42 protein-coding genes (2 of these 42 running past the window's edge) are annotated in these 57,671 nt (G+C 66.6%); 30 read left to right on the top strand and 12 right to left on the bottom strand.

Going from position 1 to position 57,671, the window contains the following annotated elements:
- Nucleotides 1-1,021, bottom strand: the 5' portion of a protein-coding gene (metK, locus tag EOINJALH_RS04410) for a methionine adenosyltransferase (RefSeq protein WP_088279102.1). It extends 161 nt beyond the left edge of the window; the window shows 1,021 of its 1,182 coding nt (coding positions 1-1,021); the start codon lies at nucleotides 1,019-1,021; the stop codon falls past the left edge of the window.
- A gap of 176 nt (nucleotides 1,022-1,197) precedes the next feature.
- On the opposite strand from metK, the gene EOINJALH_RS04405 reads away from it, so the two are divergent.
- From EOINJALH_RS04405 to EOINJALH_RS04305, 22 genes are all read left to right on the top strand, one after another.
- Complete coding sequence (locus tag EOINJALH_RS04405; RefSeq protein WP_088279101.1) at nucleotides 1,198-2,085, top strand: lysophospholipid acyltransferase family protein; 888 nt, start codon at nucleotides 1,198-1,200, stop codon at nucleotides 2,083-2,085.
- Nucleotides 2,085-2,969 carry a lysophospholipid acyltransferase family protein gene (locus EOINJALH_RS04400; RefSeq protein WP_088279121.1) on the top strand — a complete coding sequence of 295 codons (885 nt, stop codon included), beginning with the start codon at nucleotides 2,085-2,087 and terminating at the stop codon, nucleotides 2,967-2,969. Before EOINJALH_RS04405 ends, EOINJALH_RS04400 begins: the two co-directional genes overlap by 1 nt.
- Nucleotides 2,970-3,014: 45 nt before the next feature.
- Nucleotides 3,015-3,869, top strand: a complete 855-nt coding sequence (gene dapF / locus EOINJALH_RS04395) for a diaminopimelate epimerase (RefSeq protein WP_088279100.1) — start codon at nucleotides 3,015-3,017, stop codon at nucleotides 3,867-3,869.
- Nucleotides 3,866-4,543, top strand: a complete 678-nt coding sequence (locus EOINJALH_RS04390) for a DUF484 family protein (RefSeq protein WP_234413652.1) — start codon at nucleotides 3,866-3,868, stop codon at nucleotides 4,541-4,543. The genes dapF and EOINJALH_RS04390 overlap by 4 nt, the downstream gene beginning before the upstream one ends.
- A 7-nt stretch (nucleotides 4,544-4,550) precedes the next feature.
- Nucleotides 4,551-5,483, top strand: coding sequence for a tyrosine recombinase XerC (locus EOINJALH_RS04385; protein WP_088279098.1), 933 nt, complete (start codon nucleotides 4,551-4,553; stop codon nucleotides 5,481-5,483).
- A 63-nt stretch (nucleotides 5,484-5,546) separates the two neighbouring features.
- On the top strand, nucleotides 5,547-6,731 hold the full coding sequence (locus EOINJALH_RS04380; RefSeq protein ID WP_088279097.1) for a class I SAM-dependent rRNA methyltransferase: 1,185 nt from the start codon (nucleotides 5,547-5,549) through the stop codon (nucleotides 6,729-6,731).
- A gap of 228 nt (nucleotides 6,732-6,959) precedes the next feature.
- On the top strand, nucleotides 6,960-7,781 hold the full coding sequence (locus EOINJALH_RS04375; RefSeq protein WP_234413651.1) for a sugar transferase: 822 nt from the start codon (nucleotides 6,960-6,962) through the stop codon (nucleotides 7,779-7,781).
- Nucleotides 7,768-8,940 carry a glycosyltransferase gene (locus EOINJALH_RS04370; RefSeq protein WP_088279095.1) on the top strand — a complete coding sequence of 391 codons (1,173 nt, stop codon included), beginning with the start codon at nucleotides 7,768-7,770 and terminating at the stop codon, nucleotides 8,938-8,940. The genes EOINJALH_RS04375 and EOINJALH_RS04370 overlap by 14 nt, the downstream gene beginning before the upstream one ends.
- Before the next feature lie 55 nt (nucleotides 8,941-8,995).
- Nucleotides 8,996-10,414: a chain length determinant protein EpsF gene (epsF, locus tag EOINJALH_RS04365; protein ID WP_088279094.1), complete on the top strand. Its 1,419-nt coding sequence runs from the start codon at nucleotides 8,996-8,998 to the stop codon at nucleotides 10,412-10,414.
- 12 nt (nucleotides 10,415-10,426) lie between these two features.
- Nucleotides 10,427-11,440: a polysaccharide biosynthesis tyrosine autokinase gene (locus tag EOINJALH_RS04360; protein ID WP_088279093.1), complete on the top strand. Its 1,014-nt coding sequence runs from the start codon at nucleotides 10,427-10,429 to the stop codon at nucleotides 11,438-11,440.
- A gap of 8 nt (nucleotides 11,441-11,448) precedes the next feature.
- Entirely contained in the window at nucleotides 11,449-12,543 is a 1,095-nt protein-coding gene (locus EOINJALH_RS04355; RefSeq protein WP_144289862.1) for an acyltransferase family protein, read from the top strand.
- 33 nt (nucleotides 12,544-12,576) lie between these two features.
- On the top strand, nucleotides 12,577-14,073 hold the full coding sequence (locus tag EOINJALH_RS04350; protein WP_088279091.1) for a hypothetical protein: 1,497 nt from the start codon (nucleotides 12,577-12,579) through the stop codon (nucleotides 14,071-14,073).
- Nucleotides 14,063-15,217 carry a glycosyltransferase family 1 protein gene (locus tag EOINJALH_RS04345; RefSeq protein ID WP_088279090.1) on the top strand — a complete coding sequence of 385 codons (1,155 nt, stop codon included), beginning with the start codon at nucleotides 14,063-14,065 and terminating at the stop codon, nucleotides 15,215-15,217. The genes EOINJALH_RS04350 and EOINJALH_RS04345 overlap by 11 nt, the downstream gene beginning before the upstream one ends.
- Nucleotides 15,214-16,140: a glycosyltransferase family 2 protein gene (locus EOINJALH_RS04340; RefSeq protein WP_088279089.1), complete on the top strand. Its 927-nt coding sequence runs from the start codon at nucleotides 15,214-15,216 to the stop codon at nucleotides 16,138-16,140. The genes EOINJALH_RS04345 and EOINJALH_RS04340 overlap by 4 nt, the downstream gene beginning before the upstream one ends.
- Nucleotides 16,137-17,348 carry a glycosyltransferase gene (locus tag EOINJALH_RS04335; RefSeq protein WP_088279088.1) on the top strand — a complete coding sequence of 404 codons (1,212 nt, stop codon included), beginning with the start codon at nucleotides 16,137-16,139 and terminating at the stop codon, nucleotides 17,346-17,348. Before EOINJALH_RS04340 ends, EOINJALH_RS04335 begins: the two co-directional genes overlap by 4 nt.
- Nucleotides 17,345-18,187, top strand: a complete 843-nt coding sequence (locus EOINJALH_RS04330; protein ID WP_088279087.1) for a glycoside hydrolase family 16 protein — start codon at nucleotides 17,345-17,347, stop codon at nucleotides 18,185-18,187. Before EOINJALH_RS04335 ends, EOINJALH_RS04330 begins: the two co-directional genes overlap by 4 nt.
- Nucleotides 18,188-18,238: 51 nt before the next feature.
- The gene (locus tag EOINJALH_RS04325) at nucleotides 18,239-19,342 is read left to right on the top strand and encodes a glycosyltransferase family 2 protein (RefSeq protein WP_088279086.1); all 1,104 of its coding nucleotides are present in this window, start codon (nucleotides 18,239-18,241) and stop codon (nucleotides 19,340-19,342) included.
- Nucleotides 19,339-20,073, top strand: a complete 735-nt coding sequence (locus tag EOINJALH_RS04320; protein WP_088279085.1) for a hypothetical protein — start codon at nucleotides 19,339-19,341, stop codon at nucleotides 20,071-20,073. The genes EOINJALH_RS04325 and EOINJALH_RS04320 overlap by 4 nt, the downstream gene beginning before the upstream one ends.
- Complete coding sequence (locus EOINJALH_RS04315) at nucleotides 20,070-20,480, top strand: hypothetical protein (RefSeq protein WP_158219652.1); 411 nt, start codon at nucleotides 20,070-20,072, stop codon at nucleotides 20,478-20,480. Before EOINJALH_RS04320 ends, EOINJALH_RS04315 begins: the two co-directional genes overlap by 4 nt.
- The gene (locus EOINJALH_RS04310; protein WP_158219651.1) at nucleotides 20,477-21,832 is read left to right on the top strand and encodes a lipopolysaccharide biosynthesis protein; all 1,356 of its coding nucleotides are present in this window, start codon (nucleotides 20,477-20,479) and stop codon (nucleotides 21,830-21,832) included. Before EOINJALH_RS04315 ends, EOINJALH_RS04310 begins: the two co-directional genes overlap by 4 nt.
- Entirely contained in the window at nucleotides 21,829-23,334 is a 1,506-nt protein-coding gene (locus EOINJALH_RS31590) for a haloacid dehalogenase-like hydrolase (protein ID WP_158219650.1), read from the top strand. The genes EOINJALH_RS04310 and EOINJALH_RS31590 overlap by 4 nt, the downstream gene beginning before the upstream one ends.
- A gap of 112 nt (nucleotides 23,335-23,446) precedes the next feature.
- Nucleotides 23,447-24,553 carry an acyltransferase gene (locus EOINJALH_RS04305; protein WP_158219649.1) on the top strand — a complete coding sequence of 369 codons (1,107 nt, stop codon included), beginning with the start codon at nucleotides 23,447-23,449 and terminating at the stop codon, nucleotides 24,551-24,553.
- A 46-nt stretch (nucleotides 24,554-24,599) separates the two neighbouring features.
- On the opposite strand, the gene EOINJALH_RS04300 is transcribed toward EOINJALH_RS04305, so the two are convergent.
- A complete protein-coding gene (locus EOINJALH_RS04300; RefSeq protein WP_088279081.1) occupies nucleotides 24,600-25,115 on the bottom strand; it encodes an Lrp/AsnC family transcriptional regulator in 516 nt (171 codons plus the stop codon).
- Between the two features lie 139 nt (nucleotides 25,116-25,254).
- On the opposite strand from EOINJALH_RS04300, the gene glmS reads away from it, so the two are divergent.
- Nucleotides 25,255-27,099, top strand: a complete 1,845-nt coding sequence (glmS, locus tag EOINJALH_RS04295; RefSeq protein WP_088279080.1) for a glutamine--fructose-6-phosphate transaminase (isomerizing) — start codon at nucleotides 25,255-25,257, stop codon at nucleotides 27,097-27,099.
- A gap of 1,492 nt (nucleotides 27,100-28,591) precedes the next feature.
- Here the strand turns inward: glmS and EOINJALH_RS31035 are convergent.
- From EOINJALH_RS31035 to EOINJALH_RS04270, 6 genes are all read right to left on the bottom strand, one after another.
- The gene (locus EOINJALH_RS31035; protein ID WP_158219648.1) at nucleotides 28,592-34,756 is read right to left on the bottom strand and encodes a hypothetical protein; all 6,165 of its coding nucleotides are present in this window, start codon (nucleotides 34,754-34,756) and stop codon (nucleotides 28,592-28,594) included.
- A gap of 143 nt (nucleotides 34,757-34,899) precedes the next feature.
- The gene (locus tag EOINJALH_RS04285; RefSeq protein ID WP_088279078.1) at nucleotides 34,900-38,310 is read right to left on the bottom strand and encodes a DEAD/DEAH box helicase family protein; all 3,411 of its coding nucleotides are present in this window, start codon (nucleotides 38,308-38,310) and stop codon (nucleotides 34,900-34,902) included.
- Nucleotides 38,307-40,418, bottom strand: a complete 2,112-nt coding sequence (locus tag EOINJALH_RS04280; protein WP_088279077.1) for a DUF262 domain-containing protein — start codon at nucleotides 40,416-40,418, stop codon at nucleotides 38,307-38,309. Before EOINJALH_RS04280 ends, EOINJALH_RS04285 begins: the two co-directional genes overlap by 4 nt.
- A gap of 96 nt (nucleotides 40,419-40,514) precedes the next feature.
- Nucleotides 40,515-41,699 carry a restriction endonuclease subunit S gene (locus EOINJALH_RS31030; protein WP_144289859.1) on the bottom strand — a complete coding sequence of 395 codons (1,185 nt, stop codon included), beginning with the start codon at nucleotides 41,697-41,699 and terminating at the stop codon, nucleotides 40,515-40,517.
- The gene (locus tag EOINJALH_RS04275; RefSeq protein ID WP_088279076.1) at nucleotides 41,696-43,234 is read right to left on the bottom strand and encodes a class I SAM-dependent DNA methyltransferase; all 1,539 of its coding nucleotides are present in this window, start codon (nucleotides 43,232-43,234) and stop codon (nucleotides 41,696-41,698) included. The genes EOINJALH_RS31030 and EOINJALH_RS04275 overlap by 4 nt, the downstream gene beginning before the upstream one ends.
- A gap of 60 nt (nucleotides 43,235-43,294) precedes the next feature.
- Nucleotides 43,295-44,254: a YafY family protein gene (locus EOINJALH_RS04270; RefSeq protein WP_158219647.1), complete on the bottom strand. Its 960-nt coding sequence runs from the start codon at nucleotides 44,252-44,254 to the stop codon at nucleotides 43,295-43,297.
- A 181-nt stretch (nucleotides 44,255-44,435) separates the two neighbouring features.
- Here EOINJALH_RS04270 and EOINJALH_RS04265 point away from each other — a divergent pair, with 181 nt between their 5' ends.
- The 7 genes from EOINJALH_RS04265 (at nucleotide 44,436) to EOINJALH_RS04235 (ending at nucleotide 52,511) form a co-directional block, all read left to right on the top strand.
- Complete coding sequence (locus EOINJALH_RS04265; RefSeq protein WP_088279074.1) at nucleotides 44,436-45,992, top strand: transcriptional regulator; 1,557 nt, start codon at nucleotides 44,436-44,438, stop codon at nucleotides 45,990-45,992.
- Nucleotides 45,992-47,701 carry a ThiF family adenylyltransferase gene (locus EOINJALH_RS04260; RefSeq protein WP_088279073.1) on the top strand — a complete coding sequence of 570 codons (1,710 nt, stop codon included), beginning with the start codon at nucleotides 45,992-45,994 and terminating at the stop codon, nucleotides 47,699-47,701. The genes EOINJALH_RS04265 and EOINJALH_RS04260 overlap by 1 nt, the downstream gene beginning before the upstream one ends.
- Nucleotides 47,698-48,249 carry a Mov34/MPN/PAD-1 family protein gene (locus tag EOINJALH_RS04255; RefSeq protein ID WP_088279072.1) on the top strand — a complete coding sequence of 184 codons (552 nt, stop codon included), beginning with the start codon at nucleotides 47,698-47,700 and terminating at the stop codon, nucleotides 48,247-48,249. Before EOINJALH_RS04260 ends, EOINJALH_RS04255 begins: the two co-directional genes overlap by 4 nt.
- A gap of 33 nt (nucleotides 48,250-48,282) precedes the next feature.
- Nucleotides 48,283-48,879 carry a Pycsar system effector family protein gene (locus tag EOINJALH_RS04250; RefSeq protein ID WP_144289858.1) on the top strand — a complete coding sequence of 199 codons (597 nt, stop codon included), beginning with the start codon at nucleotides 48,283-48,285 and terminating at the stop codon, nucleotides 48,877-48,879.
- A 91-nt stretch (nucleotides 48,880-48,970) separates the two neighbouring features.
- Nucleotides 48,971-50,734 (top strand): TnsD family Tn7-like transposition protein, encoded by a 1,764-nt coding sequence (locus tag EOINJALH_RS04245; protein ID WP_088279070.1) that lies wholly within the window; start codon nucleotides 48,971-48,973, stop codon nucleotides 50,732-50,734.
- 42 nt (nucleotides 50,735-50,776) lie between these two features.
- A complete protein-coding gene (locus EOINJALH_RS04240) occupies nucleotides 50,777-51,145 on the top strand; it encodes a helix-turn-helix transcriptional regulator (protein ID WP_088279069.1) in 369 nt (122 codons plus the stop codon).
- On the top strand, nucleotides 51,132-52,511 hold the full coding sequence (locus EOINJALH_RS04235) for a TniQ family protein (protein ID WP_088279068.1): 1,380 nt from the start codon (nucleotides 51,132-51,134) through the stop codon (nucleotides 52,509-52,511). The genes EOINJALH_RS04240 and EOINJALH_RS04235 overlap by 14 nt, the downstream gene beginning before the upstream one ends.
- Before the next feature lies 1 nt (nucleotide 52,512).
- Here the strand turns inward: EOINJALH_RS04235 and EOINJALH_RS04230 are convergent, their stop codons facing one another.
- The 4 genes from EOINJALH_RS04230 to EOINJALH_RS33435 form a co-directional block, all read right to left on the bottom strand.
- Complete coding sequence (locus EOINJALH_RS04230; protein ID WP_088279067.1) at nucleotides 52,513-53,808, bottom strand: AAA family ATPase; 1,296 nt, start codon at nucleotides 53,806-53,808, stop codon at nucleotides 52,513-52,515.
- Complete coding sequence (locus tag EOINJALH_RS31025) at nucleotides 53,801-56,170, bottom strand: transposase (protein ID WP_144289857.1); 2,370 nt, start codon at nucleotides 56,168-56,170, stop codon at nucleotides 53,801-53,803. Before EOINJALH_RS31025 ends, EOINJALH_RS04230 begins: the two co-directional genes overlap by 8 nt.
- Complete coding sequence (locus EOINJALH_RS04220) at nucleotides 56,158-57,057, bottom strand: TnsA endonuclease N-terminal domain-containing protein (RefSeq protein ID WP_088279065.1); 900 nt, start codon at nucleotides 57,055-57,057, stop codon at nucleotides 56,158-56,160. The genes EOINJALH_RS31025 and EOINJALH_RS04220 overlap by 13 nt, the downstream gene beginning before the upstream one ends.
- 277 nt (nucleotides 57,058-57,334) lie before the next feature.
- Nucleotides 57,335-57,671, bottom strand: the 3' portion of a protein-coding gene (locus EOINJALH_RS33435) for a helix-turn-helix domain-containing protein (RefSeq protein ID WP_088279064.1). Its footprint extends 125 nt past the window's final position; only the last 337 of its 462 coding nucleotides appear in the window; its start codon lies off the right edge, out of view; it ends in the stop codon at nucleotides 57,335-57,337.

Raw genomic sequence — 57,671 nt, 5'->3', positions numbered from 1 at the left:
CCTCGCCGACGATGGCGGCGATGCGCTCGTCGGAGATCTTGCCGGTGCCTTCGGTGTACACCGTCACGTTCATCGGCTTGGCCACGCCGATGGCATAGGCCACCTGGATCTGGCATTGCTTGGCCAGGCCGGCGGCGACGATGTTCTTGGCCACGTAACGCGCGGCATAGGCGGCCGAGCGGTCGACCTTGCTCGGGTCCTTGCCCGAGAACGCGCCGCCGCCGTGCGGGCAGGCGCCACCATAGGTGTCGACGATGATCTTGCGGCCGGTCAGGCCGCAATCGCCCTGCGGACCGCCGATGACGAAGCGGCCGGTCGGGTTGATCAGGTACTTGGTGTCGGCGGTGAGCCATTCCTTCGGCAGCACCGGCTTGATGATCTCTTCGCGCACCGCCTCGTAAAAGGCGTCGGTCATCTTGTGGCCCAGGCTGTACTCGGGCGCATGCTGGCTGCTCAGCACCACGGTGTCGATGCTGTGCGGCTTGCCGTCCACGTAGCGCATCGTCACCTGGCTCTTGGCGTCCGGCCGCAGGAAGGGCAGGCGGCCGTCCTTGCGCAATTGCGCCTGGCGCTCGACCAGCCGGTGCGCGTAGTAGATCGGCGCGGGCATCAGCTCGGGCGTCTCGTCGCAGGCGTAGCCGAACATCAGGCCCTGGTCGCCGGCACCGGTGTTCAGGTGGTCGTCGCTGGCGTGGTCCACGCCCTGGGCGATGTCGTTGCTCTGCTTGTCGTAGGCCACCAGCACCGCGCAGCCCTTGTAGTCGATGCCGTACTCGGTGTTGTCGTAGCCGATGCGCTTGATGGTGTCGCGCGCCACCTGGATGTAGTCCACGTGCGCGTTGGTGGTGATCTCGCCCGCCAGCACCACGAGGCCGGTGTTGCACAGCGTCTCGGCGGCCACGCGCGAGCGCGGGTCCTGCGCGAAGATCGCGTCGAGGATGGCATCGGAAACCTGATCGGCCACCTTGTCGGGATGGCCTTCGGAGACGGATTCCGAGGTGAAGAGAAAGTCGTTCGCCACTTATACACTCCAGGGTTGCAGTGAAACCTGCGTCGCCGGTTCCAGAAGCTGGGGGTGTGCGGCGAACGCTTTAGCGGTATTTGGCGGTCCGTTGCCGGCCCGGTGCAGCCTGAATCGCTGCACGATCGCCCCGCAAGTTGTCCTTTAACTCGGCGATCCGCCAGATTATAAGAAGCATGCAGTTCCTGATCCGCGTCGCCGCCCGCTTGTCCCTGCGAACTTTGCAACGCTTGGGCTGGCTGCTGGGGTGGCTGGCCTACGGCCTGTCGCCCAGCTACCGCGGGCGCCTGCAGCAGCACGCCGCGCTGGCCGGCCTCAGCCCGGCGCAGCGGCGCGAGGCCGTGGCCTCGGCCGGGCACATGGCCGCCGAACTGCCCTGGTTCTGGCTGCGTCCGGCCGATCGGCCGCTGGGCGACGTGGTGCGCTGGCAAGGCGCAGAACTCATCGACGCGGCCATCCTGTCCGGCCGCGGGCTGGTGCTGCTCACGCCGCACCTGGGCTGCTTCGAGGTCTGTGCCCAGGCCATTGCCGAGCGCTTCGGCGACCGCACCTGCCTGACCGCGATGTACCGCCCCGCGCGCCAGGCCTGGCTGCGCGAGCTGGAAGAGACCACCCGCGCCCGGCCGGGCCTGGCCACTGCGCCGGCGGCACTGGCCGGCGTTCGCCAGATGATCCGCGCGCTGCGCAAGGGCGAATCGGTGGGCCTGCTGCCCGACCAGGTGCCGCCCGACGGCATGGGGGTGTGGGCGCCGTTCTACGGCCGGCCGGCCTACACCATGACGCTGGCCGCCCGCCTGGTGCAGCAGACCGGTGCCGCGCTGCTGCTGATCTGGGCCGAGCGCCTGCCGCGCGGCCAGGGCTTCGTGCTGCGCGTGTCGCTGCCCACGGAGACACTGCCCGAGCGTGCCGGCGACGAGGCCCATTGGCAGGTGGCCTGCGCCGCCGCCATCAACCGCGAGATGGAGCGCCTGATCGGCCAGCGCCCGGGCCAGTACCTGTGGGGCTACCACCGCTTCAAGCAGCCGCGCGCCCAGGTGGCGGCCGGCGCCGGGGAGGGCGCATGATGTCCCGCGTGCTGGCGCGTGCGCTGCTGGCGCTGCTGTGGGGGCTGCAGCGGCTGCCGCTGGGCGTGCAGGCCGCGCTGGGCCGGGGGTTCGGCCGGCTGATGCACCGGCTGGCCGGCTCGCGCCGCCGCGTCGCGCTGCGCAACCTCGAGCTGTGCATGCCCGAGCTGGACGAGCCCGCCCGCCGGGCGCTGGTGCGCGAGCACTTCGGCTGGCTGGGCCGCAGCCTGCTCGAGCGCGGCCTGCTGTGGCATGCGTCGCCCGAGCGGCTGAAGCGGCTGATCCAGGTCGAGGGCGACGTTGGCCTGGCCGAGCGCAGCGAGCGGCCGGTGATGTGGCTGGTGCCGCACTTCGTGGCGCTGGACGTGGCCGGCGCCAGCACCCAGCTGTTCCAGAAGAAGATGGTGGCGTCCATCTACCAGGCGCAGAGCAACCCGGTGTTCGACGAGGCCATGCGCCGCGGCCGGCTGCGCTTCGGCCAGGGCCAGGTCTTCGCGCGCAGCGAAAAGGCCCTGCCGCTGGTGCGGGCGGTGCGCAAGGGCTGGGCCTTCTTCAACCTGCCCGACATGGATTTCGGCGCCCGCGACGCGGCCTTCGTGCCCTTCTTCGGCGTGCCCGCGGCCACGCTGCTGGCGCCGGCGCGCATGGCGCGCTCGCTGGGCATGGTGGTGCAGCCGGTGGTGGCCGAGATGTTGCCGGGCGGCCAGGGCTACCGCGTGCGCTTTCTGCCGCCCTGGGACGACTTTCCCGGCGACGACGACGAGGCCGCCGCCCGCCGCATGAACCGCTGGATCGAGGACGAGATCCGCCGCAACCCGTCGCAGTACCTGTGGGTGCATCGGCGCTTCAAGACCCGGCCCGAAGGCCAGCCGCCCTTGTACTGACTTTCACCCCCTGTCCACCCGCAGCGACGCACCGATAATCTGCCCATGAGATTGCGATTCACCAAGATGCATGGCGCCGGCAACGACTTCGTCGTCATCGATGCCACGCACGTGCCCGTCGAGCTCACGGCCGCGCAGCTGCGCCGCCTGGGCGACCGGCGCTTCGGCGTCGGGGCCGACCAGATCCTGCAGGTCGAGCCCAGCCGCACCGACGGCGTCGACTTCCGCTACCGCATCTTCAACAACACTGGCGACGAGGTCGAGCACTGCGGCAACGGCGCCCGCTGCTTCGTGCGCTTCGTGCACGACCGCGGCCTCACCACCAAGCGGCAGGTGCGCGTCGAGACCGTCAACAACCTGCTCGAGCTGCGGCTGCAGGACGACGGCCGCGTCACCGTCGACATGAACCGCCCCATCTTCGAACTCGACCGCGTGCCCTTCGACGCCAGCGGGCTCGAGGCGCGCCGCGAGGGCGGCTTCGAGCGCTGGCCGCTCGACGTGGGCGAGGGCCGCAAGGTGGAAGTGGCCGTGCTGTCGATGGGCAACCCGCATGCCGTGCAGCGCGTGGAAGACGTGCGCGAGGCGCCGGTGACCGAACTGGGCCCGCGCATCGAGACCCACCAGCGCTTTCCGCGCCGGGTGAACGCCGGCTTCATGCAGGTGGTGTCGCGCCAGCAGGTGGCCCTGCGCGTGTTCGAGCGCGGCGCCGGCGAGACCCTGGCCTGCGGCACTGGCGCCTGTGCGGCGGTGGTGGCCGGCATCCGCCTGGGCTGGCTCGACCGCAAGGTGGACGTGCAGGCCCGCGGCGGCGTGCTCACCGTCGAATGGCCCGGCGACGACGACACCGTGCGCATGACCGGGCCCGCGGAAACCGTATTCGAAGGGGAGATCGAACTGTGAGCATCACTGGTGGCATCACCGAGCTGGACCTGGCCAACTACCTGGCCAACACCCCGGGCTTCTTCGAGCGCCATGCCGAGTTGCTGGCCAGCGTGCAGCTCACCAGCCCGCACGGCCAGCGCGCCGTCTCGCTGCAGGAGCGGCAGATGGAAATGCTGCGCGAGAAGATCAAGGGCCTCGAGCAGAAGATCATGGAGATGATCCGCCACGGCCAGGAGAACGTCTCCATCGCCGAGCGGCTGCACCGCATCACCCGCGAGATCCTGCTCACCTCGGCGCCGGCCGCGCTGCCCGAGGTGCTGTTGCGCACGCTGCGCCACGAGTTCCTGATCCCGCAGGCCGCGCTGCGCCTGTGGGGCGTCGACGATTCCTTCGACGGCCTGCCCTTCACGCAGGACGTGACCCCCGACACCCGCGCCTTCGCGGCCAGCCTGACGCTGCCCTATTGCGGCGTCAACTCGGGCTTCGAGGCCATGAAGTGGCTCGACGACCCCGACACCGTGCTGTCCACCGCGCTGATCCCGCTGCGCGCCGGCGGCCAGGATTCGATCGGCCTGCTGGTGCTGGCCTCGTCCGACGCGTCACGCTACACCGCCGACATGGGCACCGAGTTCCTGCTGCGCATCGGCGAGATCGCCAGCGCCGCGCTGTCGCGGCTGCTGCCCAACGACTGACCCGGGCATGGCCGCCGCGGCGCTGGACGACGAGCTCGAGCGTTACGTCCGGCACCTGACGGTGGAGCGCCGGGTGGCCGCGCGCACGCTGGTGCTCTACCGCAGCGCGCTGGCCACGCTGGCTGCGGCCGCCGCGCGCGACGATTTGCCGCTGCGCGAGGCGCAGCCCCACCACGTGCGCCGCTGGACGGCGCGGCTGCGCGAGCAGGGGCTGGGGCCGCGCAGCATCGCGCTCACGCTGTCGGCGTGGCGCGGGCTGTACCGCTGGTGGGGCCGCGAAGGCCTGGTGGCGCACAACCCGGTCGACGGCATCCGCGCCCCCAAGGCGCCCAAGCCACTGCCCAAGGCCCTGGCGGTCGACCAGGCGGTGGCGCTGGCCCAGCAGGCGCCGCCCACCGACTCGCCCGTGCTCGCGGCGCGCGACCAGTGCATCGTCGAGCTGCTTTATGGCTGTGGCCTGCGCGTGGCCGAGCTGGTGGGGCTGGACGCCGTCGCCTCCCACACCGCCGCCGGCTGGGTGGATGCGCCCGATGCCACGGTGCACGTGCTGGGCAAGGGCCGCAAGCGCCGCAGCGTGCCGGTGGGCGGGCCAGCGCTGGTGGCGCTGTCGCGCTGGCTGGCGCTGCGCGGCGAGATGGCCCGGGCCGACGAGCCGGCGCTGCTGGTCAGCCAGCGCGGCACGCGGCTGTCGGCCAGCCAGGTGCGCTCGCGGCTGGGCGCGCTGGCGCAGTCGGCCGGCCTGCCCACCCACGTGCACCCGCACATGCTGCGGCACAGCTTCGCGTCGCACCTGCTGCAGTCCAGCGGCGACCTGCGCGCGGTGCAAGAGCTGCTGGGCCACGCCAGCATCGCCACCACCCAGGTCTACACCCAGCTCGACCACCAGCACCTGGCGCGTGTCTACGACGCCGCCCACCCGCGCGCCAAGCGCCGCGGCTGACGCCGCACCGCCGGCCCGGCGCTTCAGCGCCGGCCGAGGCGCCGCGAGGCGAAAATCCCCCGCATGAAGACCATCACACTGCGCGACGGCAAGGAGCGCTCGCTGCAGCGCCGCCACCCCTGGGTGTTCCAGGGCAGCATCGCCCGGGGCGGCGGCGACGCCGGCGAGACCGTGCGCGTCGAGGCCCACGACGGCAGCTTCCTGGCCTGGGGGGCGTTCAGCCCGGCCTCGCAGATCCGCGTGCGGGCCTGGAGCTTCGACGAGGCCGAGCGCATCGACGAGGCCTTCTTCGACCGCCGCCTGCGCCGCGCCATCGCCCTGCGCGCGCGCCTGGCCATCGCCAGCGACGGCATGCGCCTGGTGCACGGCGAGGCTGATGGCCTGCCCGGCCTCATCGTCGACCGCTACGGCGACGTGCTCAGTGCGCAGTTCCTGGCCGCCGGCACCGAGCGCTGGCGCGCGGTGATTGCCGATCGGCTGTGCGCCATCACCGGTCTGGCGCGGCTGTACGAGCGCTCGGACGTCGGCGTGCGCGGCCTGGAGGGTCTGGAGCCGCGGGCGGGCTGGCTGCGCGGCGACGGCGCCACCGAGCTCAGCATCACCGAGCACGGCCGGGTGCTGGGGCTGGACGTGGCCAAGGGCCACAAGACCGGCTACTACCTCGACCAGCGCGACAACCGCCAGCGCTTTGCGCAGTGGGTGCGCCAGTTCGGCTGCCGGCGCGTGCTCAACTGCTACAGCTACACGGGGGGCTTCAGCGTGGCCGCGCTGGCCGGCGGCGCCACCGACGTGACCAGCGTCGATTCGTCCGGCCCGGCGCTCGAGCAGGCGCGGCGCAACGTCGAGCGCAACGGCTTCGACCCCGCGGCCTGCACCTGGGTCGATGCCGACGTCAACCAGCACCTGCGCGCGTCGCTCGAGTCGGGCGCCGGCTTCGACGCGATCGTGCTCGATCCGCCCAAGTTCGCGCCCAGCGCCGCACATGCCGACCGAGCGTCGCGCGCCTACAAGGACATCAACCGCCTTGCGCTGAAACTGCTGGCGCCGGGCGGGCTGCTGCTCACCTTCTCGTGCTCGGGCGGCATCGACGCCGGGCTGTTCCACAAGATCGTCGCGGGCGCCGGGCTGGATGCCGGGGTCGATGCCGCGATCCTGCAGCGCCTGGAAAGTGCTTGTGATCACCCCACGACGATCGAGTTCCCCGAGGGCGAGTACCTCAAGGGCCTGGCGCTGCTGAAGACCGCCTGAGAGCCCTCACGGGCCGACGACATACGGTGTCCGCCCCCTGCGGCGATCAAGGACAGTGGCAAAGCCACGTTTCCTTGGGAGCGCTGCCGCACCCTCTGCGGCCAAGCCCACCCGCCTTCGAGTGATAGGCCGGCCGGCCATGCACCGGCGCACCAGCCTGGGAGATGGCCAGGTGCATTGCCTGTCAGGCGCGCACCGTGCCGTGCGGGAGATGTGCGCTCACTTTGCGTGAATCGCACGGTTGACGGGCAGGAAACACACTTTGTCAAGCGTAGATGCCCAGGCTTGACGCGCGACCGCACCATCAGGGTGATTCTCGAAAGTGGCCTGGAACTTGCGACGTCTTCTGGCGACAACGTCACGGAGGACGATATGGAAGTCTCGAGTTTCCTGGCGGCATCCCTGGTGCCGCCGCGTGTCGACATGGCCCTCGGCCGACTGGCCGATCGGTGCCAGACGGCGCTGCATCAGCTGGCGGCGCTGCTGATCCTGCTGCTGATCTGCCCCGTGATGCTCTCAATCATCTGGATGATCTGGAGGACGGATGGCGCGCCGGTGTTCTTCGGCCACTTCCGCGTCGGCCGGGAGGGGCGCCTGTTCCGATGCCTGAAGTTCCGGACCATGCGCCGAGACGCCGAGCAGTTGCTGGCCCAGTTGCTGGCCGACGACCCGGCGGCCCGCGCCGAGTGGGAGCGGGACCAGAAGCTGGCCCGAGACCCTCGCATCACCCCGATCGGCCGGTTCCTGCGCAAGACCAGCCTGGACGAGTTGCCGCAACTGGTCAATGTGCTGCGCGGCGAGATGCGCCTGGTCGGGCCACGCCCGGTCACGCCCCCCGAGCTGACGCGTTACGACGCCGTGCGCTGGCACTACATCAGCGTCAACCCAGGCATCACCGGCCTGTGGCAGGTCAGCGGTCGCAACACCACCACCTATGCGCAGCGGGTGGCGCTCGACCGCCAGTATGTCGAGAACGCCAGCCTGCTGCTCGACCTGAAGATCCTCCTGCGCACCGTCCGAGTGGTGCTGACTGGCCATGGCGCCAGCTGATGCCCTCAGCGCCCCCGGCGCCCTGGCCTTGCACGGCGCGGGGCCGCGCAGCGCGCCAGCCGCCGGGCTGACCGTGCACGTCGTCGGGCGCCTCACCGTGCCGGTGCTGAGCTTCCTGCTGCCTACGGTGCAGGCGCTCGCGGCGGTCGGCACGCCGCAGGCCGTGGTCTACGTCGACGACGAGGTCGGCCGCGAGCACGTACCCGGTCTGCCGGACGTCGTGCGGCGGGTGCCGGTGCCCGACAGCAGCTCACGCTGGGGCCGCAGTCGGTCGCTGTACCACGCGCTCAGCAGCCTGGCGGCGGACGAACCGCCCGCGGTGCTGCATCTGCATGGCCTGCTGCCCGGCCTGGCCGCCATGCGCCTGCTGCGCGACAGCGGCGACCGCTCCGTGCGCGTGTACCTGTCGCCGCACTGGACCGGCCCGCTGCTGCGCGCCCGGCCCTTGCGCGCGCTCATCGGGTGGTTGATGCAGATGGGGCTGGGCCACTGTGCGCCGCAGGTCATCGTCAACCTGCGGGCCGAGACCCGCCTGGCCTCGCCGATCGCTGGCGTGGCGGTCGAACTGATCGAATGTCCGGTGCCCGGGGTGTTCTTCGACACGCCGGTGCGCGAGGCCCTGCGGCCGCTGCTGGTGTCGTGCAACCTGTCCGGCCCGCGAGCGGCGGTGGACCGTTTCGTGCGCATCGCGGTGCTGCTGGGCGACGAGCGCCTGGGCTTTGGCTTCAACTGGGTCGGCAGGGCGCAGCCCGAGGCCGCAGCCGCGATGCGCGCCGCCGGCATCGGCCAGTTCGAGAGTTCCACCGACGAGTCGCGCGCCGTGCGGCTGGGTGCGGCGTGGGTCTATGTGGCCACCTGCGACGAGGACGGCTTTCCGATCCGCCTGGCCGAGGCCATGGCCGTGGGCCTGGCCTGCGTGGCGCTCGACACCGAGGTGCACCGCAGCGTCATCGTCGACGGCGTTACCGGCTACCTGTGCGCCGACCTGGGCCAGTTCCTGCAGCGCATCGGCAGCCTGGTCGATTCACCCGCCTTGCGCCGGCAAATCGGCCAGGCCGCGCAGCAGGTGGCCCTGCAGCGCTTCGGCGAAGACGGCTTCAGGCACCGCCTGTGGCAGGCCATCGGCACCGGGGCGCCGACCCCTGGCGCGACGCCATGAACGCCGCAACGGCCCAGCAGGCGCGCGTGTCGCGCCACCATCTGGCGGGGCTGCCATGCTGCTGACCCGCCTGCTGCTGGTGCTGCGTGCCCGCTGGGCCCTGGGCCTGGGCGTGGCGGCGCTGGTCACCGGCCTGGCCGCCGCGGTGACGGCGCTGCTGCCCCGCGCCTATTCGTCGTCGGCCGCGGTGGTGCTGGACGTGAAGTCGCCGGACCCGGTGGCCGGCCTGCTGCTGCCCGGCATGGCCCTGTCGGGCTACATGGCCACGCAGGTCGATATTCTGCAAAGCGAGCGTGTCGCGACGAAGGCCGCCGCCTACCTCGATGCCGGGCAGCAGGCGCATTTCCAGGCCCGTTGGCAGCAGCAGGCGCACGAGGGCGTCGACCAGGCCGCGTGGCTGGCCGGCCAGCTGCTGGCCGCCATCGAGGCCAAGCCGGGCCGCGAGTCGAACGTGCTCACCGTCGTGGCCACCACCCCCGAGCCCGGGCTCTCGTCTGCGGTGGCCAATGCCTTCGTCCGCGCCTTCATCGACACCACGCTGGAGCTGAAGGTCGAGCCCGCGAAGCTCTACAACAACTTCTTCGACCAGCAGTCCCGCACCCTGCGGGCCGAGCTGGACAAGGCGCAGGCCCGCCTCACCGACTTCCAGCGCGACAGCGGCATCACCGCCGGCGACGAGCGCATCGATGTCGAGAACGCCAAGCTGGCCGAGCTGGCCACCCAGTTCATCGGCTTGCAAGGCGCGTCCAGCGACACGCAGAGCCGCGTCGGCCAGGCCACGGCCAGCCCCGACCGCATGCAGGAGGTGCTGGGCAACGGCGTGGTGTCCGGGTTGAAATCCGACCTCGCCCGCCAGGAGGCGCGGCTGGACGAACTGCTGGCCCGGCTGGGCGAGCAGCACCCGCAGGTGCTGGAGCTGCGCGCCAACGTCGAACAGTTGCGCCACCGCATCGACCAGGAGACGCGCCGGCTGGTGGGCGGCATCGGCGTCAGCCACGCCGTCAACAGCGCGCGGCTCGAACAGGCCCGCCTGGCCCTGCAGTCGCAGCGGGCCCGGGTGGTGCAGCTGCGCGAGCAGCGCGACCACCTCAGCGTGCTCGCCAAGGACGTGGACAACGCCCAGCGGGCCTACGACGCGGTGTATTCGCGGCAGAGCCAGACCAGCGTCGAGAGCCAGCTCACGCAGACCAACGTCTCGGTGCTCAAGACTGCCACGCCGCAGCCGCGGCCGGCCAGCCCTCGCCGCACGCTGAACCTGGCGCTGGGCGCGGCGCTGGGCCTTCTGCTGGGGGTGGTGGCCTGCCTGTGGCGCGAGGCACTGCACCCGGTGCTGCGCACCGAGGACGACGTGCTCGACGGCCTGCAACTGCCGCTGCTCGAGTGGCTGCCGGCGCTGCCCCACGGCCGGGGTCGGGCCCACGGCGGCCGCTCGCTCGACGGGCTGGCGCTGGCCCAACGCATCGTGCAGCACTGACGAAAGGACACCATGGCCTTCGTCGTTCCCCCCACCTGGCGCGCCTGGTTGCGTGCCGATCGCGGCCCAGGTCGCGGCCCTGCGACGACGCCGTCGGTCGAGCCGTTGCGCAGCCAGCCCGACCTTGCGGCACCTGCCTGCGAACCGTCCGTCGATGCCACGCCAGACCGCCCCGGTCCGCAGGCGCCGCGCGCCGGCCACCGCGCCGTGGGCCAGCACCTGCGCGAATCGGCCCTGCTCGACGACGCGCAGATCGAGGCCGTGCTGAGCCTGCAGCGCGCCAAGGGGCTGCGCTTCGGCGAGGCGGCGCTGTCGCTCGACCTGGTGACCCGCGAGCAACTGCTGCAGGCACTGGCGCGGCAGTTCGAGTTTCCGCTGCTGGCGCCCGGCCCCTGCGGCCTGGCGCCCGAACTGGTGGTGGCGCACGACCCCTTCGGCGTGGCGGCCGAGCACTACCGCAGCCTGCGCAGCCAGCTGATGGGCAGCGGCGTGGCCGACGACGCGCCGCGGCGCGCGCTGGCCGTGGTCAGCAGCGGCGTCGGGGACGGCAAGTCCACCACCGCCGCCAACCTGGCCATCTCGTTCAGCCAGCTCGGCCTGCGCACGCTGCTGGTCGATGCCAACCTGCGCCGGCCCAGCGTGCACCGGCTGTTCGGGCTCGACCGGCCGATGGGCCTGGGCGCGCTGCTCGGCGGCCAGCCCGACACGGCGCCGTGCGGGGTCGACGGCCTGCCCGGGCTGTCGCTGCTGCCCGCGGGCGGCCAGCCGCCCAATCCGCTGGAGTTGATCGAGCGCCCGGCGTTCGCGCTGCTGATGCAGGGCTGGCTCGAGCGCTTCGACCAGGTGATCGTCGACACGCCGGCGGCCGCGCACGGCGCCGATGCCCGGGTGCTGGCGGCCCGCTGTGGCTCGGCCCTGGTGGTGGCCCGGCCGGGGCGCACGGCGATGGCGCCGGTGCATCGGCTGGTGCAGGCGCTGCGGGCCGGCCCGGCCCGGCTGCACGGCGTGGTCTTCCACCAAGGGTGAGCACCCGCATGGCCATCGCCCCTCCACCCGATCTGCGCGCTGCCGTCGCGATCCCGGTCGACCGCGGCAGTGCCGATCGCACGCTGGCCGCGGCGCGCGCCCAGCCGGCGGTCCGCGACCGGGGCATCGACGCGCTCAAGGGCGTGGGCATCGCCCTGGTGGTGCTGGGCCATGCCTTCATCGGCCTGATGGCCGCGCGGCTGGCACCGGCCGACGGCTGGATGGCCTGGGCGCACTACACCGTCTACCTGTTCCACATGCCGCTGTTCTTCGTGCTGTCGGGCCTGTTCGTGGCCCGGCGGCTGGACGATGCGCCGCCCGCCTTCCTGGCTTGGCTGGGTCGCCGCCTGGTCTGGCCCTACCTGCTCTGGAGTACGCTGCAACTTGCCGTTATCCACGCCGCCGGCGCGGCGGTCAACACGCCGGCCGCGCTGTCCGCCTGGCGCCTGGTCGAACTGCTCTGGGCGCCCGCCTCGCAGTATTGGTTCCTGCACGCGCTGGCGCTGTTCCACCTGCTGGCCTACGCCAGCGGCCGCCTCGGTGGGCAGGCCGCGTGGCTGCCCGCCGCGGCGCTGCTGCTGCTGGGCTTCGTGCTCAGCGGCGGTGGCTGGCCGGCGGTGGGCTTCTACGTGCCCTTCCTGCTGTGGTACGCGGCCGGCGCCACCCTGGGCAGCGGCCGCTTCAGCGCCTGGCTGCAGGCGGCAGGCGGCCAGACCCTGGTGCTGGCGGCGCCGCTGCTCGCGCTGGCGCTGCTGTTGGCCCAGGTGCCGGGCCTGCGGGCGCACGAGGTGGCGCACCAGGCCCCGCAGACGCTGGGCGCCCAGCTGGCCGGCGTGGCCATGGTGTTGCTGGCGGTGGCCCGCGCCGGCACCTCCACGCAGCGGCTGTTGGCCTGGCTGGGGCGACGCTCGATGGCCATCTTCCTGATGCACGTGATGGCCGTGGCCGGCTGCCGCGTGGCGATGATGCGCCTGCCCGTCGCGGTGCCGGCCGAGGCCATCCTGGTGGTCAGCGTGGCGATGGGCCTGCTGCTGCCCTGCCTGGTGCAGTGGGCGGCCCAGCGCGTTGGCGTGGCCACATGGCTGGGGCTGGACCGTGGTTGACGCGCGCATGACCGCCCAGCGGAGGACGCGGCGATGACCCCGACGCCCTTTCTCGCCCTGCTGCTGCTGCCCTGGATCTGGCGCGACCCGTCGTGGGCTCTGGCGCTGGCCATCGTCAGCTGCGCCTTCGGCGCCACCGCGGCGGCCCATCTGGGCTCGGGCTCGCCGCTGCTGCTGTCGGTGGTGGCCATGCTGCCGGTGATGTGGCATGCCTGGGCGCCGCGGCTGCGCGGCTGGCTCGTGCCGGCGGGCCGCGTCGCGGCGCCGTCGGCCAGCCCGGCGGCGGGCGCCGACCGCACGCTGCTGGCCCTGCTGGTCTGGGCCGGCCTGTTGACGGTGTTCGCGCCGCGCCTGCTGGCCGGCACCACCGAGGTCATCGCCATCGTCTCGATGGGCCTGCGCAATGCGACGCGGCTGGTGCCGCTGGCGCCGCAGGCCGGCAACTTCAACCAGCTGGCCTACCTGGTGTTCGGCGGCCTGTGCTTCATGGCCGTGGCGCGGCTGCTGCGCCAGGGCGTGCAGCTCCGCCAGGTGGCCGATGCGCTGCTGCTGGTCAGCGCCGTCAACCTGCTGGCCGCGCTGCTGCAGGGCCTGCACCTGTACGCCGGCGCGCCCAACCTGCTGGCGCCGTTCGCCAATGCCGGCTACGCCATCCACCTGGGCGGCGAGGTCGGCGGGCTCAACCGCCTGTCCGGCGCCTTCCCTGAATCGTCGGCATTCGCCGTCTTCACGCTGGCCCTGCATGCGGTGTGCCGGGCGCTGGCACGGGGTGGACACCGGCCCGCGCTGTCGGCCACGCTGGCGGTGGGCCTGCTGATGGCGCTGCTGCTGTCCACCTCGAGCACGGCCTTCGGCGGCCTGGCCCTGCTTTATGCACTTTATGCCGCCAGCGCGGGGGTGCGGTTGCTGCAGGCACCGCGCGAGCTGCGGCTGGGCCGGGGCGCGCTGCTGGCGCTGCTGGCCGCGTGCGCGGTCGTGGCCGCGCTGCTGCTGTGGCCGCCCTTGCTGGACGGCGTCGTGCGCATGGTGCAGACCACCCTATGGACCAAGCTCGACAGCGCGTCGGGGCAGGAGCGCAGCTTCTGGAACCGCCAGGCCTGGCTGGCCTTCACCGACACCTGGGGCCTGGGCGTCGGCGTCGGCAGCACGCGGGCCTCGAGCTACCCGCTGGTGCTGCTGTCCAACCTGGGCGTGATCGGCACGCTGCTGTTCGTCGGCTTCGTCGCACAGACCGGCGGCCGGGCCCTCGTCGCCCCGCGGCCGCCGGCGGCCTGCGCCGCCGCAGCCCACGGCATGCTGGCCCTGCTTTGCGCGGCCACGGTGTCGGCCTCGGTGCTCGACCTGGGCGTGCTGTTCTACCTGCTGGCCGGCGTCACCACCCGGGTGGTGCTGGCGCCGGCGTTCGCACCGGCCTGGCGGCCGGGCGGCAGCGTGCGGCCGGCGTGGGGCGCCGGGCGTCCGCGCGACGGCACGCCGGGCGGCCGTTGGGATCCGATCGGTCCGGGCGCGGGGGTGCACCATGGCCGATGAGAAGCCGGCACGGCCCGACGTGGTCATCAACGGCCGCTTCCTCACGCAGCCGGTGACCGGCGTGCAGCGCTATGCCCGCGAGGTGCTGCGGGCGATGGACGCCGAGCTGGCGCGCGGCGACCGCAGCTTGCCGACGCTGGGCCTGCTGGCGCCCGCCGGCACCAACCTGCCGCCGCTGGCGCACATCCAGGCGCGCTGCGTCGGCCGCCTGCGCGGGCACCTGTGGGAGCAACTGGAACTGCCGTGGCACAGCCGCGGCCAGCTGCTGTGGGGCCTGGCCAGCACCGGTCCGATCGCCAAGGCGCGGCAGTCGATCACCGTGCACGATGCCGCGGTCGTGCGCATGCCGCAGACCTACAGCCCCGCGTTCCGCGCGTGGTACCGGCTGGTGCTGGCGCGGCTGGGGCCGCGGCTGCCGATCATCATGTCGGTGTCGCGCTTCAGTGCGGCCGAGGCCACCGCCTGCTTCGGCGTGCCGGCCCAGCGCACCCGTGTGACGCTCGAGGGCTGGCAGCAGAACGAACGCCTGGTGCCCGATCCGTCGGTGCTGGTGCGCCACGGCCTGTTGAATCGGCCCTACATCTTGGCCGTCAGCAGCCCCACACCGAACAAGAACTTCCAGGCCATCGTCGATGCGCTCACGCTGCTGGGCGAGGCCGCGCCGGTGTGCGTCGCGGTGGGCGCCGCCGACCCCGGCGTGTTCCGCGGCGCCACGCTGTCGCTGTCGCTGCGCCATGTCGGCCGGGTCAGCGACGCGCAATTGCTGGCGCTGTACCGGCATGCCCGCTGCTTCGTCTTCCCGTCGTTCTACGAAGGCTTCGGCCTGCCGCCGCTGGAGGCCATGGCCCAGGGCTGCCCGGTGCTGGCGTCCACCGCCGAGGCCGTGCGCGAGGTCTGCGGCGACGCCGCGCGCTACTTTGCCCCCGACCGGCCGGCCGAGCTGGCGGCCCTGCTGGGCAGCGTGCTGGCCGATGCCTCGCTCGGCGCCTCGATGTCGACCGCGGGGCTGCAGCGCGCCGCGGGCTTCAGCTGGCGGGCGGCGGCCCGCGTGCACCTCGACGCCATGCGCGAACTGCTGCCGCAGGCCGCGCCGCATCTCGCGCACCACTCCGGCATCACCCTGGCCCAGGACAAGTCACCATGAAGCTCTACATCGTCATCGCCACGCGGGGCCGGCCCGAGCTGGCGACTGCCTTGTGCCGCCAGCTGCAGCGCCAGGTGCTGGCGGCCGACCGCATCGTGGTGGCCGGCACGCAGGAGTCCGACGTGGCCCCGGTGCGCGACGTCGATGGCCGCGCCGGTACCCCGGTGGACGTGATGGTGTGCCCGGCGCCCGGCTCCTGCGCCCAACGCAACAGCGCGCTCGACCACCTGCGGTCGGTGCGCCAGACGCAAGGCGAGACCGGCCGCTACGCCGTCGCCTTCCTCGACGACGACTTCTGGCCCGGCCCCACCTGGCTGCGGGCCTGCCGCGACGCGCTGCTGGCCCGGCCCGACGCGATGGGCCTGACCGGCCGCCTGCTCGGGGACGGCGCGCACCTGCCCGCGGGCCTGACCACCGCGGACGCCGACGATCTGCTCGACGGCCGCCGCCCCCCCATCCCGCACTGGCATGGCAGCACCGAGCCCGGCGAGGTGGCCTGTGCCTACGGCTGCAACATGGTCTTCATCGATACGGTCTGCGAGCGCTACCGCTTCGACGAGAACCTGCCGCTGTACGGTTGGCAGGAAGACCTCGACCTCTCCACGCTGGCTCGCCGCCACGGCCCGCTCCTCTACGAGCCCGGCTGCATCGGCGTGCACCTGGGCGTCAAGTCGGGCCGCACCTCGGGCCTGCGCTTTGGGTACTCGCAGATCGCCAACCCGCTGTACCTCATCCGCAAGGGCACGATGGAGCGACGCCGCGCGCTGCGTTTCGTGCTGCGCCACCTGCTGTCCAACAGCGTGCGCGGCCTGCGCCATCACCCGCTGGTCGACTACCGCGGCCGGCTGCGCGGCAACCTGATGGCCATGCGCGACCTGGTCGCGGGCCGTTGCCACCCGCGCCGCATCGAGACGCTGCGATGAACGACATGACCCGCCCGCCCGGGCACGCTCTGCGCATCGCCATCGTGCACGAGTGGCTGGCCACCTGGGCTGGCAGCGAGAAGGTGGTGGAGCAGTGGCTGGGGCTGTACCCGCAAGCCGACCTGTTCACGGTGGTCGACTTCCTGCCCGAGGCCGACCGCCACCGCCTGCAGGGCCGGGTGCCGCGCACGAGCTTCGTGCAGCGCCTGCCCGGCGCGCGCCGGCACTTTCGCCACTACCTGCCGCTGATGCCGCTGGCCATGGAGCAGCTCGACCTGTCGGGCTACGACCTGGTGCTGTCGTCCAACCACGCGGTGGCCAAGGGCGTGGTCACCGGGCCGTCGCAGCTGCACCTCAGCTACATGCACTCGCCGATGCGCTACGCCTGGGACCTGCAGCACCAGTACCTGCGCGAATCGGGCCTGGAGCGCGGCCTGCGCAGCGCACTGGCGCGTGGCCTGCTGCATTACCTGCGTGGCTGGGACGTGCGATCTGCCAACGGCGTCGATGCCTTCGCGGCCAACAGCCGCTTCATCGCCCAGCGCGTGCACAAGGCCTACCGCCGCAGCGCCACCGTCATCCACCCGCCAGTGGCCACCGATCGCTTCACCGTGGGCAGCGGCCGCGACCGGTACTTCCTGGCCGCGTCGCGCATGGTGCCGTACAAGCGCATGCCGCTGATCGTGCAGGCCTTCGCCGACATGCCGCAGCACCGGCTGGTGGTGGTGGGCGACGGCCCCGACCTGCCGCGCGTGCGCGCGCTGGCCGCCGGCCACGCCAACATCGAGGTGCGCGGCCATGTCGACGATGCCGCGCTGGTGCAGGCCATGCAGCAGGCGCGGGCCTTCGTGTTCGCGGCCGAGGAGGATTTCGGCATCGCGCCGGTGGAGGCCATGGCCTGCGGCACCCCGGTCATCGCCTTCGGCCGCGGCGGCTCGCTCGACACCGTGGTCGACGGCGTCACCGGCCTGTTCTTCCACGAGCAGACGGCCGCCGCGCTGGCCGATGCGGTGGCCCGCTTCGACGCTGCGTCCGGCGCCATCAACCCAGCCGACTGCCGGCGGCAGGCCGAGCGCTTCTCCGAGGTCGCGTTCCGCGACCGCTTCAGCCAGTGGGTCGAGCACCAGCGCGCGCTGCGGGCCGCGCCGGTGGCCCCGTCGGACGAGGCCGCGCCGGTGCTGGAACTGTTGCGCAGGGCGCGGGCATGAGCCAACGTCACAAGAGCCCGCCCGCGGGCTGGCACGCCCCCAACCGCCGCCAGACGCTGGCCCTGGTGGGCAGCGGCCTGGCCGGCACGGCCACGGGCTCGGTGGCCGAGGAGGGGCTTGCGCCGCTCGACCTGTCCGGCCACCGGCTCAGCTTTTCCGAGGACTTCGACCGACCCCCCGAGGTCAGCGCGTGGGGCCCGTCGAAGTGGATCGCCCACACGCCCTGGAACGGCGATTTCGGCGCGGCCCGCTTCACCGACCCCGGGCCCGGCCAGGCGTGGGCCACCACCGACGGCTTGTTGCGCATCACGGCGCGGCGGGGCGACGCGGCTTCGGGCGGGCGCTGGACCACCGGCCTGCTGGCGTCCAGCGACCGGGCCGGCGGCGGCTTCCGGCAGGCCCTGGGCTACTTCGAGGCCCGCCTGCGCTTTCCGCTGGCGCGCGGCGTGTGGCCGGCGTTCTGGCTGGTGGCCACCCATCCCGCCGGGCCGCGGGTGGAGATCGACGTCGTCGAGTTCTATGGCCGCCAGCCGCAGCAGTTTCGCTGCGTGGCGCACCTGTGGCCCAACGGCAGCGGGCGGCCCGCCTGGGGCCAGGGCAATGCCACGGCCTACGGCGCCGACACCCGCCCCGACGACTTCAACCTGTACGGCGCCATGGTGACGGCCGATGCGATCACGTACTACTTCAACCGCCGCCCGGTGTGGCGCGTGGCCGCGCCGGCCGACATGCGCGAGCAGCGCCTGACGGTGCTGGTCAACCTGGCCATCGAGCCCGACATCGAACCGGGCGAGCACCGCATGGACGTCGACCACGTGCGGGCCTGGGCGGCCGCATGAGGCCCACATGACGCCCGCCACCCGCCCACCCCGCCTGACCAGGAGCCATCGATGAGCGCCGATGCCACTGCCCAACCCGTCGACGCGGGCGCGCCGGTGCCCTTGCCGGCGCTGCCCGACCCGCGCATCTCGGTCGTCATCTGCAATTACAACTACGCGCGCTTCATCGGCGCGGCCCTCGACTCGGTGCTGTCGCAGTCGAGGCCGGCGTGCCAGATCGTGGTGGTCGACGACGGCTCCACCGACGCCTCGGTGCAGGTGATCGGCGGCTATGCGCGCCATGGCGTGCAACTGATCGTGCAGGCCAACGGCGGCCAGGTGGCGGCGTACAACACCGGTTTCTCCCAGGCCGACGGCGATGTGGTGCTCTTCCTCGATGCCGACGACCTGCTGCTGCCCGACGCGCTGCAGCAGGTGGCCGAGGGCTTCGCGCAGGGCGTGGCCAAGCTGCACTTCCGCCTGCAGCTGATCGGCCCGCAGGGGGAGCCGCTGGGCACCAGCATCCCCTCCAGCCTGGCGCGCGGCGAGGTCGCGACACGGCTGTTGCGCCATGGCGTGCCGCATGCGTCGCCACCGGCGTCCGGCAACGCCTACCGGCGCAGCGTGCTGCAGCGCCTGTTCCCGCTGCCCGTCGACGCGCTCGACCGCCACGGCGCCGACTTCTTCTGCATCTACGGCAGCACCCTGTTCGGCACCGTCGCGGCCTGCGAGCGCCCGCTGGGCCTGTACCGGGTGCACCAGTTCCCGCGCGCCGACAGCGCGCTGAACTTCGGCAACGCCGAGCAGGGCCAGCGCCTGGGCGACCGCCTGCAGGCGCGCGTGGTCCGCTTCGCCGGCTGGGTGGCCGAACGCAGCGGCGGCACGCTGTCGGTGCCGCTGCGCTGGGTCGATTTCTCGATCGAGAAGACCGCCTACGCCACCGCGCTGTTGCTCGACCCCGCGGGCCGCCCCGGCCTGCGCCAGGCCGGCCCGCGGCTGCGCGACATGCTGCGCGCCATCTGGTGGCGCGACGGGCTGAGCGGCCCGCGCAAGCTGGGGCTGATGGCCTGGGCCGCTTGGCTGCTGGTGGCGCCGCGGCCACTGGCGCTGCGCGCGGCCCGCTACGTCTGCGACCCCGCCAGCCGGTCGGCCCGCAGCGCCGGGGTGTCGCCATGAGCGGCTCCGGCGTGGCCGCACCCGGCGGCGCCGGCGGCACGCCGCAGGCGGTGGCCGGCGCCGCGCTACGGCCGCGCACCGCCTTTGTCTCGCCCTTCACCAACAGCACCAACCGCTACATCGACCTGCACAAGCAACTGCTGGCCGACAGCGGCTACGACGTGCAGCCGCTGAACCTGCGCACGCTGTTCAGTGCCCGCGCCTGGGGCCTGCTGCGGCCCGGCAACCTGATCACGCTGCACTGGCTGGAGACGCGGCCCTTCCGTCACCAGGGCACCCAGCAGGCGCTGCACCTGCGCGGCCTGCTCGAGTTCGCCTGCTACCTGCTGGTGCTGCTGCTGGCGCGGGCGCAGCGCGTCTACTTCGTCCACGACCATGCGGTGCACGACACCGCCGGTTGGCAGCGCCGGGTGTCGGTGGCCCTGGTGGGCCTGCTGCGCTGGGTGGCCGACCGGCGCGTCGTGCACGACCCGGCCTGTGCCGACCGCTACCGCGCCGAGTACCTGCCGCACCCGCTGTACTGGGACGCGCCCGGTTCGACGACCGGCATGCCGACCGCCGCGCCATCGGTACCACCACCCGCCGCAGCCCCCGCCGCCGCGCCCAGCAGGCCGAAGCGGTGCGGCCCTACAAGCGCATCGATGCGCTGCTGGGGGTCTGGCCGGCCGGCCTGCCGCTGCACATCCGCGGCAGGTCCACCGAGGCCTATGCCGCACAGTTGCGCGCGGTGATCGACCAGCGCGGGCTGGCCCCGGCGGTGAGCTTCCTGCCCGGCCAACTCGACGATGCCGCCTTCGATCGCGAGATGACGGCGCTGGACGTGCTGATCCTGCCGCATGCCGACGCGTCGATGCTGGTCAGCGGTGCCTTCTTCGAGGCCGCCGGCCGGGTGCCGGTGATCCTGGCCCGAGACAGCAGCTTCGTGCGCTGGGCCGAGCAGCGCCTGCCCGGCGTGCGCCGCTTCGCCAGCGACGACGACCTGGTCCAGGCCGTGCGCGCGCTGGCCACCGAGCCGCGGCCGGTGGGGGCCGACGGCGGCGCCCGGCGGGACGCCGTGGCGCTGTTCGGCTGGGCCCAATGCCAGCGCCGCTACCACGCCGTGCTGGGCCCGAGCGGCCTGGCCGAGGTGCCGGCATGACGGCCCCGACCGACCTGCGTTCGCTGCCCGCGCCGTTGGGCGGTCGGCGCCTCGACGCACCGGCCGCCGCCGCGCCGCGACTCACCAAGAGCCTGCTCTCGGCCTATGGTGGCTATGCCTTCCGCTCGCTTTACCTGTTGCTGCTGATCCCGCTGTACGCGCGCACGCTGGGCCCGGCGGCCTATGGCCTGGTGCTGGCCGCGATGGCCGCCCAGAACATCGTCTGGTCGGTGCAGAACTGGGGCTTCTCCTTCGCCGGAGCGCGCAACCTGGCGGCCACGTCCACCGACGCCGAACGGCAGGCCGAGTTCTCGCGCCAGATCACCGGCCGGCTGCTGCTGATGCCGGTGGCGGCGCTGGTGGGCCTGGGCGCCATCCTGGCGTCGCCGCTGCTGGCGGCGCACCCGCTGGTGGCCGGCCTGGCGGTGCTGTGCGGCGTGATCAGCGGCTTCAACCTGGGCTGGTACTTCCAGGGCCGCTTCGACTTCACCACGCCGGTGCTCATCGAAGGCGCCGGCTGCCTGCTCACGCTGGGCCTGGTGGCCTGGCTGGTGCGCGGCCCGGCCGACGCGCCCTGGGTGATGGCGGCCCTGCTGGCGCAGGGTGTGCTCACCTCGGCCTGGGCCTACGGCCTGGCGCGCCGCCACCTGGCGCTGCGACCGTCTCCGTGGCGCGAGGGTCTGGTGCTGCTGAAGCAGGCGGCGCCGCTGTTCATCAACGGCGGCGCGGCCATGTTGATGGCCGTGGTGGGCACCTATGCGCTGTCGGCGCTGTCCACGCCCGAGCAGGTGATGCAGTTCGGCACCGCCGAGAAGGTGGTGATGGTGGCGCTGGGCCTGCTGGGCCCGGCCGGCCAGGTGCTGATGCCGTGGTTCTCGCGCCAGCTCAGCCAGGCCGGCCCGGTGGCCAGCACCCTGCTCACGCGCGAACAGCGGCTGGCCGTGCGGGTGGTGTGCCTCGTCGGCGCCGTGGCCACGGTGCTGACGCTGACGGTGATGCCGTCGGTGCTGTCGCTGTGGCTCGGGCCCCGCTTCGAGGGGGTGGGCCAGACGATGCGATGGCTGAGCCCGCTGTTCCTGATCGGGGCCTTCAACAGTGCGATGGCCATCTACGTGCTCGTGCCGCGCGGCCTCGAGCGCGCACTGTCGCAGGTCAGCGTCGGCATGGCCCTGATCGGCGTGCTGGCGGTGTTCGGCGCCGCGGCGCTGGACGGCGCTCGGGGCGCGGCCGTCGCCCGTGTCGTGTGCGATCTGGGCGTGGGCCTGGCCTGCGTCGTGCTGCTGCGGCGCGACGTGCGCCGGGCCGCCGAGAGGTCCGCTGCCGGAGGCTGCAGCCCGAAGGAACCCCGGTGAACGCGTCGGCGGATCAGGGCAACGGCGCTGTGCCCCAGCGGGCTTCGACAGGCCGCAGCGACGCCGCGCGGGTCGGTCAGGCTCTGGCCGAGCGACCCCAGGCTCGCGTGCTGCTCGACTTCGACCACACGCTGTTCGCGTCCAACAGCACCGAGCGCTTCATCCAGGCCGCGGTGCCCTCGCTGATCGTTTCGCTGGTCCTGCTGCTGGTGCGTCTGCTGTTGCCGGCGAGGGTGCTGAAGGCCCATGCATGGCAACTCGCACGCGACCGCTGGCGCGTGTTGCTGATCGTGCTGGTGACGCCCTGGAACCTGTGGCGCTGGCGACGGCGGGCACACGGTCTGTGGGCCCGGCACAGCGACCACCCGCTGGCCCGGGAACTGGCCGCGGTGGACCCGCAGCGGGTGGTGATCGTCTCGTTCGGCTTCGAGGCCGTCATCGGTCCGATGCTGGCTGGCAGCCGCTGGGCGGACTGTCCCAGGGTGTGCACGCCCTTGTGGCACCTGCGTGGCCCGGCGCGTCGAGGCAAGCTCGACATGGTCCGGCAGGTGCTGACAGACGACGAACTGCGTGGCGCCATCTTCGTCACCGATTCACTGCACGACGCCGACCTGCTCGATCAGGTGGCCAGCCCCCACCTCGTGCAGCCCGCAGGGCAGCCAGTCGACGGCGGGCGGCTGCACTACCTGCCGGGTGCCTATGCGTTCGGCGCCAAGTTCGAGCGCCGCCACGCACTCGATCAGGTGGTGTTCGTCGATCTCGCCATCGCGCTGCTGGCCGTGTCGGGCGGGCCGGGCGTTGATGCCACACGCCTGCTGGGGGCACTGCTGCTCTTTGCATCGTATCTGGCCGTTTACGATATCGGTTATCAGGAGAACGACCAGCTTGCCGCACGGCGCGAGGCCCACCCAGCCGTGCGCGCCGGCGCGGCCGCGCTGGCCGACCCCCTGCTGGTGCGTCGGGCCTGGGCGTGGGCGCTGGTGCTGGCGGTCGCCGGCAGCCTGGTGCTGCAGTTCGGCACGGTGCCCGGTGACGCCGGGCCGTTGGGTACCGTGGCCACCCTGGGGCGCTGGATGGCCGTGCTGCTGTTCACCCGGGCCGTCTACGCGGTCTACAACCGCCTTGCCCCGGCACACCGTGTGTTGCCTTATGCCGGCTTGCAGATCGCCAAGTCGCTGGGGCTGTTCGTCGTCTTGCCGGTGGCGGCTGCCGGCGTGGCGCTGGGCGTGGCCCAGGCCACGATGATGTGGGTGAAGTACCTCGTCTACCGCCGCGGCAGCCGCGCCGCGGCCAATGCCCTGCCCAAGGGCACCGTGCGCCTGGTGGTCTTCGGCGCGCTGGCCTGCGCCTGGTTGGTGGGCGCGGGCATGGCAGGTCACGACGCGTCCCTGCTGCCCTGGTGCCCGGCGCTGCTCTGGTGCGGCTGGCGGGCGCACGGGGGCGTGGTCAAGCGATGGCTTCGGTCCGGCCTGGCGAGGCACCATGCGCAGCGACTGCGCTGACCCGGCGGGCGCGCCACCGGTGCTGCTCCTGGTGGACGCGTCTTTCGCTGGGCAGGCCGATGGGCAGGCTGCTGCGCCGCCCGCCGCCATGCCGGCGCCCGGACTTCGACGAATGGCGTCGCTGGATGGCCTGCGTGGTGTGGCGGCCCTGGTCGTGGTCGCGTTCCACTTCCTGTCGGCCTTTGCGCCGGGTGTCGTGCCCCATTGGTCGGCGCAGTACCCGGGCTGGGTCGCCAGTCCGGTGTCGCTGCTCTTCAACGGGGAGCTCGCGGTGTCGGTGTTCTTCGTTCTCAGCGGTTTCGTGCTGGCCGCCAGTTCGCTGCGGCCCCGGCGACACCTGGCACGCGATGGCGTGCTGCGCTTCGTTCGGCTGGCCCTGCCGGCCACGGCCAGCGTCGTGCTGGCCTGGTGCCTGTTGAGCGCGTGGCCGACCGCGGCCATGACCTTGGCCGTCCGCTCGCCAGGCCCATGGCTGGGCTACACAGCACAGGCTCCGCTGCCGCCATTCGGCGCGGCGGTCTACGAGGGGCTGGTGGGCGTGTTCACGCGAGGCCATGCACGCTTCAACAACGTCTTGTGGACCATGCGCTACGAACTGCTCGGGTCCCTGGCCCTGTTTGCGCTGTTCCATCTGGTCCGGGTGCGGCGCTGGCCGGTGGCCTGGGCTTTGTGTGCCGTGCTGGCATGTGCGCCGATCCACAAGGCCTACCTCTGCTTCTGCCTCGGTGCACTGCTCTTGCTGGCCGGTGAGCGTGGCTGGGCACCCGGTGCTCGCCTGTCGGTGCTGGCCGTGCTGGTCGCCGTCGTTCTGGCCACGCCGTGGTCGGGCCTGGCGCCGTTGATGCTGCAGTCCGCATGGCCGCCGGCCCTGCGGCCGGAACTGCAGAACGGCCTGCTGTACCCGCTGGTGGCGGTCGTGCTGGTGGCTGCCGCGATGCACCTGCCGGGCTGGCGACGCGCGCTGTCGACGCCGATGGCGGCATGGCTGGGGCGGCAGTCCTTTCCCATCTACCTGGTGCATGTGCCACTGCTGTACACAGCGGCGGCGACGGCGGCGGTCCGCTTCGACGCGCTGGACGGCGGCCGGCTCGTGCTGCTGTTCGTGGCCTATCTCGCCGGCACGGTCGCGCTGGCCGTCGCCTTCGAGCGGGCGGTCGATGCCCCAGTGCTGCGCCTGTGCGCTCGGGTCAAGGCCCGGTCGTCGGGCAACGGCCAGTGACCGTGGGGCGGGCAGTGGCGCCCAGCCACCTCTGCCGTTATCGGTCTCAGCCCCGGCCGCCCGGCCGCGCCGTGCCCAGCCCGATCGCCGGATCGAACTTGGCCCGCTTCACGCTGAAGAAGGCCTTCACGTTGCGCACGTTGGCGTCCTCGGTGAACAGGCGCTGCACCAGCGCGTGGTAGCCGGCCATGTCGGCCGCCCACACCACCAGCATGAAATCCGGCCCCGGCGAGACGCGGTAGCACTGCTGCACCTGCGGGTCGGCCAGCGCGCGGGCCTCGAAACGGTCCAGGTGCTCGGCGCCCTGGCGGTCCAGGCTCAGTTCCACCAGCGCCGTCACGCCCGCGCCCAGGCGGTCGATCGAGAGCAATGCGACACGGCGTTCGATCACGCCGGCCTCAACCAGGCGCTTCACGCGCCGAAGACAGGTGGCCGGCGACACGTGCGCGGCGGCCGCCAGCTCGAGGTTGGACCGCGACGCATCGGCCTGCAGCAACTCGAGCAGGCGAAGGTCGGTGGCGTCCAGGTCGATCGGGCCCGAGGTTGCGACGTTTTTGTTCATTTTTGCTATCTTATCGAACGATCGTTTCGATCGTTGGAGATGATGAACGATTTCGCCAAATTGTGCTGAAGTTCGATCGAACATGCCGGCGATTCGTCCGTACGATCCGCCCCGAACCCATCATCTGGAGTGCACGAGCATGTGTGGCATCGTCGGCGCGGTCAGCGCGCGCAACATCGTCCCGATCCTGGTCGAAGGCCTCAAGCGGCTCGAATACCGTGGCTACGATTCCTGCGGCGTGGCCGTGCACCAGGGCGGCGAACTGCGGCGCACCCGCAGCACCTCGCGCGTGGCCGAGCTGGATGCGCAGGTGCGCAACGAGGAAGTCTCGTCGGGCACCGGCATCGCCCACACCCGCTGGGCCACGCACGGTGCGCCCGAGGTGCACAACGCGCACCCGCATTTCTCCACCGGCCCCAACGGCAGCGCCCGCATCGCGCTGGTGCACAACGGCATCATCGAGAACCACGACGAGCTGCGCGCCGAACTGCAGGCCAAGGGCTTCCACTTCGAGAGCCAGACCGACACCGAGGTCATCGCCCACCTGATCAACCACCTGTACGACGGCGACCTGTTCGACGCCGTGCAGCGCGCCACCGTGCGCCTGAAGGGCGCCTACGCCATCGCCGTGTTCTGCCGCGACGAGCCGCAGCGCGTGGTGGGCGCGCGCGAAGGCTCGCCGCTGGTGCTGGGCGTGGGGCAGGGCGAGACCTTCCTGGCCAGCGACGCCATGGCCCTGGCCGGCGTGACCGACCAGATCGCCTACCTGGAAGAGGGCGACATCGTCGACCTGCAGATGGGCAAGCACTGGGTCGTGGCGCGCCAGCCCGGCGGCGGCTACAAGCCGGTGCAGCGCGAGGTGCGCACCGTGCACGCGCACAGCGGCGCGGCCGAGCTGGGCCCCTACCGGCACTACATGCAGAAGGAGATCTTCGAGCAGCCGCGCGCCATCGCCGACACGCTGGAAGCCGTCGGCGGCATCACGCCCGAGCTCTTCGGCGACCGCGCCTTCCACGCCTTCAAGCAGATCGACCAGGTGCTGATCCTGGCCTGCGGCACCAGCAGCTACGCCGGCATGACGGCCAAGTACTGGATGGAATCGATCGCCGGCATCCCGTGCAACGTGGAAGTGGCCAGCGAGTACCGCTACCGCGACAGCGTGCCCAACCCGCGCACGCTGGTCGTCACCATCAGCCAGAGCGGCGAGACCGCCGACACCATGGCGGCGCTGAAGCACGCCCGCAGCCTCGGCATGGAGCAGACGCTGACGGTGTGCAACGTGTCCACCAGCGCGATGGTGCGCGAGTGCAAGATGGCCTTCATCACCCGCGCCGGCGTCGAGATCGGCGTGGCCAGCACCAAGGCCTTCACCACGCAGCTGGTGGCGCTGTTCCTGCTGACGCTGTCACTGGCGCAGGGCCGCGGCCGCCTCACCGAGGCCCAGGAAGCCCAGCACCTGAAGGCCCTGCGCCACCTGCCCGCCGCGGTGCAGGCCGTGCTGGCGCTGGAGCCGCAGGTCATCGCCTGGGCTGAGGAGTTTGCGCGCAAGGAGAACGCGCTGTTCCTGGGCCGCGGCCTGCACTACCCCATCGCGCTGGAAGGCGCGCTCAAGCTCAAGGAAATCAGCTACATCCACGCCGAGGCCTACCCGGCCGGCGAGCTGAAGCACGGCCCGTTGGCGCTGGTCACCTCGGCCATGCCGGTGGTCACCGTGGCGCCCAACGACACCCTGCTCGAGAAGCTGAAGAGCAACCTGCAGGAAGTGCGCGCCCGCGGCGGCGAGCTCTTCGTGTTTGCCGACAGCGACACGCACATCGATTCCGGCCCCGGCATCCGCGTCATCCGCATGCCCGAGCACTACGGTCCGCTGTCTCCGATCCTGCACGTGGTGCCGCTGCAGTTGCTGGCCTATCACACCGCCTGCGCACGCGGGACGGATGTGGACAAGCCACGCAATTTGGCGAAGAGCGTGACGGTCGAATGACCGGCAGGCGCTTCGCGGCGCGAATGTTCCGACCAAAAATAGTCGTAAACAGATCATTAAAGTCGAAAACTGATCAATAGAGTCGAAAACTTCAGGGCCAAACCTGAAAGTCGGTGGATTGATCTGGAAGGACACTGCGACGACAACCCGATGGAATTAGACCGACGGGACGGTCTAAGCTGATGTGTCGAAGTACCGTAGCATTCGTAGAACTGCCCTGACATGCGGCCATCCGACGTAGTGACCGTGGGCTATAGCGTTGCGAAGCTTCAGCGTTTGCTTGTACAGATCGGGAACCGCGCTCCTAGGGCAGCTTCTTAGGCTCTCACCGAGGGAAGCAAACGCCCAAACGTCGTCTGCGGTGTCAGGCGGAGCGGGGAACGCATGGGGGTAGATGACGAACTCCTCGTTTCCGGACATAAACCGCTCTTGACTTTCGATCGTCTGATCTGAAGGCTTTCCACGCTCGTGGTGACCATGCAGCTTGGATTGGATTTGGCTCTCGAATCGCAGGCACAGTGACAGGATCTCCCCGGCCAAAGGCGCGCAAACAAGTTGGTGCCGGAGTGCCCAGACTTGTCTACTCGGAAGGCCAGGTGCCGCCAGCATTGCACGGGCGATCCAAGGCACGACATGCAGGCTGTTCATCGATGGCGGGCGCCACATAAGGCTCATCTCAAGCAGTTCAGACTGCAGGCCCCGAAGACGGACCGGACTTGGCCTAGCGTCCCCTGGAACTAGGCCCAGCAACTCGTCAAGCAGCTGTCGTCCAGCATGCCCTGCAAGGCGATCGTTTGCATGCGCCTGCAGCGCTACCTCGACAGCTTCATCATCCCCAGTGGCACCACGCGTCAGTTCACTCCCAACGGACGCCGCATAGCTGAGGCAACCGCCAGCCTCCCATGCCGCGCGATGATGCAGGTAGGCGGGCCAGTGCAAGCCTTCGTCCATCGTCGAAGAAACCTCCGAGAGAACATGGTGAGTGGGTCGGCCGTTGAGAAAGTCGCAGACAGGCTCAGACCTAACGGCGCCACGACCATCGATCACTACGGCAGACAATCGCACGGGATCTGTCGACTTGCGGTAGTACTCAAGCAGACTAACGATCGCCTCCCAGTCGTCTAGATCGACGGGGGCAACCTCAACGAAGACAAGCAAGAAGCTTCGGTCCAGCAGGCAAATCCTGATCTTGTCGCGCGCTTCGAACGGACCGATCGTCGGATCGAGTTCGAATTCACGCAGCAGTGCCTGCGTGGGCGTACCAGCTTCGCCACCCACCTCCAGCCTTCGGACATCAAGGCGACTCTCCCCGCTATTCGCTCCGTGTACTGCCCGACGGACAGACGGGATGACCAAGTCGGCAACATCAGCGCTCTCGGTTCGAATGACGCAGAGTCCACCTTCGTGTGACCATGGCTTTGCCTCGGCCCACGTGCCGAAGGTCCTTGAGCCTCGAAACGTCCAGTTCGACGCGTAGCCGGCGATCGCAATTTCAAGCTGCACTGTTTGGCCTAAGCAACTTGATCAGCCGAATGAGAGTGCCGGAGCGATCAAAGCATACGCGGCCCAGCGAATGCGAGTTGCTGGCAGCGCCGACATCTGCGCGTGCTGGAAGGAGGCCGGCCTCTGAGAGCAGCTTCAGCGCTGACCAGTCTGAAGGATCGCTGAAAGGTGCGCCGATCGTTGATTGCGCCGCGATCAGCGACCAACACTCCTGGAAGTCCCGCTCTAGATCGAAGTCCTCTGAAACCTCTTCGGTGATCTGGACAGCCATCTGGAGGAGTTCAACTTCGCGGCACGTTAGGCCGCCGCCCCATGACGCGTCGCTCAGCTGAGCCGCGTAGTCGGACAATTGCTCGTCGAAGACTTTCAATGTGGCCTCAATCTCAAGCTCCGAGACTTCTGAGCCGGCCGTCTGCTGTAGCAACTTGTCAAACGCTCCAACTAGGAACGGCACGAGCCCGGTAGCACGCGCGATTCGCGCGACTGAATTTCCGGCCTTGAAGTGAAGTGCGCGCGCATCCTCGAGCCACCAGGTCAAAGTACCCTCAGTCAGCCGGCCAAGTGTCACCACTTCAACCGGCACTTGCCCGCCATCTAAGGCGTGGCGCCTGGCGACCCTTTGCAGGTCCAAACCGCCAATGAGTACCAAGGGCCTGCCTGCATCAGTGTCCAGGAAGGTCTTCCAGAGATTGACAGAGGCGTTGCCGAACACTTGCTTTCCAGCTCCGATCTGGCCTGCGGCCTCATCAGAACCGACAGGCAGTGCAAGCCCGGAACGCTCACAACCCAATCTATCTGGGACGCCGCACTTTGGGTCCAGGAGAGCATCAGTCCAATGGCCGCCAACCACGATCAACTTGCAGTCAGTGCTGGCCTCTTGGCGATACCAATACCGAATCGTGTCCAGCGCGCTTTCCGAGAGTACGCACTGCGATACGCGCCGCTGAGATGCACCACCGCGGATCGCTTGAATCTGCTGTCGAACCTCCAGCGCAACCTCTGACTGCTGGGTCAACACCGGCAAGAAGTGAGGGAAACGAAGCCGATACTCCCGCACGCCAAAGCGCGGGGCATCTGAGACTGTCAGCAACTCGCGATCGATGAAGTCCTGCAGATTCCGCTCAATCTCGGCAAGCGGCGACGTGTCGACCCGCTCAAGCCAGTCGGAGTTCGGGTCAATCTCGTGCAGCTTCGCCAGCACCTGCGCAGGGCCATCTGTCAACGCCAAGCCTGGCTCAAGGTCCTTTAGTGCCAGTAGCGTCGCACCGAAGACGACCGCTCCGATTCGATTACCTTGGAAGTTGTTGTTGACGACGGTCTTGATCTCATCAAGAACGCCCTGTTCCCCAAGCGTGGCGAGTACTTCCTCGTGAGAGACGGTCAGGGTCTCGCGGTCTGCTGATCTGTTGGAGCGCTTAAGTCGCCTGACGAGACTCTCGCCAAAGCGGATCAGTACGGCCGGTTGGAAGCCACATCGCATGGCCACAAATGGAGCGTGGTTGCCCAACGCTATGCCAATGCGGGCAAGCATGCCTTCTAGGAATTGGACCGCTTCGTCCTCAGCAAGAGGACGAAGCACCAAGACATCGCCAGCATTCGCCCAAACTCCACCTCGGGTATTGGTGACTCGATAGCCTGAGAAGATCGTTCTAATTCGGGGAAGTTGACTGCCATCCACCTGTGCCGGCAGTTCCTTCATCATGCGAAAGCTCAGAGAACCTTCGCGGTCATCGTCGTACCGAGAGAGCTGTCCCTCGACGAACGCGTCGGCCTCGTCCAGTATTAGCAACACGCTGTGCTGGGGCTTCTCCTGCAAGAAGCGCTTCATGTACGCTGAAAAGCGCTCTGCTGGCGGTTGATCCTTCAATGCAGGCTTCTCTGCCAAGCTAAATCGGCTTGCCATCTCATCGACGATGCAGTCGACAACCCAGCGCTCAGACTCACCGCCGGCGATCGTGATGAAGAAGACGTTTAGCGTGTTTCCGGAAGGCAGCGGATAGCCGTCGAATGTGCTCGCTACGTACTTCAGTAAGGCGCTCTTGCCAAGCTTTCGACCCGAGAACACCCTCGTATACGACCATCCAAGCGCCACCCGCTCGGCCTCGTACTTACGTCCGATATAAGTCTCTAGACGAACATGTTGCCCATCGAGGCTTGAGAAGGGTGATGCGGTGTCAAGATCCAACTGTTCAAGCAGGATCTCGAATAACGGGATGAAGTCGTGCCCATCCAGTCGAGTACTCGCGGCACAAAGCCTGCAGAGGTCCAAGTCGTCGATGATTGCGGCAGAGACGCCTCGCTTTCGAAAACCAGAGCAAAGCTCATCTCTGCGGGTGACGGGCAGCCCTGGAGCCAGGAAGACGACCAACGAGCTTGGTGCCTCACTACCTGCTGCCTTGCACCAGTCGTCCAAGACGCTTGCACCCCGGCTGGCCTGCGGGGAAGACGCGATAACGATCTGACTGAAGACGGCTAGCTGCGGAAGGAATGAGGGGTTAAGCTTTGAACCCTTGAAGTAGTTTCGTACTGTCTCGCAACTGATCGTCGTCTTCTTTTCCTTGTGATCGCGCAGGTCCGCAAGCTTTACGGGGAATCGCTTCTGGTTCTCACTTGGGGTACGCCCCGCCTCGCCGCTAATCACTGCGTAGAGCAGCTTTGGCATGGCGTCTCGTTGATTTGGTTCAACGTTCCCGGAAGTCCAGAGCTCAACTAGACGTTTCTGTTCGGGAGTTGATCCTTTGAGGTCGTTCGCCAGCTTTGTTCTCGGCTCCGGCCAAGTCTTCCGGGAGTCCTCGCGCCACAGCGTTCGGCGGCTTCCAAGACGATCGCCGTCTGTACTCGGCACCGCACCACTGTGGAAAAGCGCCACACCGGATCGATAGTCGCCTGCCTCGAAGTATTCTGTGATCCGAACGGCTGTATCGCCGGGCTTCTCAACAGCCAAGTCCAGCAGAGCCTTCGCCGCGACATCTCTATGGACAGTCGCCAAAGCGACGGATTGCTTCAGCCAAGCCAGCAAGAGCAAGCTGATGGTCATCGAACCCGAGGCACCAGCGGTCAGCGTTCGTGCTTCTTCAACGACAGCCCTAAGTCTCGCTTCTGTCGGGGCCATGAGTTCATTGCCGGCGCCCCAGAGGCGTCCTAACTCTCGCGTGGCCTCAAACGCCTGGTCGCCCAATTCAAGGGCGTATCGATGCAAGAGAGTCCGTTCATGGGACTGGAGCACATCCGTTGCGGATAGAGAAGCGAGAATGTCGCGGCGCTCTCGATCGGCCGCGACATTCCTTAGGCATGTCCAGACATCGGCATCTTCCGAGAAGGCTGGAATAGCGAGAACACGCCAGTCCTGCAGCATCGCACTCACTGCTGTCGGATTCTCGAAATCCATCACGCACAGGCCTTCGTTTGCAATTCCCGACTCAGCCAGCGCGGCGGGAGCTAGGTATCTGATGGCATCAACATGATCGACTAAGTAGCCTGCCTTAAGGCGGAGCATGCTGGTCTGAGGCGCGTTCTGCAGAACGGCTGTAAACAGCGCTGCACACAGACGATCTGTCGTGTTTGACGAAGAACCGCTTAGGAGCCGCTGACCGGCCTCGTGCGGAACGCCGTCACGAGGTATGCGTGACCTTTGGCGCTGCGCTTCGAGTCGTCGCAGCGCCTCGGAGACGACCTCAACCGCTTCAACGATCTGTTGTGCGGCACCGTCGGCTGCGGATCGGTCTTGGTGTCTAACCTGCTCCGCATCCATGATTCGTTTGAAGGATCGGCCGAGCGCGATGACGCGCTCTCGGATGCGATCAGGCGTCCACTTAACCTTTGAACTTGCCCTAGGCTCGGATGGCGCCAACTCATCTCTTAGTGGAACGACTTCGGACTGGATGAACTTCGTCCACGCTGCTCTGCAGTGGGTACGTTGGATCTTCCCCCCAGCGGCACTCCAGAGCGCCGCGACTTGGGTTCGGAGCAAGTCCTGCGCTGAACACAAGGCCGCTTCTAAGACCTCCATCGACTCCTCGGGGGCATCCAGCAAGCGTGCTCGTAAGAAGCTGAGGGGATTGAGCTGAGCAGACCAGCCATCAAGAAGAAACCTTGCCACCTCAGCGATTGCAGGGTCGTTGAACGAGGCGACGCCAACCAACGACTCGACCTCTTGAGGGGTGAAAGAGCAAGGGTGCGTTGGTCGCAAGGCCTCCAGCATCAATGCGAGGCGGATGTTTGGTTGGCCGGCTGCGTTGCGGCTGGCTAGGCAGGCGCGTAGTCGTTCCGAACGCTGGCTATCGACGCCAACGACCTGCGACTGAGGATCGGACAAAAGACCATTGGCATTGGCCAAGTCGTTGACCCCAAGCGGATCTGTGCCTCCTGCAGCGACAACACCGCGGGCGAAGAGATAGGCGATAGCCGCGTTTCCGAGTTCCCAGGCTTCCTGCGCGCGAGCGGAGAGCGCGGTAGCGAACCCTTCTGTCATCCACGGCGCGAGCACCACTTGACCCGCTTCGTCTACCCAGTGCGTCTTGCAGAAGCCCGTGAAGGGCTCGTAGTCCAAAGTGGACTTGGTATCGATTACTTTTGGAGCCGGAGTGGTCGGCTCTGGCGTTGCTGGCAGCCTTTCGCTGGCTTGAGGCGTCGCGTCAACCGGAAGCACATGATTCGCGCCTCCCTCGGCTGGCCGAGCTTCCGTAGATTCCATGGCTTCCGAGGGTTCCTGGGCGTCGGATCGCGCGAGAATTGCCTCGATTGGGGCTCGCTCTGTCCGTGCACCAGAAGACTCTGATGCGGGAGCGGAGATCGTCTCTGGCGGGGGCGGCGCCTCGGACGCGGCCACGTTCTGCTTGCCGTCGGAGGGCGTGTGCTGTGGAACCTCGTTGACTTGCAGGGAGTCGCTAGCAACGCTTGTGACATCCGCCGCTGCCAAGCCGCTGGCAACTTCGCAATCGCGAGAGATCGGTGATTCGAATCTAAGCCTGCCGCGAAATGCGGCCGTTGCAACTGACTTCCCGAACAGTTCTTCAACTTCAATCTGAAGTTGCGTCGCCTGCTCGTCGTCCAGATCGACTCCACTCTGGACCAGTTGCAGCAGCGCCGAGACAGCGCGAACCGAGCTGGGGTTCATTGCCTGCCGAGCTTCCGCGAGTGCCTTCAGCTCGTCACACTTCGCTCGAATGACAGCGCATCCTGCAAAGCTCGAATCGGCAATGTGCACGATTGAGTGACAACGGGCAAGCTCGGATGTGACTAGGGCCAGCTCAGACTGGCGAGTAAGCGCAGCCTCAAGGTCTCCGACACGACGAGACGACACACCCAACGACCGCTCGGCTTCACCGTGTTGCTTGCGAACCGACGACCAACACTCGATCGCCGCTTGCAGGTCAGGAACCTTGTCGGCTGAAATGTCTGCCGATGCCGCTTCCAGGTGTTGTCCGAGAAAATCCAGTCCATCCCGAATCTCCTTCAGAACCTCCATCGTGACCTTCCTGACGATCAGGGGGGCCGAGTTCGAGGTTTCAACTTGCTCCGGCACGTCGCTCGACGGAGTCTGCACAGGCCGTGCACTACTCGTGCTTGGCACCTCAAGACTAGGGAGTGCTTTGAATGCGGCAGAAAGCCCGGTCCAAAGGTCGCGGTTCAGTATCAGCGCGCCACAGACAAGTGCCAGGGTGTGGGCGCTGTGAATTGGTGTCAACGCGCAGATGTCCCGCAGCGCATCGCCAGGGGCAAACTGAGGCACCTCCCCCTTCAAGGTTCCGCGTTCGTCGCGCGGACAATTGACTGCGTCCAGTACGGCATTCAGCGCCTCCCGGAAAGAGTCCTGGACCCAACAGCAGAAGGCCCCATTCAAGAAAGTCTGGGCGTTGGGTTGGTCCAGGAGCCTACTCTTCAGTCGGGCGACCCCAAGGCGCAGGTCATCGGACGACAGATTGCGGACAGCGCCCCGGATGGCTCGCGTCGGACGACTTCCGGACTTGTTAGATTCAGCATCCCGGATCGCCGTACAGAGCTTTCTATAGACCGCGGTGTCGTGATTCAACACCCGCGCGTGTTGGCCAGCGTACTTCCAAAATTCCGTCTGCTCCCCAACCGTGAGCAATCGCCAAACCGTTCGAAGATCCATGTCTTCTTGGTTTGTCTCAGTGGACGTGTCGCCCGTCATCCCACTTCTCCCCGCATATTCGCTTGTGTACGTGGCTCAGGGTCCAGCGATGACAGATCGGCTGAACCAATGTCTCTGTCAGAGGTTATCTCAGACTCGCGATTTGCCCTCGCTGGCGGCCTCGCTAAGTGCACATGAGCGCCCTAGGCTGCCGCGCGCTTCTTGAACTCTTCCAAGATCTGGAACATCCGATCAACTTGGGCGCTCGGAAACAACGCCTCAGGCCCCTGCGGGCTGATGTCGAGGTACGGCGATTCGTAGAGCCGCTTGGCTTCGACCACCCCGTTGACTGTCAGCTCGGAGACGATGACATCGATGAACTCCAGCTGATCGGGCGTAGCGTTCGTGCCGCTGACAAATTCGTTGAAGGCCTGGTACACGGCTTCTCGCTCCATGCCGACCAGCGACCTGATGAAGACGCCTAGGCTGGGGCTTCCTGCTGCTACCTTGCTGATCATCTCAGGTGTCCCGCCGGCCTGAATCAGCATTTGCTCAAGCTCTCCCAGGTCAGTCGGCGTGAGGGGCTGACTGCGTCTCAAACGCTGCAGCGCAAGGTGATCCTCGTGGGCCTTTAAGAACTGACGCGCCTTGTCTTTGAACTTCGCCATGTCGAGGCCGTTTGCGATCTCCGGCAGAACGACCGTCGTCTCGGTGCCCAGTTGATCGACAAAGTCTGTGTAGAAAATCTTGCGCGCCGCCTTCTCGATCAGCTTGACAAGAGCGCGCAGGCGCTTGCGGGCGTTCTCCAGCATGCCGAGCGTGACATCCGTCCACCACTCGTCGCCGGCTACGGCCTGGATCAAGACAATCTCCACCTTGATGGCCGGAACGGCTTCCTGCAGTTCGAGCGCTCCGGCGATCTCTCGAATTTGGTCGCGCAGGCGATCGAAGTCCGGAGACGCCTGAAGGATGACCAGTTGTGTGCGAAGGATCAGCAGGTCGAAGCGTTTGGCTTCCTCGTCGTCGTCACGTCTTTCGCTGGGCAGGCCTGCCACCTCGTGAATCAGCTCCTGCTGATCACCCTCGGTCAGCTTCTTCCAGGCCTCAGGCTTCGAAAACTTCTCCACTGCCTTCCGGTGAGGCCGCACAACAAAGTTGTCGACATTCATGGCCTCAACGGTCTGCTGGAGCGTTTCGGCAGTGGAAGCGCGGAGTGCCTCATCGTCAGGTGTCCAGTACTTCTGCTTGGCCTCGTGTGCGCCCGGACTGTTCTCAAGTCGACTGTCTAAAGTCGCTACCAGTTGCACGCGCGCCCCGAAGAGGCGACTGCTCAGGGACTCGGGCGACCCACCTGGTGTTGCCCCCGGGTTTTGCGCGAAGAACTCCAGGTTCTGGCAGTAGTCGAAAAGGTAGAAGCCCGTCTTGTGTTGGCCGGGCCCGAAGAGATCGGGACACAGTCTCGTACCGCGTCCAACCATCTGCCAAAACTTGGTGCGAGACCTCACGATCTTGAAGAAGACCAGGTTGACCACTTCGGGCACGTCGATGCCTGTATCAAGCATGTCGACCGAGATGGCGATGTGCGGAGCCTTGTCCTTCTTCGAGAAGTCGTCGATCAGGCTCTGCGCGTACTCAGTCTTGTACGTGACGACGCGAGCAAACTCGCCCTTGTGCTCCGGGTAGTTGATGTTGAAGCGCTCGGCGATGAACTCGGCGTGATCGTTGCTGGCCGCGAAGATGATCGTCTTGCCCAGGCGATCGCCACCTGCGACATGGTGGCCGCGCGTCATCAGGTGCCCAAGGACCTTGTCCACGGTGTCGGCGTTGAACAGCCACTTGTTCAACGCTGCCGCGTCTACCGAGTTCGGCGGCGGCGATCCGTCATCCGACCAATCCAGCGCATCCCACTGCTCCTTCTCGGCCTCGCTGAGTTCGTTGTACTTGATGCCCTGACGCTGAAACTTCAGGGGAACGGACACCGCGGTGGGCGGCACAAGGTGCTTCTCGAACACGGCCTGGTCCAACGAGTAGGCGTCCGTGGGGACACCAGTCTCAAGGTCGAACAGGCCGTACGTGTTGTGGTCGATCTCGTCGGTCGGCGTGGCGGTCAAACCCACAAGCAGGGAGTCGAAGTAGTCGAAGATCGCGCGGTACTTCTGATAAACCGAGCGGTGCGCCTCGTCGATCACGACGAGATCAAAGTGGCCCACGCCAAACCGACGCTGGTTCCCCGCACCTTCGTCGATGAGGCTCATCATCGTCGGATAGGTGCAGACATAGACGCGTCCTTCCGCTTGCTTGTCCGTCACCAGATTGACCGGCGAGGCCCCCGGTAGATGGGCCTTGAACGCACCAACCGTCTGATTGACCAGTGCCACGCGGTCTGCAAGGAAGAGCACCCGCTTGACCCAGTTGCACCGCATCAGCAGGTCCGCCAGGGCGATGACGGTCCGCGTCTTGCCAGCGCCGGTGGCCATCACCACCAGTGCCTTGCGTTGGTTGTCCCGCTCAAATGCTTCGCCGATGCGCCTGACGGCCCGCACCTGGTAGTGGCGCCCGGCAATCTGCGGGTTGACCTCGGCCATGGCCAATGCCTTGCGGCTGCTGCGGCGTTGGACCAGCAGTTCGAGTTCGCCCTTCTTGTAGAAGCCCTGAATCGGGCGTGGCGGGTACATCGCGTCGTCCCACACCCAATGGTCGTAGCCGTTGGAGCAGAAGATCACGGGTCGTTGACCGTACTGGGCCTGCAGGCAGTCGGCATACAGCTTGGCCTGCTGCTGGCCCACCTTGGAGTCGCGCTTTGTGCGCTTGGCTTCCACCAGAGCGAGCGGCTTACCGTCATCACCCCAGAGAACGTAGTCCACAAAACCCTTGCCGCCCTCCGAGTTGTTGGGCATGCCGGTCACAGGAACCTCGAAGTTCTTCGCCGGATCCAGCGTCCACCCTGCTTCTTTCAGAAGCAGGTCGATGAAATAGTCGCGGGTCTCTGCCTCGCTGTAGTCGTGCGTGTCGGGGGTAGCAGCGTTCGACTTCTTGGCAGCCGCCACCTGGGCACGCAGCGCCTGCAGTTCCGCATCCAGCGCGGCCTGGCTGGTGAGCAGCTGGCTCAGCTTCTCGTCCTTGGTACTCAGCTGGTCTTGCAGCGCGCGCAGTTGGTCCGGGCTCTGAGGCGATACAGGTGCTGCCGGCTGGGGTACCAGCGCGGGAGCGAACGTCAGCGCCGGATCAGGGCGGGCCGCGCGCCCATAGGTGCGCGCCAGCCAGTAGCAGATGTGGAACAGCTCGCGCGCGGCGGTCAGCGCATCGGTTGGACTGACCTTTCGGGTGCTGTGCACCGCGAGGTTGCCCAACTCTTTGATGACCTTCGCTTTGTTGAAGACGGCCACGCCCACCGTGGCCCTGAACGTGGGCTCGTGGAGCAGCGCGCTCAGGTGGTCCTGATAGGGCAGCTTGAGCGCTGGTTCGTGCTTGTAGAGCCAGCTCACGGCCAGCTCCAAGGTCCGCCGGGCGTAGAAGCACGCAGCACGCGCGTCGGCATGCACCAGTCCTTCCGCCTTGGATGCGGCCTCAAACTGGAGCGGCCACTCCGCCTGGAGGAAGGCGAAGTTGCTCATGACCCGGCCGCGCCGTTCATCTGGCGATCGAAGGACTGCCGCACCAGCCCCATGACGTACGGAAGTTGATCCATCGTCGTCAAGCCGACCTCCACCTCACCATTGCCCCAGCGCCCCAAGCCCGAGACATCTTTGCACATGCCCTTGGGGTCATCGATCTCGCTGAACGGCATGTTCAGCGAAAGGCGAAGGCGCTTCGCCTGAGGCACCACATCGACGAAGTTCGTCTCGGCCTTGTAGGCCACGTAGAGTTTGAGGAACTCCTCGCTGACGCAGCTGTCCAGTGCAAGCACCTCCTTTCGGAAGGCTTCGAATATGACGCGCAAGGCCGGCACCAACAGGTGCGGGTGGTCGTCGATCGTGTAGCTGGCCTGACCTGCCGCCTTGGGTCGGTAGGCTGCCAGCACCTCGGCAGGCAGGGCCGGTTTGGCCCAGACATCAATGGCCTTGCTCGCGAGCTTCACAGCGCGGGCCTTGATGGCGGCCTCGTCCCACACCGTCACCTGGCCCAGGCCATCGTTCAGCTTCAGCGGGCTCCAGCGCAGCCCCTTCTCATCCATGTCGCGCTTGTGGGCGAACGGGAAGTCGCTGTAGCTGGAGTTATAGGCAGTCAATGTCAGGTTGCCCAGCGTGTGCAGCCAGGTTTCTTGCACCCGCTTCCAGTCAGAGCCCAAGTCGGCTTGCCATTGCGCTGGCAGCTTGTCGTTCTGCGGCAGGATGTGCTCGATCGTGTACTCGGCCACCGCCACCCGCTCCTTGCGATTGTGGTTCTCCAGCCGGCGCAGCCAATAGGCGGCGCGACCACCGAAGTGGTACAGGTCGCGCACCTGCAACTCGCGTTGGAACTCTTCGTCGTTGGGGAAGCGGCGGTAGGAAGGCAAGGTCAGCAGGTGGGCCTGGATGCTTTCCAGGTAGCGGTCCTTTTTCAGTACCTTGCTGAACGTGGCAAAGGTCTTGTTCAAGGAATTGGTGGGGATGGCACACACCGCCCGTCGGAAGACGTAGGCCTCCACTACCCGAACGGCTGCGAGGAAGTCAGCCTCGCTCAGCACGCCCTGCGCGCAGTCGTCGTACAGCTCCAGCAGGAAGGGGTAGGCCACATCCACCTTCAATTCACGCAGGTCGTGGAAGGCGTCGCGCAGACTGGGTCGGCTTTCCGCACCCAGGGCCATCGCGCAGTACGCCTGCGCGTGGCGCTGCACGTCGCGCACCAGCACCTCCACACCAGCCTGCTCGGTGGCGGGCCGCACGCTGTGCAGCTTGAATGCCTCGTACACCTCATCAATGCGGGGGATTTCGCCCGCCGGGTGCTTCAGCGTCAGGTAGTGGCGCATGAAGGCGTCGAAGTGCGCGACGTATCCCTCTTGCCCGAACGCCAGCTCCATCGGCCGCCAGTGGTCCTGGTACAGCCGCGTCTGAAGCGCAGGCTCCAGACCCATCAACACGTAGTTGCGGATCAGGTCGGCCTGGCTGAGCTTGCGGCCCGTGGAGTTCATGCTCTCGAAGATCAGTTGCGGGTTGTCTTGCCCCCGCGCCAGCGCCACGTCCACCACCACCAGCTTGGCCAGCCCCTGGCAGATGACGGCCAGGTCGCAGGCAGAGTCCGACAACCAGCTCCTGAACAGCTCGTAGTTGCCCGCCACCCGTACCGACTGCTCGGCCGGCAACGATGCCTGCCCCACCAGCGAAGTGAGCGTGGCCTTGTCGGTCTGCGAAAGCAGCAGCTTGAAGTGTCGCTCGCCGTCTTCTTCCGGGTTCAGCAGGTAGTAGTTGCGCAGCTTGCGAGCCGAGAAGCCCTCGACCGGCTCGCTCGTGCCTAGGGCCTCGGCCAGCGCAGCGATCAGCAGCGTGACCGTGGTCAGGCGCTGTTGGCCGTCGATGACCAGCAGCGGCGACAGCGTGGCCACCTGGAACAGGCCCTGCTCGATGTAGACGATGGAGCCAACGAAGTGCCCCGTCACCACCGGGTTGCTTCCGGCACGCACCACGTCATCCCACAGCTGGCGGCACTCGCGCTCGGTCCACGAGTACGTGCGCTGGTAGATGGGGATGACGAACTGCGGTGACTTCTTCAAGAAGGCCAGCAGCTTGGCCTCGGTCGCTTTCATCGGTGACTCTCCCTATCGGCCTGTTTTCGCTTAGTTTGCCGCGCGGTCATTTGCCGCGTGTGTGCAGAGTGGATCGCTCTGGTGGCTCGGCGTGAATCAGAGAGCGCCAACGAAGGCGCGTTGTTGGAGTGCGGAAAGCAACTTGTCGGTTTCGGCGAGGGCGGCGCGGTGGCTGGCCTTCAGCGATTCGATGCCTTTCAGACGGTTGACGAAAGCGTCTTGAAGCTCCTTGGGAAATCGTGGGATCTGAATGCCACCAAGGCTTTCGGTGTTGACGTTGTACTGGCCCGCCGACGTCTTGCAAACTGCTCTAAGGGCTCGTCGGCCCTCGCCTTCGTGCAGGAACCGCTGGAGAACAATTGGCGAAATCGCACCTTCGCGCAATCGTGCGCGGATCAAATATGAGGCGTAGATGAATGCTTCGGGGTCGAAGTCAGTCCCGAGGACAAGCTGTCGATTAAAGACCGCACATCGTCCGACGTATTCAGGATTGCCGTTTGTTCTGACAAACAGCAAATCTCCATCCCTGAGCCGGAGCCGCTCCAGTTCTTGTGAGTTTGCTGGGACAGTTTTCAGATCGGACAGGTCGAGATAGCCATTTGCCACGTTTGGAATTCGTAGCGCGGGATACCCTGAGTTTGATGACTTCTCGGAGGTGCCGTATCTGAACTCTTGTACCAACGAGGCAAGCGAGTCCCGGGGTGACCTAGCCATCGCCTCGCCAAACATCTCCGCAAACAACGCCTGTACCAGGTTGTCCAGTTCTTTCAAAGCCTGCTGGCGCCGGTCTCTAAGCACTTCGGCCTGGTCGAGGATGGCGGCGATACGACGCTGTTCAGGGAGCGGTGGAAACGGGACGGCGATGTGGGCGACTTGGGCAGGCCGTGCCCGCAGCAATGACCCACCTACTCCTGCAACAGTCTTCATGAACTGTGCGTGGAACGAGTCACATCTCAAGACGTACCTAAGGTATCCGGGGTCAAGCCGTGCGTCGCGAAAGACAATCCATTCGCCCGATGCAATGAGTCTGCGGCCATTAGCTTGCCCAACGACCCAAGTGCGGCGGATGTGTGGAACGATCTTGGAGAGCAGGACGTCGTTCGGTTCAACGATCTGTTTTGTCGAGCCGATTGCCGACCCGGCGACAACCTCCGGGGTGCCGCCGTCGAAGGCCGGTATGCTGTAGAGGTCGAAGAGCTCGTCTTGATACTTGGATGGATCAACGGATCCGGTCCGCTCTGCCATCAGCTCGCCGAGCATGATCTGGGTAACGTTGTTCACCGGAGCATTCCTTCGAGTGCTTTCATACCCTTTGCAATTTCCGCATCCAAGCCTGCCAGCCGCTTCAAGATGTCCGCAGGCTTGTCGTGCTTCACCACGGCATGCACCACCGCCTTGTAGCGGTTGATCGACAAATCGTACCCATTGCCTTCAATGTCAGCCTTCGACACGCAAAAACTCTGGTCCGTGCGTGCCCGCTGCCGCTCCGCGCCGTCACGCTGCCGCCAACGCGCAAGCGCATCGGGCAGGTTGTTCTTCTCGTGCTCTGCCTCGGTCAGCGGCCGGGCTGGCGCCACGCCCAGCAGTTCATCGGCCAGTAGCGGTGTGCGCTTGTCATCGAGGCCGCGGCCATCGGCGCGCAGGTCGTAGAACCACACCTGATCGGTGCCACCTGAATTGGTCTTGGTGAAGAACAGGATGGCGGTCGACACGCCCGCATAGGGTTTGAACACGCCCGAGGGCAGTGACACCACGGCGTCCAGCTTGTGCGCTTCCACGATCAGCTTGCGCAGCTCCTTGTGCGCTTTGCTGCTGCCGAACAGCACCCCGTCGGGCACGATGACGGCGGCCCGGCCGCCGGGTTTCAGCAGCCGCAGGAACAGAGCCAGAAACAGCAGCTCGGTCTTCTTGGTCTTGACGGTGTCCAGCAGGTCCTTGGCTGTGTTCTCGTAGTCCAGGCTGCCGGCAAACGGCGGGTTGGCCAGGATCAGGCTGTAGGCCTCTTCGTCGCCTGCGTGTTCCTTGCCCAGCGAGTCCTTGTAGCGGATGTCGGGGTTGTCCACCCCGTGCAGCGCCATGTTCATGCTGCCGATGCGCAGCATGGTGTTGTCGAAGTCGTAGCCATGGAACATGCCGTGATGGAAGTGCTCGCGCAGCTTCGCATCGCGAAAGATCTCAGGGTGCGACTCTCGCAGGTGCTCACCGGCCGCAACCAGAAAGCCGCAGGTGCCGCTGGCCGGGTCGCAGATGGTGTCCTTGGGCGTCGGTGCGGTCATCTCGACCATCAGACGAATGATGTGGCGCGGCGTGCGGAACTGTCCGTTCTGGCCCGCGCTGGCGATCTTGCTGAGCATGTACTCATACAGGTCGCCTTTGGTGTCGCGGTCGTCCATCGGGACTTGATCCATCAGGTCCACCACTTTGGTCAGCAATGCCGGCGTGGGAATCGTGAACCGGGCGTCCTTCATGTGGTGGCTGTAGGTACTTCCGTCACCGCCCAGGCTGCGCAGGAAGGGGAAGACATGTTCACCCACCACCTTGAACATGTCGGTGGCCTCGAAGTTCTTAAAGCGCGACCAGCGCATGTCTTCGTAGGCACGCCCACGCTCGTCGCTGCCCTCGGGGTAGATGCGCCGTTCGATGGGCTTGCCCAGCCGCTGAGCTTTGCGCTCCTCGACCGTGTGCAGGTCGTCCAGGCGGCGAAGAAAGAGCAGGTAGGTGATCTGTTCGATCACCTCGATCGGGTTGGCAATGCCGCCGGACCAGAAGGCATTCCAGAGTGCATCGACTTTGCTGCGGAGTTCGCCAGTGAGCATGTGTTGGTTCTGTTCGAAACTTGAATCGGGAGTGTGTGGTGAGATCGATGGGCTGGACGCTCAGGCTTGGCCTGGCATCGGCAGCAGAGACTTGATCTCGGCAAGGTTGGCGATGACCACCTGCTTCTCGCCCTTCCGGGGTGTGCCGTTCGGCTCGAAGTTCAGCGTCCTCAGGGTGTAGAACAGCATCGCCTGCCGGCAGGGCACGGTGACCCTTCCGTTCTTCATCCCGTAGTCGATCTCGACACCCTCGCGCTGCTTGGGCGTGAGCGAATCGTCCGGCTTGAGGACCAGGTCCACGTTGGTGTGCCAATCGCGGTCCTGTGACGAGTCAACGTCAGAGGCCACAGGTGCACCGGGCGACAGGATTCGGCCCAGAACGAAGTCTCTGAACCCCTCGCGTAGGTGGCAAAAGGCCCGCACGTGCCACCGCACGCCGTCATAACCGAACGCGTGGGGGCTGATGAAGCGCTCTTGCGGCTCGTCCCGCGCAATCGACTGGTACCGGATACGCAGCTTCGCCCGTTCGGCGATCGACTGCAGCAGGAGGGCGAGGGTCTTCGGCTCGACCGTTCGACTGGGAAGGGGTACCGAGGCCATGGGCGGCCGAAACGCCAGGAACGCTTGGTCGCTGGTCAAGATCTGGCGTTCCAGCGCCAGCAGCTGAGACAGGTACTGGCGCGCTCCGCTGGACTCGTAGTGAGGGGCAAACCCTGGCGTTGCGACGTAGGTGCGCGAACTGGTGTCGTACTCCAGGTTGCCCGGCGCCACCTCGGCGTAGCGCGCGATGTCGGCGGACGCCTGGGGCACGGAGATCTTGAAGAAGTCCGTCACGTCGCGGCGGTTGATGCGGCCACCCCACTGCAGACGGAAGTCGATGAACTGCAGCCTGCGCTCCTGGCTCCACTTGACGGGGCCGGTGTCGGCAGCCTCGTCTTGGGGCGAAGCCTTGCTGGAGCGCGAAGAGGGTCGCGGGGCGGAGGGTAGTGCAGCGCCCGGCTCAGCGGGTGGGCTGATCACCCGGGTTGGGTCAGCGGCTCGGCGAGGGGAGGTTCGGCTCGGCATGCGGTCAGTATAGTTTGTTGACGCGCATAGAAAGTACGCGTATAGTAACTGTACTGGTTGGGGCGCCGCATCGCAAGTGCCGGCGCACCGGCCTCAGATCTAGTGTTGTTCGCCCAGGCGGCGAGGGGAGCAGAAGATGGCAAAGCGAGCATGGAACAAGCAGACGGCCCAGGACCGAATCGACGCACGCCTGGCGGAGGTGGAGACGGTGGAGATCCGCGAATATGGCCGCGACACCGACCTCAACGGGCTCGCCAACGGTGTGGCCTACCGAGTGGATGGGGTCCACGTCTATGTCGACATCCTCAACCTCGACGAGATGCTGGGGACGACCAACTTCGAGGGTGTCACGGTCCACCGGCGGACCCTGCGCTTCTTGAACCTGCATTTCCGCGCCGCGCGCAACATACTGCTGGACGTCGACGCCATCGAGGTCGACTTCCACAACCAGCGCCTGCACGCAGTGTTCGCCAAGCCCTACGACGACGAGGTCAAGCGCATTCACCGCGCGGTGGCCACGGCCCAGCTGATGATCGACGTGCTCGCGCGCACGGGGGAGAGCGGCGACGACCCCTTGCCGGCCGCGAAGGTACGCGTCGGCATCGACTCGGGCGAGGCGCTGGCGGTCAACAACGGGCGCCGCGGGCACCGCGAGCCGCTGTTCCTCGGCTGCGCCGCGAACGTCGCGGCCAAGCGCGCCGGCGGCGGCTCCAAGGCGGGCATCTTCATGACCAACAGCGCGCGCGCCGCAGTGGGCTGGTCCGAGGTGTCCAACGTCGACACGAGCGCGCTGACGCCCGATGAGATCCAGAAGTCCAAGGACAAGGCGAACCTGGGCATCACGGTGGACTCGGTGGTCAAGACCTGGAAGCAGGACCTCGAGAAGTTCCCCATCGGGGCCTTCGAATTCTTCGCGCACACGCCGCCGTTCGCGACCCTGGACCTCGAACTGCTCACACCGAGGAACTCGCGGCGCCAGGACAGCGCGTCGATCTATGCCGACATCGACGGCTTCACCAACTACGTCGCCGAGCGCATCGACGACGACGAGGCGGCCAAGGACGTTGTCAGGGTCCTGCACGTTCTGCGCGCCGAACTCGACGCCACGCTCCACGCGGACTTCGCCGGTCGCAAGATCCGCTTTATCGGCGACTGCGTGCACGGCGTGCTGGTTGAGGGGACCGCCGCCTCAACTGACGCCGAGGAAAGCGCGAAGAACGCGCTGCTTTGCGCCGCGGCGCTTCGCAGCAGCTTCAAACTGGCCCTCGAGCGGCTTGATGACGCGGGCGTGGACGTCGGCGCAATGGGGCTGGCAGTGGGCTGCGACTTCGGCACGCTGGCAATCACGCGCCTCGGTATGAAGGGCGAAATGGTGCGCTGCGTGGTCGGCCGGGCGGTCCTGCGCTCCGAGGAGGAGCAGCGCCGCTGCGACGGCGAGCAGACGGCAATGGGCGAGGCGCTGGCTAAGGTCGCGCCCGCGGCGTTCCGCGATCACTTCGGAACCTCGCGCCGCCGCTCCGGCTTCGAATACGACACCGCCCTCGCGGTGCTGGCCAAGGCAGAGGAGGCCAAGAAGGCCGAGGCGAGCCGCGCTGGCGGGCTGCTGCGCCCCGCGACCGCGGCTGCGGCCGCTGGTTTCTCCTTCCCGGCGCGCGCCGCGTCGCCGTCCAAGACGCCCGCGGGATTCGCTTGATGTGGTTCATCACGCGCCTCGGCAGGTTCAACCAGGAGCAGGCCGCCATCGGCGAGCTCGCGGCCGAACCATGGATCGACAACGTCAAGTGGCGGCTCGACCAAGGGTTGTTCGTGGACGCCGACCTCGTGGTCGGCGCGGTCCGGCGGCCAGTCACGCTGGCCTATCCCGACATCTTCCCGTTCGCGCCGCCGTCCGTGCGGCCGCGCGAGCAAGGTGAACGCTGGAGCATCCATCAATACGGCGCCAGTGGCGAGCTGTGCCTTGAGCACCGTGCCGACAACTGGCAGGAGCATGTAACCGGCGCCGATGTCCTCCGCAGCGCCTACCGCCTGCTTTCGACAGAGGCGGGCGAGACCGGCGACCCCGACGCGTCGCGCGTGGTGCCGTCCGCGCATCGCGTCAGCCTAGGACAGAGCCTTCGCTCGGAGCTCATGCGGCTTGTCGAGACTGAGGCGTTGGCTGCGGCGGTCGCGGCGGCTGGCGAGCCGCGAACGATGACGGCGCGCATGTTCGTTACCGGCCGCAACTGCGTGCTCTTCGTCGTCAAGATCACCGAGCCCAGCGGAGTCGAGTGGCGCGACCCCACACTCCCGGAGCCAATCGGCAGATACGCGTTCGAGAGCGGCTTCGTGGTCGCCTTGCCCTCCGGCGACGCGCGATTGGCGCACATCGATGCCGCCGCGGCCAGCGGTGCGCGGGCGCTGCGTTCGCTCCTCCTGGGTCCCGAACGCGCCTTCGAGTCCTCGGAGACGCTCGTGCTTTCGCCGCCCTCGGGTCTGCGCGCGTTCCATGTCGACCCGAAGGACAACGCCGCAATCGAATACGCCATCGTGCCGCCCAACCCCGGGCAGAGGGCCGCGCCGGGCCGCGAGGCCTTCGGTGGCAAGCTTGTGGGCGTGCTCGGCGCGGGCTCCATGGGCAGCAAGGTGGCTGCGAGCCTGGCGCGCGCCGGCGTTGGCAAATTCCTCCTGATCGACGACGACGTGCTGGGCGCCGAGAACGTCGCCCGCCACGAGCTCGATTGGCGTTCGGTCGGCGCGCATAAGGTCGACGGGCTCGCCGAGCGATTGAAGTTTTTGCGGCCGGGCGCGACGGTCGACGCGCGGAGGATGAGCCTTGGCGCACAGGAGAGCAGCGGGTCGCTCCACGGCGCGCTCGCGGCGCTCGCCAAGTGCGACTTGATTGTGGATGCCAGCGGTAGCGACGCCGGTTTCAACTATGCCGCGGGCGTCGCGGCTGAGTACGCGCGACCGATGGTCTGGGGACGCGTGTTCGCCGGCGGCTATGGCGGCATGGTGGCGCGCTCACGCCCAGGCCTTGACCCCACCCCGCTCGACGCGCGCGCGGCCATCCACACCTGGTGCGCGAACCCCGAGTTTCCGAAGCCGCCCAAGGCGACGGTCGACTACGGCGCCGAGAGGGCCGACGGAGAGCCCATGATTGCGGATGACGCCGACGTCGGCCAGATTGCGGCGAGCGTGGCGAGACTTGCCATCGACACGCTCATCGCCGCGCCCGAGCCGTCGTTCGAGCACTCCGCCTACATGATCGGGCTCCGCAAGGAGTGGATCTTTACCGGCGCATTTGACGTCTGGCCGATCGACCTCGGAGGTCCGGCGGCCCGGTCAGCGGAGCCGCTTAGCGAGGCGGAGGTCGCGAGGGCGGTGGAGGCCTTGACGGCGCTGATCCCGAAGGAGGCCGGGTGATCGAGATTGCGCTGCCGGCGAAGGTAGCGGCGAAGTTGCGTCGGGAGTTGCGGCGCGCGGGCGATCGCGAGATCGGAGGTGTGCTCGCCGGCGAGGATCTCGGCGGCGGCATCTTTCGGGTCGTCGATCTCTCGGTACAGCGATCCGGTGGCGGCGTCGCGCACTTCGTTCGCGACCCGGGTGCTCACCGTAGGTTCATGCGCCGGTTCCTTGCGCGCACGGGCAGCGACTACACGCGCTTCAACTATCTCGGGGAGTGGCACTCGCATCCGAGCTTCCCCGCGCTGCCGAGCGGCACCGACGTGCGGCAGATGCAGGGGCTCATCGAGGAGCGCGGGCAGCCGGCCAACTTCCTCGTCCTGCTCGTCGTGAAGCTTGGCCGAGGCGGCGAGATCGAGGCCACTGCGCACGCGTTCCGACGCAGCGCGCCTGTAGTGCAAGCGCGCGTGGCGCGCGAAGAGGGCGCGGCGGTCCAGGCGCCCCCAAAGACGCCGCTTGAGCGGCTCTCGTGGAAGTGGATGGCATGGCACCGCGAGGCGGCCAAGTAGCTTTTTTGAAACGAAGAACCAAGGAGGATGAAGATGACAACCACGACGCCCCTGGCGGCAGTGCCAACGATCACACCCCAAGCGCCGGCGCTTCCCCCGTTGATCGCTCCCACGCCGGCGCAGGCACAGGCGCAAGCCCCGACCGCAGCGGCCACGAAGGACCGTCTGGTCGAGGCGCGCTGGATCTTCGAGCGTCAACTCGCGTGGATCAGCGCCGCCGAGGTCAAGGTCGGCGTAGTCGTCACCATTCAGGTGGCAATGCTGGCGGGCCTTGGCGCCGCCTTCGGCGCAGCTAACAAGAAGTCGACCTGGGCGCTGGGCTCGACGACCGCCTGCGTCCTGCTCGCAGCGGTGGCAATCATCTGCGCGGCGATGGCGGTTAAGCCGCGCACCGACGGCCCCGCCAGTTCACTGCTGTTCTTCGGCAAGGTGCAGGAATTGAGCGCGCCCGATTTCACCTACCGCTTCATGAATGTCACCGATGAGGACCTTCTCGCCGATTACTCGGCTCAGATTCACGTCAATGCGCAGATCGCAAGGAGGAAGCACGATTGGGTCCGTAAGGCCGTGATGGTGTCGTTCATGTCGGCCATACCTTGGCTCTCGGCGATCGGGCTCCTCACGTTCTGACCGGGCGAACCCCCAGCGCGCGCGGCGAAGTAGTGCACGATGAGTTCTCTCGGTGCCTTTCCGGTCCCGGGCTCGCGTGCGAGTTTTGATCATGCCAGCCGACCTGTTATCCCAAGGCGATTCCGTTCTGCCCTGGCTCCCTGGTGAAACCCTCTTTAGCTTGTGCAGTCGGCAGCACCGTCTGTGGGGCTACAGCCTGTCCTCGCGTTCGACCGAGATCATGTTTGGTGGCAAGCGCCGAGGGACTCAGCATGACTTCCCGAGCGGTCTCGACGAATTCGCTCATCGAACCGAAGGACTACTCGGCTCCGCCGTTGAGATCGCTCGGCACCGGACAATGTTGAGGTTCTATCGGCCGTTCCTTGGGGCGGCCGATATCGACCACGCCGTCTGGGCTATGCGGGGTCTGGCCGTTGCGCACCTCAAGTTTCGATTGGGCCTGCTGACGAGCCGCTTTAGAGCCAACCATCCGCTGAAGGCTTGTATGGCGTGCATGCAGGCCGATCTGACCGAGCACGGCTGGGTCTACTGGCATCTCGTGCATCAATTTCCTGGCGTCTGGATGTGCCCGGCACATGGCGCGCCGCTGCGCATATCCCAAGTCAAGTCAACGGGCGTCGAGCGATTTCTCTGGAGCCGTCCTGCTGAAGCCCAGCTTGTGGATCCATGGCCAGCGAGCGATGTCGCTCAAAGGTCAGCGCTGCTTCGCCTTTCCAAACTGACGATCGCCCTGGTGGACTCCGACAGGGATGATGGTTGGTTGGATGCGGACGCTGTGCAGAACACGCTTCGCGCGAGGCTCCGGGAGCGAGGTTGGCTGACGGCAGCGGGCAACGCGCGGCTCACGGTAGCGGCAGCCGACTACCTGCAGCATTGCTCGACGCTGCGCCTTCCTGCTGAACTTGCCGGCCTTCCTTCGACTCTTGAGGAGGCGAAGGCACAGATCGGCAGAATGATCCGGGCGCTGCGCTCGGGCGTCCATCCGATCAGATTGTTGGTGGCGATCGACTGGTTGTTCTCCGGCCCTGATGATTTTCTTGCGCTTCATTTAGGTACCACTGACGTGGACACCATCCGGCCGGCCAACGAGGTCACTACGTCGGCGAGTCAGTCTGCCAGTGATCTGGCTCGTCGGGCGAGGCTAGCCGCGTTGCTGAAGTCGGGTACGTCTGCGTCTGCAGCAGCGAAGGAAATCGGCATCGATGTATCAACTGCGATGGCCTGGGCTGCGGCCGAAGGATTCCAGGTGCCGCGGCGGCCAAAGGTCTTGAAGGCAGAGGTTCGCGCTTCACTTCTGCGTTGTCTTCGCAAGGGGATGGACAAGGCCGATGCAGCGGGGCGCCACGGCATCTCTATCGAGACCGTCACACGGCTCCTGCACACGGAGATCGGGCTGCATTCGGCGTGGAAGGTGGCGAGGGTTACGGCGGCACAACGGCGCGCTCGCGGCGCGTGGCAAAAGCTGCTTCGCGACCACCCAGGGCTCGGCGTGAAGTTGCTGCGAGCCATGGACGCAGCCAGCTATGCGTGGCTGTATCGGAACGATCGCGCGTGGCTCACCTATCGCACGCCAGCAAAGGCAACGAGCCATACGAACCCGCGGCAGAACACAGTGCGGTGGGATGAGCGAGACCTATCGCTCAGCGCGGAGGTTGAGAAGGCGGTGGAGCGCCTTGCTCGACCCGGCCGTCCGTTGAAGCTTTGGCAGATCTACCAGGCCGTCCCGGGACTGAAGCCCAAACTTGCGGTACTTCACCGGCTGCCGCTGACGCAGCAGGTGATTGAACGGGCACTTGGGCGTCGTCGGGCCGGCAGCGTGGCGGATTTGCTCCAGCAGGAGCCTCCGCTCGGCTGAGAGACGGAGGTATGCGGATATGCGCTGTGATATGCTGTATGCATGCACGATGTAGCGACCGTCGCTCGCGCTCTCAGGGCAGGTGAAATCTGCAGGGAGCATGGAATCACCCAGGCCCAGATCGCCGAGGCCGTCGGCGCGAGCCAGTCGCAGGTGAGCCGGATCCTGTCCGGCCAGGGCCTCCGCCACTCCAGGCTCATGGAGGAGGTGTGCCTCTATGTCGAACAGTTCTCCGTCGGCGTCACGGCGGATGCCGTTCGTGGGAACGCTGAACTCGTTGAGGCGATCCAGGCCGCGTGGGATGGTTCGGCATCACACGCCAGGGCGCTGTCGACAGTCATCCGCTCCCTTTCGTTGCTGAGCCCAAAGGGCGAACTCGGCAGAAAGGAGGGCAGCAATGATCGAAGCTGACTTTGTCAGGCCAGAGGCGCTGCCAGATGAGCTCGACAGTTCCTACCTGGGTGCGGTGATGCGTTGCAATGGTTTTCGAAAGACGTCCGAAACTGTTCAAGCCATGGCACGCTGGGCTCGGCAGCTTGAGACCGTCGACGAAGACGTTGCCTGCGTTGAACTCTTGAGCCGAGTGGCAGGTATGTCGGTGATCGTCTTTGTCAGGCAGCACACCACTTTGCCATACAGGCGCGGCATCACCTCATATCAGCACACGCTTGAGCACGGCAGCAAGGCGAATCGGCAGATCCTGCGCCTCTCTGCGATGAGGACGGCCCGCCAGGGTGCTTACCTCTGTGAGGACTGCGTCAAATCAGACCAGGCAACGTTTGGGCGCAGCTACTGGCGGCGGGCGCACCAGCTACCGGGAATCTATTGGTGCGCAAAACACCGAATGGCGCTCCACTTGGTGGAGTCCGAGGACGCATATCTCAAGGCCCCGTCAGCATGGCTCGCCCAAGCGCAGGAGCTTGGACAGGCGTGGGTCTGCATCGCCACGCAGCACCCGATGGTCGACCGCTTCACGCGGATTTGCCTTGGACTGCTCGACACTCGGAAACCCATCGCGGTACGGGCGGTGCGCGATGTCCTTCGGGTGCCGGCACGAAACGCCGGGCTCCGCATGCATGCCAGCGGCAAGAAGACCTGCAATGAACCCTTGCTGAGCGACTGGATTGCCTCAGCCTTTCCGTCAGAGTGGCTCGCAACAATTCTTCCCGGTATTGCCAGTAAGCCAACCGGCACTATCGTCAGTCAAGTCGACGGCGTGCTGTGGATGTCCAACTCAGCGTCCTCGTCCGATGCCTATGTTCTGGCGGCATGCGTCCTCTTCGAGTCGGCGGATGAGGCGCTGCACAAGTTCATGGAAGCCGATAGGACCCAAGCGGCAACTCCGAAAGAGGAGGCCGTACTCACACCTCCGGACCTCAATGCCCTTCGTGCCCTCTATATCAAGGGCAGAGGCAGCTACGGTCGGGCGAATCGCGCAGCTGGAAGTGGGCAGTACCAAGTTCGCAAATCGCTAGGCGGAATCGGTCTGCCAACCTTAGCAATGAAGGGCGGACGATCGATGCTGGAAGCAGCTCGTGCGCTGTTGCTGGAAGAACTCGATATTGAGGAGTCGGCCGCTCAGGGTGGGGTCACCGTAGGCGAACTCTTGGATCTGATCAGGCGTATGGCCGCCCCGCTGATCGCCGCGCTGCGAGAAATGGACGTGGCCAACGAGGATCCAGCGCGCGTACCACGATCGCGGCCATCCATGCCGAATCGCGTTCAATGCGCCAGCAAAGCGGCTGGACGGCCCCAGAGTCGCGTAGCAACTGCGTAGACTACGAAGCGATCGGTGGAACGGGGCTTGACTGCCCGACCCGACCCCAGAGCCGCGACCAGAAGGTCGTGTCCTGGGAAACCAGATCTTCGTATACACGCATCCGAAGTGGGTCTTTGCTGCGGACAGCAGCAATCGCGGGCGCAAGTGGGCCGAGGTAAGTTTGGGATGCCAAGACGAAATCCGAGGTTGTCAACTTGTCGTCCGGGCGCTCCAGCGCGAGGCGATTTGCTGAAACCCACAGGGCGACGATAACTCGCGGAATGCCGCCGGACAGTTCCAGGATGAGCTTGGCCAGATCGTCGTCGACCTTGAGCTTCTGCATGGTGTACTGATAGCGCCCAAGTTGACCAAGAAATTGTTTCCTGTATGCCGGATCGTCCCATTGATCGAACACTGACAGTGAGTGGTAGCCGCCCGTTCCAAACCGCTCCAGATTGCTGAGTCGCTTTGTCAATGCTCCAATGCCGTCCGATGTACCCGAAAACAGCACGGGTATGCCCCAGGTGTTGAGCAGTTCAAGAATCCATTTCAGACATCGATCTTCCACAATGCTCAATTCAGGAGTCCCGCCTTTTCCATCCCGGCGCCGGCGTTGCTCCAGCGTGGCCAGCTTGAAGAAATTCTGGACTTCGTCCAGATGCAGAATGCCAAGAAAGTGAGAAATGGCCACTTGGCGCCACTCGTTCAGTGCCTCCATTGGATTCCTGAATCGATCGCGCTTGAGCAGGTGATCGAACCGAGTGCTTCCTGTGGCTTGCTGCCAGGCACGCATCAAGACCCGCGCGAAGTCCTCTGCGGTACCCGATGACGGGACGTCAGCTGACAGGTGTGTGACCTGAAAATGGGGATCCTTGAAACCAGGAAAGTGCCCGTGCAGAAATGTCTGGTGACGATATAGGTTCAGGCTTCGCAGGCAGCCCTGCGTCTTTCCCGTCCCAGAGGCACCTTCGACTGCTGCAGCGTGAGCCGGAATCCGAGGGTACATGCGTATGGGCAGTTCGCCACTGATGACGCCAAAGGTGCCCGGAGAGCGAGGATCGCGGTAGTGATAGCCGGACCGCACCATCAGGTCGATCGACTCAAAGAGACGCCCTTCCTCCAGTGGCGGTACGTGGAAGTCTCTCAGGCCCATCAAGTGGTGCACTCGGATATGTCGTGGCAGGTCCCTTAGGTTGATCGGCATCTTGGGCAACTCGATCAGGCGCTCCAATGCCTCCTCTCGCGAATGAATTGAGCCAAGCGGAATTTGGAGAATGTTGCCTTCATAGGGACCCAGCACGAGTTGCTCAGTCATCAGAGTCGTCACCTTGATTTGCCGAGGCCAGAAGCGAATCCATCATCGCCTCATGTTGTCGGAATGATTCATCCCGCAGTTCGTCAGCAGTCTTGGACTCAGACACTTCGGCACCGCGCGTCGCTGCGACCTCGAAGAGCCGAGCCTCCGTGAAAGATGGAGCCTTCCCAGTCGCTCGGGCTATCGCCTCTGCAGTCAACACCTTTGCCTGGTCTATTAGAGCCGTGCGGCGTGCAAGGAAGTCGATGGCGTGCATCTTGTTCGCGTGCTTGACGCCGGGCTGGGCCATGGTCTCCATAGCGAGGACGTCCATCAGTTCCTCGTAGGAGGCCTCGGGTGCAACCTTAGACTCAGCGCTGAGCTTCAAACGAAGCAGTCCTGACCCGCCAGAGTTTGGGGTCCAGATGCGGCCCATAGTCCCAGGGTAGTGATAAACGGGGACATCCCACCCCCCGAAATTACGTGCGATCGCTGTCCAGTGCGCGGCCTTAACCTCCTCCGACGAGTAGTCGTTCTTGAGGAAGCGGACGCAATCTCTGCGGACACGACCTGTGCGACGAGGCAGGAGCTCTGTGACGAGATCAGCCTCCTCGATCTGCCGCCGGAAACCAATGCCCATTTCAAATCCCATGCGCCACAGCCCAGCCGGAGATGGTTGGCATCCCGCCGCAAACATGTGAGCATCGACCCGGTGCCTTCGACACGCTGCGAGGTTGTACTCAGCGAAGAGGTCATGCAGGAATTGAACGTATTCAGGGAGCGTCAAGACGCTGTCATTTGGGTCGACCCGGCGAAGTTCAAGCTCCTGTCGCCGAAAGTCCATCGCGCCGGGCACAAAGAGGAACTGCGCATCCTTTTCGATGCGATGCAGAACTTCGGCTAAGCCCTTGAGATCTCCCCGATACGGCATGGCGATGCCGGTATGAGGAATGAGCTTCATGGCAGTTTGACGTGCCCCTTCAGACAGGTACTCTCCGCGGTCACACATCAGCTCGTAGCATAGAGATGGCTGAGGATCCAACGTCAGTATTGGCTGGTACCCCCAGGTTTCGCCGAGCAGAGCGGGGTCTGCTGACGAATTGAACAGCGAAACTTTTGCTGTATTCCAACTGGGACCCGTCAGGCAAACATAGAAACCGACGACAGCAGTCGACCAAATGTCCACAATGATGTAGACAATGGGCCTGCCAATGATCCATGCGCGGTTGAAAGAGGATCTCAAGTAAATATCACCAACCGTGGAGTCAATGGCCCATTGGCTACCGGGGCCTGGCACACCTTGCCAGTTGCGCGCAATGAGGCCGCGCAGTGAGCTATTGAAGTGCCTCTTGGTGGTCCTCTCCAGCAGCAGTTGGAGTCGCGACTTCCCTTTGGTCAGTGCCCGCTGAATTTGACGATCATTGGGATACGCGCCCATCTCGGGCTTGATCAACTCAATCTTCCCGTCAACCTGTTTGCCCTTCCCGACGAAAGCGCTAGACACGATGAGGGTGCAGCGCTTTGACCACTTTGGCTTCGGCTCAGGGATGAGTTTGTCGGCCGCTCGTATGGCGGCGGCCCATTCAATGCTCATGCCCGGCTGTTCTGGAGAATAGTCGCGCCCAAAGGCACGATTGATCCTCTGCTTGACGGTTAGCCTGCCAGCCTTCTTCCGTACGCCTGGAATGACAGGTCTATTTTTTCCGGGGGCGCCACAGTTTCTGTAACCTGTTCTGAGGCTAGATTCAATGAATCCAAACCGGCAGAGGGTAGACCACTGCTTGTAGACAAACGGTCGACTGACGGCAGCATTTTCAGTTGCCTGCTTGACAAGTCCACCCAGGCTCTCATGAACAAGGATGCTCTCCTGCATCTTCTTGACGTCCAGAAAACCAGCCATCGCCAACACACGCTTTTCATACTCGCGTTGATCCGGATCCTTCTCCGCCTCTGACTGCGGGCTCGCAAATACATGAACCTCGCGTTCAATCTGCAATTTCTGGACTACACGCTCCTTGGCCAAGCGAATGATGTCGCCGCGAATCATCCAGATGAGTTGACCTACCAGGGGCGATGGGCTGCCCTTCTTCTTCTTTGCCTGCTGCGGTGTACCTTGTTCATCCTTGCGAGACTCGGTCCTGGCGCCATCGGGATCCACAGAAGCACCGGAATCGCCGTCACATTCTGAATTGGCAGGAGACTCTGCGCGCGGCCGCCCGCCCTTGCCGCGTCTGTTCGGCGCATCCGCCTGAATGAGTACCGTCACAGTCCGGTCAATGGCCGGCGCATCCAGCACGACCCGGTAAATGCCAGGTTCGTGCGGCGTCGTAGGTTCTGGTTCCTTCAGCAGCCGGAACGTTGCGTTGTGGATCAAGAAGTCCATGCCGACCTCCTGGAACCAACCGGATTGAAAGTCCTAAACTCAGCCTCAGGCATGAGGATGAGGGGGCGGTGCGGGCGCCAGTCACGCCGCAGGTCAAGAGGAAGCTCCCCGTACCACACGGCCTGCCACAACGAGCGCTGTGCTGACTCCATGCTTCCTTGAATCGAGGCGATCGCATGTAGCACGCTGGTCTGTGAGTGGCCGCCAAGCTGACGGGCGGCTTCGATGGCCGTGCGGCGCTCCTTCTCAGAGGCCTCTCCATCGAGAGCCCAGCATGCAATCCTTCGAATGGTGAGTACGACTTCGGGTATGGACTGACTCGGGGTGATGAGGAGCCAAGTCACACCCCGACGCGCCCAGTACTCACGTTCAAGTTTCAGGAGTTGAACTTTCCTGGGGTTGTCATCGAAGCCGGATGGCTTGTACGCAATCGCAAGCAGTTCGCGTGGTTGACCGGGAGCCCTGAAGACGAGCACTAGGTCAGTTGTTAGAGTCCAGTAGGCCTCTTGCCCGTCGCCGTACACCTTAGGGTGACGAATACCCAACTCAGTTGCAATCTGGAGAGTGCCTGGTAGAAGGGAATTTGGGTCCCGTTCGCAGTACGCTGCCAAGAGGTGCGGCGCCGGGTCCACGTACAGCTTGCACTGTTCCAGGCAGTCATCCAAGTTGGGCAGCATCGTCGCAAAGAGTTGTGGGCCTAGTTCGCCGTCGGACAACAGATGTCTCAGGCGTCCGCGCCATTTCAATAAGTGACTGCGGCCTGAACTTGCAGGGTCACCGCGGGTGACCTGATGCCATGGAAGGGCCTCGGCGTAGGTGCCGGTGCCGCGGCCCTGGCGCTCGAATCGTGCAAGGACTTGCGGGGAGAAGCGCTTGGCGGTTTTCATGGACCCCCCATGCGGCTCGAGGCGAGTCGAGACCACAAGAGCGGGGACGCCACCCGGCTTCGTCTACTGCGCACCCGGAGGAGCGCAAGTTCAGTCAGAACTTGCGCTCAGGGTGACAAGACAGAACTGGAATCAGCGTCCAGGAGTGTTCGCGGCTAAGGCGCGAACAAATCCACCCCGTGTGGCCCTGACCTGATAACCTTCGTTCTGCCGGTTGCGAAGGCGGTTTGTCTGAGCTACCCGGACGGCGGGGCTTCGAAAGGGGTCTCGCCGTTCGTTATTTCATGGCTTCCTCCGTCAAGCTTGTCCTGATCGCAGCGACCTGCCGAGTCGACAACTGATGGCCCAACCGCGAGATGTCTCGGAGGAGGTCGGCGACGTGTCGTGGTGTGGCGCGGCTGATCCGGAGACCGAGCGACTGCCTCTCTGCACGGGCGGCGTGTTTGAGCAAGTCAGCTTCTGGCGCGTTCGGGCCCAGCGCCCAACTCAGTCGATGAAGTACTTCGCCTGATGGAGGCGGTCGTCGTCCGTTCTCGATCTCGCTGACGATTGAGAACGCGACACCAGCCCGACGTGCAAGCTCTCGTTGCGTCAGGGCACGCCGGGTTCGCGCG

Origin of the sequence: Ideonella sp. A 288 (assembly GCF_002198735.1) — a bacterium.
GTDB lineage: Bacteria > Pseudomonadota > Gammaproteobacteria > Burkholderiales > Burkholderiaceae_C > Pseudaquabacterium.
Note: the sequence above shows the minus strand (reverse complement) of the source record. Positions and strands in the feature narration are given on the sequence as shown.

Excerpts from the sequence above, each read along its gene's own strand:
- EOINJALH_RS04405 (WP_088279101.1), top strand. The coding sequence starts at position 1,198 with ATGCAGTTCCTGATCCGCGTCGCCGCCCGCTTGTCCCTGCGAACTTTG.
- EOINJALH_RS04400 (WP_088279121.1), top strand. The coding sequence starts at position 2,085 with ATGTCCCGCGTGCTGGCGCGTGCGCTGCTGGCGCTGCTGTGGGGGCTG.
- dapF (WP_088279100.1), top strand. The coding sequence starts at position 3,015 with ATGAGATTGCGATTCACCAAGATGCATGGCGCCGGCAACGACTTCGTC.
- EOINJALH_RS04385 (WP_088279098.1), top strand. The coding sequence starts at position 4,551 with ATGGCCGCCGCGGCGCTGGACGACGAGCTCGAGCGTTACGTCCGGCAC.
- EOINJALH_RS04380 (WP_088279097.1), top strand. The coding sequence starts at position 5,547 with ATGAAGACCATCACACTGCGCGACGGCAAGGAGCGCTCGCTGCAGCGC.
- EOINJALH_RS04370 (WP_088279095.1), top strand. The coding sequence starts at position 7,768 with ATGGCGCCAGCTGATGCCCTCAGCGCCCCCGGCGCCCTGGCCTTGCAC.
- epsF (WP_088279094.1), top strand. The coding sequence starts at position 8,996 with ATGCTGCTGACCCGCCTGCTGCTGGTGCTGCGTGCCCGCTGGGCCCTG.
- EOINJALH_RS04360 (WP_088279093.1), top strand. The coding sequence starts at position 10,427 with ATGGCCTTCGTCGTTCCCCCCACCTGGCGCGCCTGGTTGCGTGCCGAT.
- EOINJALH_RS04355 (WP_144289862.1), top strand. The coding sequence starts at position 11,449 with ATGGCCATCGCCCCTCCACCCGATCTGCGCGCTGCCGTCGCGATCCCG.
- EOINJALH_RS04350 (WP_088279091.1), top strand. The coding sequence starts at position 12,577 with ATGACCCCGACGCCCTTTCTCGCCCTGCTGCTGCTGCCCTGGATCTGG.
- EOINJALH_RS04345 (WP_088279090.1), top strand. The coding sequence starts at position 14,063 with ATGGCCGATGAGAAGCCGGCACGGCCCGACGTGGTCATCAACGGCCGC.
- EOINJALH_RS04340 (WP_088279089.1), top strand. The coding sequence starts at position 15,214 with ATGAAGCTCTACATCGTCATCGCCACGCGGGGCCGGCCCGAGCTGGCG.
- EOINJALH_RS04335 (WP_088279088.1), top strand. The coding sequence starts at position 16,137 with ATGAACGACATGACCCGCCCGCCCGGGCACGCTCTGCGCATCGCCATC.
- EOINJALH_RS04330 (WP_088279087.1), top strand. The coding sequence starts at position 17,345 with ATGAGCCAACGTCACAAGAGCCCGCCCGCGGGCTGGCACGCCCCCAAC.
- EOINJALH_RS04325 (WP_088279086.1), top strand. The coding sequence starts at position 18,239 with ATGAGCGCCGATGCCACTGCCCAACCCGTCGACGCGGGCGCGCCGGTG.
- EOINJALH_RS04320 (WP_088279085.1), top strand. The coding sequence starts at position 19,339 with ATGAGCGGCTCCGGCGTGGCCGCACCCGGCGGCGCCGGCGGCACGCCG.
- EOINJALH_RS04310 (WP_158219651.1), top strand. The coding sequence starts at position 20,477 with ATGACGGCCCCGACCGACCTGCGTTCGCTGCCCGCGCCGTTGGGCGGT.
- EOINJALH_RS04305 (WP_158219649.1), top strand. The coding sequence starts at position 23,447 with ATGGCGTCGCTGGATGGCCTGCGTGGTGTGGCGGCCCTGGTCGTGGTC.
- EOINJALH_RS04300 (WP_088279081.1), bottom strand. The coding sequence starts at position 25,115 with ATGAACAAAAACGTCGCAACCTCGGGCCCGATCGACCTGGACGCCACC.
- glmS (WP_088279080.1), top strand. The coding sequence starts at position 25,255 with ATGTGTGGCATCGTCGGCGCGGTCAGCGCGCGCAACATCGTCCCGATC.
- EOINJALH_RS31035 (WP_158219648.1), bottom strand. The coding sequence starts at position 34,756 with ATGACGGGCGACACGTCCACTGAGACAAACCAAGAAGACATGGATCTT.
- EOINJALH_RS04285 (WP_088279078.1), bottom strand. The coding sequence starts at position 38,310 with ATGAGCAACTTCGCCTTCCTCCAGGCGGAGTGGCCGCTCCAGTTTGAG.
- EOINJALH_RS04280 (WP_088279077.1), bottom strand. The coding sequence starts at position 40,418 with ATGAAAGCGACCGAGGCCAAGCTGCTGGCCTTCTTGAAGAAGTCACCG.
- EOINJALH_RS04275 (WP_088279076.1), bottom strand. The coding sequence starts at position 43,234 with ATGCTCACTGGCGAACTCCGCAGCAAAGTCGATGCACTCTGGAATGCC.
- EOINJALH_RS04265 (WP_088279074.1), top strand. The coding sequence starts at position 44,436 with ATGGCAAAGCGAGCATGGAACAAGCAGACGGCCCAGGACCGAATCGAC.
- EOINJALH_RS04260 (WP_088279073.1), top strand. The coding sequence starts at position 45,992 with ATGTGGTTCATCACGCGCCTCGGCAGGTTCAACCAGGAGCAGGCCGCC.
- EOINJALH_RS04250 (WP_144289858.1), top strand. The coding sequence starts at position 48,283 with ATGACAACCACGACGCCCCTGGCGGCAGTGCCAACGATCACACCCCAA.
- EOINJALH_RS04245 (WP_088279070.1), top strand. The coding sequence starts at position 48,971 with ATGCCAGCCGACCTGTTATCCCAAGGCGATTCCGTTCTGCCCTGGCTC.
- EOINJALH_RS04240 (WP_088279069.1), top strand. The coding sequence starts at position 50,777 with ATGCACGATGTAGCGACCGTCGCTCGCGCTCTCAGGGCAGGTGAAATC.
- EOINJALH_RS04235 (WP_088279068.1), top strand. The coding sequence starts at position 51,132 with ATGATCGAAGCTGACTTTGTCAGGCCAGAGGCGCTGCCAGATGAGCTC.
- EOINJALH_RS04230 (WP_088279067.1), bottom strand. The coding sequence starts at position 53,808 with ATGACTGAGCAACTCGTGCTGGGTCCCTATGAAGGCAACATTCTCCAA.
- EOINJALH_RS31025 (WP_144289857.1), bottom strand. The coding sequence starts at position 56,170 with ATGGACTTCTTGATCCACAACGCAACGTTCCGGCTGCTGAAGGAACCA.
- EOINJALH_RS04220 (WP_088279065.1), bottom strand. The coding sequence starts at position 57,057 with ATGAAAACCGCCAAGCGCTTCTCCCCGCAAGTCCTTGCACGATTCGAG.